Here is a 44,208-nt window from a genome sequence, read left to right on the forward strand (position 1 = left end):
GTCGCGTGGTCCGGGTCATCGGCCCGGTCGTCGACGCCGAGTTCCCGCGCGACGCCATGCCGGACCTGTTCAACGCGCTGCACGTCAACGTGACCCTCTCCGGCGGAGAGAAGACGCTGACCCTGGAGGTCGCCCAGCACCTGGGTGACAACCTGGTCCGCGCGATCTCGATGCAGCCCACCGACGGCCTGGTGCGCGGCGCCGAGGTGCGCGACACCGCGTTCCCGATCCGGGTGCCGGTCGGCGACGCGGTCAAGGGCCACGTCTTCAACGCGATCGGCGAGTGCCTCAACCTCACCGAGGGCGAGACCATCGCCGCCGACGACCACTGGGGCATCCACCGCAAGGCCCCGGCCTTCGCGGACCTGGAGCCCAAGACCGAGATGCTGGAGACCGGCATCAAGGTCATCGACCTGCTCGCCCCGTACGTCAAGGGCGGCAAGATCGGCCTGTTCGGCGGTGCCGGCGTGGGCAAGACGGTGCTCATCCAGGAGATGATCACCCGGGTCGCCCGGAACTTCGGTGGTACCTCCGTCTTCGCCGGTGTGGGTGAGCGGACCCGTGAGGGCAACGACCTCATCCACGAGATGACCGAGTCCGGCGTCATCGACAAGACCGCGCTGGTCTACGGCCAGATGGACGAGCCGCCGGGCACCCGGCTGCGCGTCGCGCTCTCCGCGCTGACCATGGCGGAGTACTTCCGTGACGTGCAGAAGCAGGAGGTGCTGCTCTTCATCGACAACATCTTCCGCTTCACCCAGGCCGGTTCCGAGGTCTCCACCCTGCTGGGCCGGATGCCCAGCGCGGTGGGTTACCAGCCGACCCTGGCCGACGAGATGGGCGAGCTCCAGGAGCGGATCACGTCCGTCAAGGGCCAGGCCATCACCTCGATGCAGGCGATCTACGTGCCGGCGGACGACTACACCGACCCCGCTCCGGCCACCACCTTCGCCCACCTGGACGCCACCACCAACCTGGAGCGGTCCATCTCCGACAAGGGCATCTACCCGGCGGTCGACCCGCTGGCGTCCTCGTCGCGGATCCTCGCCCCGGAGTTCGTCGGCCAGGAGCACTTCCAGGTGGCCAGTGAGGTCAAGCGGATCCTCCAGCGCTACAAGGACCTGCAGGACATCATCGCCATCCTCGGTATCGAGGAACTCTCCGAGGAAGACAAGATCACGGTCCAGCGGGCCCGTCGGATCGAGCGCTTCCTGTCGCAGAACACCTACGCGGCGGAGCAGTTCACCGGTGTGCCGGGCTCGACGGTTCCGATCAAGGAGACCATCGAGGCGTTCCGGAAGATCAGCGAGGGCGAGTACGACCACTTCCCCGAGCAGGCGTTCTTCATGTGCGGTGGGCTCGACGACCTGGAGAAGAAGGCCGCCGAGCTGATGAAGGGCTGACCCTTCGGATCGAACGAAGAAAGGCCGTCCCGGTTCACCCCGGGACGGCCTTTCGTTCATCTGCGGGACGTACCATCCTCGCTGCCCGGTTCGGCGTGCTCGGCGATCACGCCGGGCCCGAGATACCGTCTAGTGCAGCTCAGGCGCGGATGAGCGGCGAACGACTTAAACCTTTCGGCTACGCGTACCCGTACCCTCCCGGGGGCGCGACGAACGGAGATGCTTGTGGGTAAGGCCGGCAGGGGCGGTACGCGCGGCACGCGTGGTGGCAAGAAGAAGTCGATCTGGCAGGGCGTACCGCTGTGGGCGAAGCTCTGCACCATCTTCGGTGTGGTGCTGATGATGGTCAGCGGCACGTCGCTGGTGGGTGCCGAGGCACTGATGGCCCGCTACGAGGGGGCGATCGGCAAGGCCGACCTCTTCGGTGACCAGGCGGCGGGCGAGGCCAAGAGCGACATCGAGGGCCCGCTGAACATCCTGCTGGTCGGCATCGATCCGGTCCGTGACGACCGGCCGCCGCTGAGCGACGCCATCATGATCCTGCACGTGCCGAAGGAGATGGACCGGGCGTACCTCTTCTCCCTGCCCCGGGACCTCTACGTCGAGATCCCCGCGTTCTCCAAGGCGAACTTCAACGGCAGCACCACCAAGCTGAACGCGGCGATGTCCTTCGGCAGCCGGGTGCCGGACGGGAAGCCGGACGCCGCACGCGGCTTCGAGCTGCTCGCCCTCACCGCGCAGAAGGTCACCGGGATCGAGCGCTTCGACGCCGGTGCGATCATCAACTTCTCCGGCTTCCAGAAGATCGTCGACGCGATGGGCGGCGTCACGATGAACATCGAGCGGGAGGTCCGCTCCCGGCACCGCCAGCCGGACGGCAAGCACCGTGAGGGTCGGCCCGGCGGTGGAGGCTACATCGGGCCGCAGGCGATCTACCCGAAGGGCAAGCAGCACCTCCAGGGGTGGCAGGCGCTGGACTACGTCCGCCAGCGCTACCCGGAGAACGGCGTGCCGGACGGCGACTACGGCCGGCAGCGGCACCAGCAGCAGTTCGTCAAGGCGATGGCCGGTCAGGCGCTCAGCGCCGACGTGGTGACCAACCCGGTGAAGTTGGACCGGGTGCTGCGGGCGGCCGGCGAGTCGCTGATCTTCAGTGGCCGTGGGCACAGCGTGATCGACTTCGGTCTCGCGCTCAAGGACATCCGGCCCGGCAACATCCAGATGATCAAGCTGCCGGGTGGCGGGATCATGGAGAACGGCAAGTACCTCGGTGAACGGTTCGAGCCCGAGGTGGACGACTTCTTCGTCGCACTGGAGCGGGAACTGCTCGACCCGTTCCTGCTCGAACACCCCAAGTTCGTCAACAAGGGCTGATCGGGGGCGTGGCTCCCGGCACCCGCATGAAGCACAGGTCAGAGGCGCGACTAGACTTGCCCCAATCCGCCGCCTCAGCAAGGAGACAGCGTGGCACAGCACCTTAAGGTCCAGCTCGTGGCCGTCGAGGAGAAGGTCTGGTCGGGCGAGGCCGAGATGGTCATGGCCCGCACCACCGAGGGGGAGCTGGGTGTTCTGCCGGGGCACGCGCCCCTGCTCGGCCAGCTCGCCGACTCCGGCCAGGTGCGCATCAAGCTGCCCGGCGGCGAGCAGGTCGTCTACGAGGTGGCCGGTGGCTTCCTCTCGGTGAACGAGCGGGGCGTGACCGTACTCGCCGAGACCGCGACCCCGGCCTCCGCCGCCCAGGGCAACTGAGCCGACCCGCCGATGGAGATCGTCGAAGGGATCGGAATCGGCGTCGCCGTGATCCTCGGCGCGATCCTGGTCCTCTTCGTCCGGCGGGCGCTGGTCACCCGCAGCGGAGGGATCATCCGGCTCAGTGTCCGGACCTCCACCATGCTCGACGGCCGTGGTTGGGCGCCCGGCTTCGGCCGCTTCGCGGGTGACGAGCTCCGCTGGTACCGGCTGGTGAGTTTCGCCGTACGCCCCAAGCGGGTGCTGTCCCGCGAGGGCCTGACCGTGGAACGACGACGGCTGCCCGAGGGGCAGGAACGAATGTCCATGCCGTCGGACTGGATCATTCTCCGGTGTAACTGCGGACATGCTCCGGTCGAGATCGCCATGGCGCGATCCACCGTCACCGGATTCCTCTCCTGGCTCGAGGCCGCCCCCCCGGGGGCGGCCTCGCCGCGTCTGGCCTCGTCGCAGGACTGGCCCGCGGCCTGATCCACCCCGTGCATCGTCGGCGCGCACCCCGTGCGTGCCGGGTCCGACCGTGTCCCGGTGTGTCGCCTCCGCCCGTCTGACCGGTTTCCGCGCCGACGTTTCAGTGCCACCACCGTGCCCGTGCGGTGGTGGCACATCTGTGCCAGATCTCGGCCCGGTGCCCGGTACGACCGCTTAGGGATCTTCCCATCATCGATATCCAGTGATATCAATCTCCGAACGTCCCCCTGCTACCCCCGGAGTACGACGTGCGGAGAACCCGTCTGGCGACGCTTGCCACGAGCATGGTCGTCGCCCTCGCCACCACCCTCAGCCTGACCGCCGCCCCCGCCCAGGCGGCACCGAGCGACCACTACGTGGCCCTCGGCGACTCGTACGCCTCCGGAGTGGGCGCCGGCAGCTACACCTCCGAGAGCGGCTCGTGCCAGCGCAGCACCGCCGCCTACCCGGCGCTCTACGCGGCCCGCGTCGCCCCCGCGTCCTACCGCTCGGTCGCCTGCTCGGGCGCCACCACCACCAGCGTGGTCAACACCCAGCTCTCGGCCCTGGCCAGCCGGACCACGCTGGTCAGCGTGACCGTCGGCGGCAACGACGTCGGGTTCGGCACCATCATGACCACCTGCGTGCTCCAGGGCACCACGGAGTGCGTCGCCGCGGTCGACGCGGCACAGGCCAAGGCGCGGGCCGACCTGCCGAGGCTGCTCCGCGCCGTCTACGACGGGATCAAGAGCCGGGCGCCGTCGGCCCGGGTGGTGGTCACCGGCTACCCGGTCTTCTATCAACTCGGCACGATCTGCGCGGGACTCAGCGCGACCTCCCGAACGAAGATCAACGAGGGCATCAACCTGGTGAACGACATCATCCGCACCGCCGCCCTGGCCGCCGGCTTCGCGTTCGCCGACGTCCGCTCCCAGTTCGTCGGCCACCAACTGTGCAGCTACGGGGAGAAGTGGCTGCACGCGCTGAACTTCGCCAACATCGGCATCTCCTACCACCCGACGGCGGCCGGCCAGTCCGGCGGGTACTACCCGGTCTTCCGTAACGTCGCCGGCTGAGCGGCAGCCCGTCCCGGTCGACAGGGCGGGGGTCACGGGGTGGCGGCGACCAGCTCCACCTCGTACCCCTGCCCGTCGGTCAGGTAGGCGGCGTACGTGTCGGGGCCGCCGGCGTACGGGTGGCGGTCGGGAAACAGCAGCGTCCAGCCGTACTCGGGGGCCGTGGCGACCAGGCGGTCGACGGCGGCCGGCGGACCGGCGTGGAAGGCCAGGTGGTTCAGGCCGGGCGCGAGACGGTCGTGCCGCTGCCCGGAGAGGGCGGGGGACTCCTCCAGCACCAGGTACGTCGGGCCGAGCCGCCAGGACCGACCGGCCGGCCACTCCTGGAAAGGGGTCCAGCCCAACTGGCCGAGGAGCCAGCCCCAACCGCGCATCGAGACGCCCAGGTCGGGTACCCAGACCTCCACGTGGTGCAGTGCTCCGAGCGTCACCGACCTCCGCCCGGAACCCATAGCACGTCTCCGTCCGGATTTGCCGTTCTTGCCAGAATAAAGAGTAGATCCGACAACCGGTTGAGATACTTTGCCGGGAGATGGCTGGTCCGGTCGGGGTCGTGTGCGACGAGGGCCCATGCCGACCGCTCGGCGCGCCGGGCGACGGTCCGCGCCGCGTGCAGCAGTGCCGCACCCGCGGTACCGCCGGGGAGGATGAAGGAGTCGAGCTTGCTCAGGCGCGCGTTGTATTCGTCGCACCACCCTTCGAGGCGCTCGACGTACTCCTCGGTCACCCGCAGCGGCGGGTACTTCGGGTCCGGTTCGACCGGGGTGGACAGGTCCGCTCCCACGTCGAACAGGTCGTTCTGGATCGACCCCAGCACCGCTCGCAATCCGTCGTCGAGCCCGCCCAGAGCGAGCGCGACGCCGATCGTGGCGTTGCACTCGTCCACGTCGGCGTACGCGGCGATCCGTGGATCGTTCTTCGGCACCTGCTCGTTGTTGCTCAGCCTGGTCATGCCGGCGTCGCCGGCCTTGGTGTAGATGCGCGTGAGGTGGACGGCCATGACGCACAGCCTACGGATACCGGACCTGACGATCCCGACCCGGCCGACGGCCGGTACGGGCTGGTCCAGCGGGGTCGGCCCGGGTGACGCGGGCGACGCGGCGGTCGCCGACGTCGACGTCATCCGGGTACGCGGCGGCGCCCGGCTCGCCGGCACCGTGCACGTGGTCGGCGCGAAGAACTCCGCGTTGAAGCTGATGGCCGCCGCGCTGCTGGCGCCCGGCCGGACGGTGATCACCAACGTGCCCCGGATCACCGACATCGCCATCATGGGCGAGGTGCTGCGCCGTCTCGGCTGCGGCGTGCGCTTCGACGCCGACGAGCCGGTGGACCCGATGGTCGCCGTCGGCGGGGTGGCCCGGTCCCGTTCGGTCACCATCAACGTGCCGGAGCAGCCGGGCGTCGAGGCCGACTACGACCTGGTCCGTCGGCTGCGGGCCTCGATCTGCGTACTCGGGCCGCTGCTGGCCCGGCGCGGCTACGTCCGGGTGGCCCACCCGGGCGGTGACGCGATCGGCTCGCGCGGCCTGGACATGCACATCTCCGGGCTGACCCGGATGGGCGCCGACATCTCCGGCGAACACGGCTTCGTGATCGCCGCCGCGCCGGACGGCCTGCGGGGCGCGGAGATCACGCTGGACTTCCCGAGCGTCGGCGCGACCGAGAACCTGGTCATGGCGGCGGTGCTGGCCGAGGGCACCACCGTGATCGAGAACGCCGCCCGCGAGCCGGAGATCGTGGACATCTGCACCATGCTCCAACGGATGGGCGCGCTGATCGAGGGGGAGGGGACCTCCACGATCACCATCGTCGGCGTACCCCGGTTGCAGCCGGTCCGGCACGCCACGGTGGGCGACCGGATCGTCGCCGGGACCTGGGCCTTCGGCGCGGCGATGACCCGCGGCGACGTGACCGTGACCGGTCTCGACCCGGCCTTCCTGGAGGTCGCGCTGGACAAGGTGGTCGCGGCCGGCGGCCTGGTGGAGACGCGGCCGGACGCCTTCCGGGTACGCATGGACGACCGGCCCCGGGCGGTGGACGTGGTGACGCTGCCCTACCCGGGCTTCGCCACCGACCTGCTGCCGATGGCGATCGGACTCGCCGCGCTCAGCGAGGGCGCGTCCCTGATCACCGAGAACATCTTCGACGGCCGGTTCATGTTCGCCAACGAGATGATGCGGCTCGGCGCGGACATCAAGACCGACGGGCACCACGCGGTGGTACGCGGGCGCGACCGCCTCTCCGGCGCGCCGGTCCGCGCCACCGACATCCGGGCCGGCGCCGGACTGATCATCGCCGGGCTCTGCGCCGACGGGGTGACCGAGGTGTCGCATGTGCACCACGTCGACCGGGGGTATCCCGACTTCGTGGCCGACCTGCGGGCGCTCGGCATCGAGGTGGAGCGCGCCACCGCACCGGAGGAACCCGAACTGACCATCTGAGCGGCGGCTCTCCCTCCTTAGCCGTCGTTCAGTCTTGCCGACTAGGGTGCAGGCAGACACTCGAAATCGCAGCGAGGGAGGGACAGATGGCGGGTCGACTCGCGGTCGTGGGCGCCGGGCTGATGGGCTCCGGCATCGCACAGGTTGCGGCACAGGCGGGCTGGCAGGTGGTGCTGCGGGACCTGGACGATGCGGCCACCCGGCGTGGTCTGGACGGCATCCGTACGTCGCTGGGGAAGTTCGCGGAGAAGGGCAGGATCTCCGCTGCCGACGCCGAGGCGGCGCTGGGGCGGATCACGGCCACCACCGAACTGGAGGCGGCGGCCGACGCGGACATCGTGGTCGAGGCGGTCTTCGAGCGGCTGGAGATCAAGCACGAGGTGTTCCGCGCGCTGGACAAGATCTGCAAGTCCGACGCGGTGCTGGCCACCAACACCTCCGCCATCCCGGTCACCCAGATCGCGGCGGTCACCGAGCGGCCCGAGGCGGTCGTCGGCACCCACTTCTTCTCGCCGGTGCCGATGATGAAGCTCTGCGAACTGATCCGGGGCTACAAGACCAGCGACGTCACGCTCGACACGGCGAAGTCGTTCGCCGAGGAGATCGGCAAGACCGTGGTGGTGGTCAACCGGGACATCGCCGGCTTCGTCACCACCCGGCTGATCACCGCGCTGGCGATGGAGGCGGTCCGGCTGGTGGAGACCGGCGTGATCTCCGCCGAGGACCTCGACACCGCCTGCAAACTCGGCTTCGGGCACGCCATGGGGCCGCTCGCCACCGTCGACCTGACCGGCGTCGACGTGCTGCTCAACGCGACCCGCAACATCTACACCGACACCGGTGACGAGAAGTTCTTCCCGCCGGAGCTGCTCCAGCGCATGGCCACCGCCGGTGACCTGGGCCGCAAGACCGGCCAGGGCTTCTACTCGTACTGACCGGATGAAAGGAGGGGTCCCCTGCTAACGCCTCGTGCGTAGCAGGGGACCCCTCTTAACGGCGCTGCTCGTCGAGGGCTGCCGGGCTGTTAGCAGGGGACCCCTGCTCTACCGCAGGCGTTAACAAGGTGCCCTTCCTTGCACCTCAGCCGTCGCGGCGGGTGGTCCAGCGGAAGGTGGTCAGGCAGAGGACCAGGCCGATCACGCACCAGGCGCCCAGCACCAGCGCGACCCGGGTCAGCTCGAACGAACCGCCGGGCTCGTTGGCGCCGAAGCTCTCCGGCAGGAAGACCGCCCGCAGTCCCTGGCACATCCACTTGAGCGGGAAGAGGGCCGCCACCTGCTGCATCCACGTCGGCAGGTTGGTGAAGACGAAGAACACCCCGGAGATGAACTGGAGCACCAGCGCGACCGGGGTGACCACGGCCGAGCCGCTGCGCGCGGTACGGGCCAGCGACGAGATCGCGATGCCGCAGAGGGTGCAGGCGGTGATGCCCAGCGCGCTGACCCAGCCGAAGGTGACCCAGGCCGTCGCGGTGCTCGGCAGGTTCAGGTCGAACAGCAGCACCGAGACGGTGAGCAGCAGGGCGGTCATCACCACGCCGGTCACCAGCACCATGATCACCTTGCCGGCGAACCAGACCCACTTCGGCATCGGCGTGCCCCGGTAGCGCTTGAGCACCCCCCGGTCCCGCTCGATCGGGATCCAGATGCCCAGGTTCTGGAAGCTGACCGTCATCAGGCCGGTGGCGATCATGCCGGTGATGAAGTACTGCGTGTAGCTGACGCCCTCGCCGAGGTCGCCGTCGAAGATCGAGGCGAAGATCAGCACCATGATGATCGGGAAGCCCAGCGTGAAGACGACGGACTCCCGGCTGCGTAGGAACTGCCGGATCTCCATGCGGCCCTGGCGCAGGGCGAGCGCGGTGGGGCCGAGACGGCGGGCGGCGGGGGCGGCGACCGGGGCGTCCGGTCTGGTGGTGGTGGTCATCAGTGTCCGATCATCCGCAGGTAGATGTCCTCCAGCGTGGGCCGGGTGACGGTCAGGCCGGGCACCTCGCCACCGAACCGCGCGGCCAACTCGGTCACCAGCGCCGTCGGCGTCGCGCTCTGCGCGCTCTCCGACGTGCCCTCCGGCGTACGCCAGGAGACCGTCGCCAGGGCCTCCTGGCGGTTGCCCAACTCGGCGGGTACGGCGACCTCGACCAGCCGGCCACCGGCGATGACGCCCACCCGGTCGGCGAGCGCCTCGGCCTCGTCCAGGTAGTGCGTGGTGAGCACGATGGTGGTGCCGGCCGCGGAGAGGTCCCGGATCAGCTCCCAGAACTCGCGGCGGGCCTCCGGGTCGAATCCGGTGGTCGGCTCGTCGAGGAAGAGCAGTTCGGGGCGGCCGATGATGCCCAGCGCCACGTCCAGGCGGCGCTTCTGCCCGCCGGAGAGGGTGTGCGTGCGGGCACCGGCCTTGGAGATGAGTCCGACCCGCGCGATCACCTTGTCCGGGTCGTCACCGTGGGGGTAGAAGCCGGCGAAGTGGTGCACCACCTCGGCCACGGTCAGTTCGTCGAACTCGCCGGTGCCCTGGAGCACGATGCCGACCCGGCCCCGCCAGTCGCGGAGCGAGCGACCCGGTGCGCGGGGACCGCCCGCCCGGGAGCCGTTCGCCGAGGAGGGGTCGGTGCCCAGCACCCGGACCTCACCGGCGTCGCGCTGCCGGTAGCCCTCCAGGATCTCCACGGTGGTGGTCTTGCCCGCGCCGTTCGGCCCGAGGAGGGCGAACACCTCGCCCCGGTGGACGTCGAGGTCCAGATCGGCCACGGCGACGTTGTCGCCGTACGCCTTGCGCAGGCCCCTGACGTGGATCGCGACGTCGTCACTCATGCCGTCAAGTGTGCGGTGAGCCCGGGTCCGCCGTCCGCACCGGGGGTGGTGGTTCCTCCCCGTCACGGACCTGTCGGACCCGGGCGTCACCGTCGTCGCGCTGTGCGTTTCTGCACAATCCCGGGTCGGTACGTCCGGCGGACGCCGCCCCGGGCGGTGGATCAGCGGTGGCTGTACGTCATGCAGTCGGCCATGTCGGCGTCCGGGCCGACCTTGATCGACGGGGCCTGGCACTCCAACTGCTCGTTGTGTCGACAGTCGGCCCGCTGGCAGGCGCCCACCTGGGCCACCTGGCCGTCGATGCCGGCGCGGACGGCCGGCATCTCGATGAACGTGTGGCAGTGCGCGTGGTCCATGCTGCCGATCGTGATGGCGAAGGCGTTGCAGTCGCCGGTGTGGTTGTACGCGCAGGCGGACACCACGCACTCCTGGACCCGGGGCATCTCCATCGCTGCGGTCATGACCCAACCTCCTCCGTGGAATTTGCCCTAATTTTAGGCTTTCGGAGGGCTCGTCAGGACCGGTTCACCGGTAGTCAGGGGCAGACGCGCCACTCGCCGTCCTCGCGGACCAGGCTGATCGACTCGTTCGTCTCGCCGTTGGCGGTCTCCAGGCGAACCGATGCGGCGCCGGTGGTCCGGCCGTTGTTGGTGGAGACCCGCATCCCGGTGATGTCGTACTCCACCAGTGTCGGCATCGTCTGCCGTTGCAGGGCGAACTCGTCCGCCGTGACCTGGTCGCGTTGCCGCTGGCAGAGACGCTCGTAGGCGCGCTGGTGGTCACCGTCCCGGAGGGCGTCCAGATACTCGCCGGTGGCGCTGCGGGCCGGGCCGACCGCGTCCTGCACGGTCTGGTAGAGGAACCAGCCGCCGACCGCACCGCCCAGGCAGCAGAGGGCGACGACCACCCCCACCACGACGAGCACGATCCGCAGCGGGCGGTTGTTGCGGGGCGGGACCGGAGTCGGGTGGTACGTCATGCGGGGCAGCGTAGATCCACTACGCAACCGGTCGGCCCTGCGTACCTCAGGATCAGACCCGGAAGCCCGCGTCCCGGGCGGCCTGACGCTCCCGGCGTCGGTCCGCGCGTCGGCGCAGGAACCAGGGTAGGTAGCAGGCGAACGCGACCAGGAACACCAGCACCAGCACCGGCAGCACGATCGCCACCAGGGACATCACCACGCTGGTCGCGTCCTCGGCGGTGCTCGCCACCGGAGCGCCGAAACCGGCCGTGGTCGCGTTGATGACCGGCCGTGCGGCGGACTTGAGCAGGTGTACGCCGAGCGCGATCAACACCCCGACGACGACCGGCAGCCACTGGCCGCCCTCGGCGAAGAAGCTGTCCGGGTTGCTGACCGTCACCGTCTCCGAGCCGGAGCCGGCACCGAAGGCCAGCCCGCCGGCGGTCGGGCGGACCACCGTCTGCACCACGTCGTTGACGTGGTCCACCACCGGGACCTTGTCCGCGACGACCTCGACGACGAGCAGCACGGCGAGGATGCCGAGCACCCAGTCGTTGCCGAGCCACTGCCAGCCGCCGGGCAGGTCGATGACGCTGGTGAAACGGGCCAGCCCGCCCATCAGCAGCAGTGGGATGTAGGCGTTGAGCCCCGCCGAGGCGGCGAGGCCGGTACCGGTCAGAACTTCGAGCACCATCTCAGCATGGCACCGGCGCGCCAGTGCCGCTCGGCGGCGATGCCCGGCGTCTCCGCTACCCTCGTCGGGTGCGGTTGGTGATTGCGAAATGCTCGGTGGACTATGTCGGACGCCTCTCGGCCCACCTGCCGCCGGCCACCCGGCTGCTGATGGTGAAGGCGGACGGGTCGGTGTCGATCCACGCCGACGACCGGGCCTACAAGCCGTTGAACTGGATGAGCCCGCCCTGTCGGCTGGAGGAGGCGCCCGGGGTGTGGCGGGTGGTCAACAAGGCCGGCGAGGAGCTGCGGATCACCCTGGAGGAGATCTTCCAGGACACCTCGTACGAACTCGGTGTCGACCCGGGGCTGCGCAAGGACGGGGTGGAGGCGCACCTGCAGGAGCTGCTGGCCGCCAACCCGGAGACGCTGGGCGAGGGCTACACGCTGGTCCGCCGCGAGTACATGACCGCCATTGGACCGGTCGACCTGCTCTGCCGCGACGCCGAGCAGGGCACGGTCGCGGTCGAGGTGAAGCGCCGGGGCGAGATCGACGGCGTCGAGCAGCTCACCCGCTACCTCGAACTGCTCAACCGTGATCCGCTGCTCGCCCCGGTGGCCGGCGTCTTCGCGGCGCAGGAGATCAAGCCGCAGGCCCGGGTGCTCGCCCGGGATCGCGGCATCCGGTGCGTGGTGGTCGACTACGACCGGCTGCGCGGCATCGAGCGCGACGAGCTGACCCTCTTCTGACGGTCGGCCCGGAACTCCCAGCCGCCGCCGGTCCGGCGGCCCTGAGCGCGGTCAGACGGTGCGTTGGCGGGGGATCGTGGTGCGGACCGCGATCAGCGACTTGGGCAGGCCGCCGACCCGCTCCACCAGGATGCGGGACTGCGGGAAGTAGTGCCGCATCTGGGACCGGTCCAGCAACTCGGTCCAGAGCACCTGGTGGATGGCCGCGTCGTGGGTGTGGGTGGCCTTGTGCCCGAGCGGCCACCGCCGGGCGACCGCGGTGCGCAGGCGTACCGGCAGGAACTGCATGCCCGGGGCGATCCAGTGCGGCTCGATCGGGAAGTAGCGGTACGGCGTCTGCACCCAGTGCCGCTCGGCCAGCGTGTGCACCGCCTCGGCGAACCGCAGCCGGCGCTCGTGCCCACCCACGTGTTCCAGCACCGAGTTGGAGAAGACCAGGTCGTAGCGGCGCGCGGTGAGGTGGGCCGGCAGGTCGCAGGCGTCGGCCTGGTCGACCTCGGCCCACTCGGGCATGTCCACGGCGGGGCGCTCCAGATTGACCACGTGTACGCGGGCCGGTCGGACCGCCGCCCGGGTCCAGGTGCCGAGGCGTCCACCAAGGTCGATCACGTGCATCTCGGACAGTCGGGGGAACGTCCGGAGCAGCCATTCGGCGCGGCGTTGGCGTTGCCGCGCGGCCCATGAGCCGTCCTTGTCCACGAGATGGAAACGCAATCGATGGGGGCGCATTTAACGGAATGTACCGTCGCGGCTACCGACGCTAAACCTCTGTCCCGTATCGAAGCCGACGATGATCGGTCTTCCGACAGCGGCGGGTTCCGGACCCTGCGTTCACCTGCCGTAGAGCATCTTGACCGCTTTGACGAGTCGGGCCACGTCAGCGGGGGTGCGGTCGAACGTGGTCGAGGGCAGCAGCGTCCGGCCCCGGCGGCGGGTCACCGCCTTGGCCCGTCCGAACTCGCGCAGCCCGTCCTCGCCGTGGATGCGGCCGAACCCCGACTCGCCGACCCCGCCGAACGGGAGGGTGGACATCCCGGCGAAGGTGAGCGCCGAGTTGATCGACGCCATGCCGGAGCGCAGCCGACGGGCGATCGCCACCGCCCGACGCCGCCCGAAGACCGAGCCACCCAGGCCGTAGGGCAGGGCGTTGGCCCGCGCGAGCGCCTCGTCCGCGTCCCGTACCCGGTTGACGGTCAGCGTCGGCCCGAACGTCTCCTCGCGTACGGCGGCGGAGTCCTCCGGCACGTCCACCAGCACGGTCGGGTACGCGTACGGCGGCCGTACCGCGTCCCGGCCGCCGAGGGCGGCACGCCCGCCCCGGGTCAGCGCGTCGTCGATGTGCCGCCGGATCACGTCGAGCTGGCTGGGCATGGTGATCGGGCCGACGTCGGCGTCGTCCGGGCCCACGGTCAGGCGACCCGCGCGCTCGACCACCTTGTCGAGGAACGCGTCGAAGACCGGCTCCACCGCGTAGACCCGCTCGATGCCGATGCAGGTCTGGCCGGCGTTGGTCATCGCACCCCAGACGGCGGCCTCGGCGGCGGCGTCCAGGTCGGCGTCGGTGTCGACGATCATCGCGTCCTTGCCGCCGGCCTCCAGCAGCACCGGGGTCAGCGACTCAGCGCAGGCCGCCATCACCTTTTTCGCGGTCGCCGTGGAGCCGGTGAAGGCGAGCTTGTCGACCCCGGACCGGCACAGTGCCGCGCCCACGTCACCGAGGCCGTACACCGCGCCGAACACCGGCTGCTCGGGCACCACCTCGGTGAACGTGTCGACCAGCCACTGGCCGACGACCGGGGTGTACTCGCTCGGCTTGAGGATCACCGCGTTGCCGGCGGCCAGCGCGTACGCGGCGGAGCCGATGGGGGTGAAGACCGGATAGTTCCACGGCCCGATCACCCCGACCACCCCGTAGGGCTGGTACTCCAGGTGGGCCGAGAACTCGGCCAGGATGAGCCGGGAGCGGACCCGGCGGGCGCCGAGCACCCGGCGGGCGTTGTTCGCGGCCCAGTCGACGTGCTCGACGGCGGACACGATCTCCACCAGCGCGTCGGCGACCGGCTTGCCGCCCTCGGCGTGGACCAGCTCCGCCAACGTCTCCATCCGCTGCGCGAGCAGTCGCCGCCAGCGCAGCAGCCGCTCCCGCCGCCCGTCGAAGCCGAGTCCGGCCCACCACAGGCCGGCGGTCCGGGCGGTCGAGACGGCGCGCTCGACGTCGACCGTGGTGGCGACCGGTACGCGGCCCGCCTCGTCACCGGTGGCCGGATTGGTCGAGATCAGGAGGTCGCCCTCGATCACGGGGGTTCCGGGGCGGTGCTGAGCCGTCATGGCGGAAGTCTAGACCCGAATATTACTCACAGGTAGGGGAGTGGTGCGGTGCTGAACCGGCTGGGCGGCGGATGGTTGAATCGGACTGAGCAGCAGTTTCCGCCGGGCGGCCGGCGCCCTGTCCACCGAAAGGGCCGAACGGAAGGTGTCCGGCCGGTTACTCGGTGGTGACTGGCTGGGTGGTGAAGGTGGCCGCCCGGTGGTGGCAGGCTGACGCGGGGGGTGGCCGCGCGGGGTGGAGGTCCGACTGTCCATGGAGGAATATCCGCAACTGATGCCGCTGCTGACAGTGGCCGCCGGGCCCATGCGCGGGCTCGGATTCCGGCTACGTCGCCAGCCGCAGGTGATCGGACGGGACCCGGCGGTCGACATCGTCGTGCACGACCCGCATCTGAGTCGTCGGCACGCCGAGATCTGGCTGGCCGGTGAGGGAGTGTCCCTGGTGGACCTCGGCTCGACCAACGGCACCTGGGTGAACGAACGCCGGATCACCGAGCTGACCCGGCTCAGCGACGGCGACGTGATCCGGATCGGTCGTACCGACCTGCGCTTCTTCGATCCCGGGTTGGCCCGCACCGATCCGGTGGGATTCAGCTTCGGGGTGCCGCGCCAGGAACGGCGGCCGACCCTGCCACTGCCGGCGGCACCCTCCACGGCCGCCATCACCGGCGGTTCCTGACCTCTTCCCGGACGCGGTGACAAACCCCACCGCGTCTGGACAGGCCCACGCCACGTGGCAGACTCGCGCGCATGACCTGAGCGACCGTTAACGTCCGGTCGCCGGTAACGCGGACAAGGGGAGGACGGGCGTGGCGCGCGAGTTCACCAGCGTGGGTGTGGTGGGTCTGGGCACCATGGGTGCCGGCATCGTCGAGGTCTTCGCCCGCAACGGTGTCGACGTGGTGGCCGTCGAGATCACTGGGGACGCCCTGGAGCGGGGTCGGGCCACGCTGACCGGCTCGACGGACCGGGCGGTGGCCAAGGGTCGGCTCGCCGCCGTCGACCGGGACGCGTTGCTCGGGCGGGTCACCTTCGCCGTCGGGCTGGACGCGCTGGACGCGGTCGACCTGGTGATCGAGGCGGTGCCCGAGCGACTCGACCTGAAGCGACGACTCTTCGCCGACCTGGACCGGATCTGCAAGCCCGGAGCCGTCCTCGCCACCAACACCTCCTCGCTGAGCGTCACCGAGATCGCCGTCGCCACCGACCGGCCCGAACAGGTGATCGGTATCCACTTCTTCAATCCGGCACCGGTGATGAAGCTGGTCGAGGTCGTGCGTACGGTCGTCACCGCCGACGACGTGGTGGCCGACGTGGAGGCGCTCTGCGCGCGGCTCGGCAAGGTCGACGTCACCATCGGCGACCGCGCCGGGTTCGTCGCCAACGCGCTGCTCTTCGGCTACCTCAACCACGCCGTCACGATGGTCGAGGCCCGGTACGCCACCCGCGAGGACGTCGACGCCGCGATGAAGCTCGGCGGCGGACTGCCGATGGGCCCGCTGGCCCTGATGGACCTGATCGGGCTGGACACGTCGTACGAGGTCCTGGACACCATGTACCGCCGGGGTGGTCGGGACCGCCGCCACAGCCCGGCGCCACTGCTGCGGCAGATGGTGACCGCCGGTCTGCTCGGACGGAAGTCCGGCCGGGGCTTCTACACCTATGAGCGGCCCGGCTCCGGCACCGTCGTACCCGACGCGCGGACGCCGGCCCCGGCGGCGCAGCCGGTCGACCCGGTACGCACCGTCGGCGTGGTCGGAGCAGGCGCGTCAGCGCACCGGCTCGTCGCGGTGTTCGCCGCCGCCGGATACCAGGTCGTCGCGGTCGACGCCGAATCCGGGGACCCGGCGACGGCCGGCGCGGCGGTGCGGCGCCTACTGGACGAGAAGGCGGCCCAGGACCGGCTCGGTGCAGCCGACCGCGACGCCGCCCTCGGCCGGATCACCTGGTCGACGGCTCGCACCGAGCTGGCCGACGCCGACCTGGTGGTCGAGGCGGTGGCCGACGACCTCGACACCAAGACGGCGCTGCTCGCCGAGTTGGACGCGATCTGCAAGCCGGGCGCCGTGCTGGCCACCACCACCTCCGTGCTGCCGGTGATCGACCTGGCGATGGCGACCGGGCGTCCGGACGAGGTGGTGGGCCTGCACTTCGTCCACCCGGGCGCGGAGACCCCGGTGGTGGAGATCGTCCGGACGATCCGGACCTCGGCGGCGGTCGTCGACACGGCGCGGGCCGTCTGCGCCACCCTGGGACGGACCGGGGTGGTCTGCGACGACCGGGCCGGTTTCGTCGTCAACGCGCTGTTGTTCCCGTACCTCAACGACGCGGTGCGGATGCTGGAGGCCGGCTACGCCGGCACCGACGACGTCGACCACGCGATGAGGCTCGGCTGTGGCTACCCGACCGGCCCGTTCGCCCTGCTCGACGCGATCGGCCTGGACGTGGCGCTGGCCGTGCAGCGGCGGTTGTACGGGGAACTGCGCGACCCTGGCTTCGCCCCGGCCCCACTGCTGGAGCAGTTGGTGACCGCCGGTCACCTCGGCGACCGCACCGGACGCGGCTTCCGCTCGATGTAAGGAAGGGCACCTTACTAACGCCTGCGGTATAGGAAGGGTCCCCTCCTTACACGCAACCCCCGCCGGGCGACGAGAAGCGCCGTGCCCACGGCCTTTACGCTGGGTGACGTGAGCCCTCGTCGCAACCGTCCCCGCCGTGACGACGACACGCGTCTGGACGCCGATCGTGCCCGGCACGGGGTCGCCTCGGTGCAGCAGTGGCGGGACGGCGACTGGCAGGTACGCGCGATAAGCGGCGGCGGGTCCACCAAGACGTACCGCTGCCCCGGCTGCGACCAGGAGATCCGGCCCGGCGTGGCGCACCTGGTCGCCTGGCCGGCCGACGACCGGGGCGACCTGACCGACCGGCGGCACTGGCACACCGGCTGCTGGCGCGCCCGGGACCGGCGGGCACCGGGCGTCCAGCGGGGTCGCGGCGCCCCCCGCTACGGCTGAACGCCGCCCGCCCGAGCGCCAAGACGCCCGAGCGCCAAGACGCCCGAGCGCCGCCCCGCCCGTCGCTGGGACGCCGAAGACGCCCGGGCGCCGAGACGCTGAGGCGTCCGGCATCCGTACCCGCCTTCCGGCGATCTTTGTCACCTGCCCGCGCAAGCACGACGGTGGGACGGGAGGATGGAGGGGTGAGTGCACCCATTCGCGCGTCGTCGATCCTGCCCGGCCGCCGGGAGGACATCGAGCTGCACACCGCCGACGGTCTGCGGCTGGTCGGTGAGCTGGCCCGCCCCGTCGACCGCGAGCCGGTGGCCACCCTGGTCTGCCTGCACCCGCTGCCCACGCACGGCGGGATGATGGACAGCCACGTGTTCCGCAAGGCCGCCTGGCGGCTGCCGGCCCTGGCCGACCTGGCCGTGCTGCGGTTCAACACCCGGGGCACCAGCAGCGTACGCGGCACCAGCGAGGGCAGCTTCGACTCGGCCGTCGGCGAGCGGTACGACGTGGCCGCCGCCATCGAGTACGCCGAGTTCCACGAGCTGCCGAACATCTGGCTGCTGGGCTGGTCGTTCGGCACCGACCTGGTGCTCAAGTACGGCGGCGACCCGGCCGTGTCCGGCGCGATCCTGCTCTCTCCGCCGCTGCGCTTCTCCGAGCCGGCCGACCTGGCGCACTGGGCCGAGTTCGGCCGACCACTGACCGCGTTGGTGCCGGAGTTCGACGACTACCTCCGCCCCGAGCAGGCCCGCGAGCGGTTCGCCGCAGTGCCGCAGGCCGAGGTGGTCGGGGTACCGGGCGCGAAGCACCTCTGGGTCGGCGACGCCGAGACGGTGCTGGACGAGGTGGTCCGGCGGGTCAACCCGGCGGCGTCGGTGCCGCTGCCGACGACCTGGGACGGACCGATGGAGACCGGCGACGCCAGCGCGTACGCCGACCGCACGGTGGCCGCCTTCGCCGACATCCCGGTCACCGGCCCGGAACAGCGTCGCGCAGACTGAGCCCCGCCGGTCAGCGGCGGTCCTGGCGGGGGATCACCACCTCGCGTAGGACGATCTGGATCGCGGCCACCGTCGGGATGGCGATCAGCGCGCCGATCACGCCGAGCAGCGACACCCCGAGGAGCGCGGCGACCAGCGCCGCCACCTCGTTGACGTGCACCGACCGGCGCATGATCTTGGGGTAGAACAGGTAGTTCTCGATCTGCTGATAGATCACGAAGAACACCACGCAGGCGATGCCGACGGACGGATCGGTGGCGAACCCGACGAGGCTGACGACCACCGCGCCGAGCGTCGCGCCGATCTGTGGGATGAGATCCGTGATCGCCACGACCACGGCCAGCGCGAACGGATAGGGCAGGCCCACCGCGAGCGCGAAGACGAAGGCGGCGACACCGGCCAGCACCGCGATGGAGAGCGCACCGACCATGTACGCGCCGACCTTGGTCAACATCTCGTCGCCGATGAGTTGCACCCGCTCCCGGCGCGAGCGCGGCACCAGGGCGTACGCGAGGTCGCGCATCCGGTCGAAGTAGACCAGGAAATAGATGGTCAGCACCAGCACGGTGAGCACCCGGAAGATCGTGCCGAAGAGGAACTGGGCCCCACCGAGCACGCCGCCGAGCGCCCGACCGACCACGTCCGCACTGGCCAGCTCCTGCGCCCGCCGCATCAGGTCGAAGCGCTCCACCAGGTCGTTGACCGTCTCGTTGCGGCGCAACGACTCCAGGTAACTCGGCAACTGGTCGAGGAACTGGGTCAACTGGGTCAGGACCGGGGGTACCAGGGCCAGCACGCCCCCGCTCAGCAGCGCCACCACGACGAGCGCCACGATCGCCACGGCCAGGCCGCGCGGCACCCCCCACGACCGCAGGCGGACCACCGCCGGGTGCAGGCCCACCGCGAGGAACAACGCGATGACCACCAGCACGACCATCCCGGCCGCGTTGCGCAGACCCAGATAGACGGCGTACGCGAGCAGCACGCCGAGCGCACCGGTGAACCCGACCAGGAAGCTGTTGCGCCGTAGCGGTCGCCCCGGCGTACCGAACCGACCCGCCTCGGGGTGCGGATCGTGCGCCGGGCCCACCGCCGACGTCTCCGGCGTGGCCCGCGTGGCCGACCTTCCCGGCGTGGCCCCGGCCGCCACCGGCCGGTCCGTCGTGCCGTGCACCGCCGCCGGGTCGCGCTCGTCGTGGGAACCGGTCGTCCCGGCCCCGTGCCGTCCCGGCGGAGACTGCTCCGCCCGGGGCTGTGCCGTCGCGGACCGCTTCGCGCCGGGATCGTCGGACCTCGGCTGCTCCACTGCGGACTGCTCCGGCTCGTCCTGCGCCACTCGGCCTCCCCGCTCAGACCTCGACCGCTGCTGCCGGAACCGTGACGACCCGTTCAGGCGTCTGCCGGCCGGCCAGCATGACCGGCACGCTACTGCACCGGCGGGTCAGTCCGATCGCGGGTCGAGGCTCCGAGAACGTATCTCCGCCTTCGGTCGGAGCCGGTCCGGTGCCGGGGACGTCCCGGCACCGGTCTGCGGCGGCCGTGCCCGGTCGCGGTTTGCGGCGGTCCTGGCCGACCTCGGTCTGCGGCGGCGGGTGGCCGGGCTCAGCGGCTCAGTGCTGTCTGACCTGCCGGATGAACGAGCGCCAGGTTTGCGGCGCGAACGCGAGCACCGGGCCCTGCCGGTCCTTGCTGTCACGGACCGCGACCACGCCGGGCAGGTTGTCGGCCACCTCCACGCAGTCGGTGTTGCCGCTGCGGCTGGCGGTGCGCCAGGTCGCGCCGTTCAGGTCCATGACTTCGCCACCCTGTCGAGGAGTTCGATCGACTGCTGGCGGGACAGCGCCTCGTTGCGCACCGTCTCCCAGCGCGCCAACAGCGTAGCCAGGTCCGCCTCGCTGTCGGTCGAAGTTACGGTCCGTTGGTTGGCCCCGAAATCGGACGCTGTTCGACCGGTCCGTCGCCTGGGGCGCGGACCCGTCGACCGGCCGCGCACCGCCGCCCCGACTCACTGTGACCGCCGAGCGTCGACCGCCGAGCACCGGGTGTCGAACGCTGAGGGGCGGGCATCGGGTGCCGGGTGGCAGGTGCCGTACCGGGTGCCGGAAGGCGGAGTTCGGGACGCGGCGCGGTGTTCGGCCCTCGGCTGGCCGGGGCAGGGCTACGTCGCCCCGCGTCCGGCTCAGTCCGAGGTGACCTTGCTCGGCTTGGCGCTGCGCTCGTCGGTGGTCGGCTTGGTCGGGCGCTTGCCGTTCTCGCCGGTGCTGGTGATCTTCGTCGGGGTCGCGCCCCGTCCGCCCGCGCCGGGTACGGCCGCCACCGTCGGCTCGCCGTCCACACCGGCGCTCGCCGTGTTGCCGTCGACCGAGGTCGGCTCGGTGGCCGGCTTCGCCGTGGCGTCCTCGACCGTGGTGACCGGTTCCGCGACCGGCTTCGTCGCCGGCCCGTCGTCGTCCGTGGCCGCTGGCTTCGCCGCCGCGTCGTCGTCGTTCGCGGTCGTGGGCCGGGCAGCGCTCTCGGCTGAGCCACCCGGTCCGCTCGCCGCACCGACGACGTTGTTGCTCGGGCGGCTGCCGTTGACGGCGACCGGCGCCGGGTCGGAACCGGCCGTGGTGGCCATCGCCGGGGCTGCTGCCACCGTGCCACTCATCGCCGCCGGGGCGGATGCGGCCACCGAGGCGGGAGCACCCGGACCGTCGGGGCCGGTGGCTGCCGTCAGCCGCAGGTCGAGCAGCTTGCGTTGCAGGTCGTCGGACTCCTGCCGGGACTTCCAGGTCTCCTGACGCAGGTCGGCGAGCTGCTGCTGGGCCTTGGCGATCTCCAGCATGACCTGGGCGAGCTGCTGACGGCTCGCCGCCGCCTCCTGCTGCGTCGCGGCCAGGTGCTGTTGCGTGGTGGCCAGGTGCTGCTGGGTGGTGGCGGCGTACTCCTCGAACTGGCGACGGGACGAGGCGATGTACTCGTCGGCCTCGCGGCGCGTACTGGTGACGTGCTCGTCTGCCTCGCGCCGCGTGGTGGTGGCGTACTCGTCGGCCTCCCGGCGCTGCTCGGCCGCCTCGGTCTCGGCGTCACGCAGCAGCGCGGTGGCCCGCTCCTGGGCCTCGGCGCGTACCGTGGCGGCCTCCTGCTCGGCGGCCTGCCGGATCGCGTCGGCGCCCTGCTCGATCTCGTTCTTCCGAGTGGTGTACGCCGACTCCAGCTCGGCACGGCGGGTCTCGAAACCCGACTCCAGCTCGGTGGTACGGCCCTGGAACTGCTCGTTCAGCTCGGCGTTGCGGGCCGTGAACTGCTTCTCCAGCTCGTCGCGCCGGCTGGTGAACTCGCGTTCGGCGCTCGCCCGTCGCTCGGCCAGCTCCCGGTCCGCCGCCTCCCGCCGGCCGTTGACCTCCTTCTCCACCCCGGCCCGCCAGGCGCCCAGTTCCTGCTGCGCCTGGCTGCGGGCGTGCTGCACGTACGCCTCGGTCTCGGTGCGCATGCGCTGCGCGTACGCCTCGGTCTCCGTGCGGGTGCGGCGGGCCGCCTCGGTCGTCTGCGTGGTCAGCCGCTCGGCCTCCTGGCGGGCCTTGTCGCGCGTGGCGCGACCGGCCGTGGCGGCGTCGTCGATGATCTGCTTGGCCTCCTGCTGGGCCTTGGCGTGCGTGGCGCGACCGGCCTCGGTGGCCTGGTCGACCAGGCGCTTGGCCTCCTGCTGGGCCTTGACGTGCACCTCCTTGGCCGCGTCGCGGAGCTGGGTGGCCTCCTGCTGAGCGGTGGCGTGCACCTCGCGGGCCGCCTCCCGGAGCTTGGCCGCCTCCTGCTGGGCCCGGGTGTGGATCTCCTTGGCGGCGTCGCGGAGCTGGGCGGCCTCCTGCTCGGCCTTGGCCAGCGCCTCCTGGGCGGTCTTGCGCAGCCGGGCGGCCTCCTCGCGGGCGGCCCGGGCGGCGGCCTCTGACTCCGCCTTGCGGGCGGTGGCCTGCCGCTCCTCCTCGGCCCGGCGGGTGGCCAAGGCGATCTCGAAATCCTTGAGCGCCTTGGCGGCCTCCGCACGCGCCTCGTCGATGATGTGCTCGGCGGTGGCCCGGCGCGCCTCGATCTCCTCATGGGCGGCACCCAGGATGTCCTCGGCCTGCTCCTCGGCCAACGCCAGGATCTGCTCCACCCGGGGACCAAGATGCCGGAAGGCGGCCCGGTCGACCACGCCGATCTGCTTGCGGACCTGGGCGAGGTCGCGCTGGAGCACCTCGACCTGACCGGCCAGCTTGTGGATCTGGGTGTAGGCCTGTTCCCGCTCGGCCGCCAACGCCGCGATCTCGTGCTCCGCACGAGCGACGTACCGATCGACCTGCCGTTTCTCGTACCCACGCAGGGCGGACTCGAAGCTGGGCTCCGTGGTCACATCCCCGCCGAGGGAGAACAGTTCCTCGCCGTGCGACATGCTTCCATCCTCACACGCAACGGCCCCTCCGGGGGCGATACGGACGCCCCTGTTGGGAGCTACTTCACGCGCCCCGGCGGGTGGCTGTCGACACGTCTCACACAAGCACGGCGGCGCGGGGTGGCACCGTCACCCGGTGTCACCCCGCGCCGTGGATCATGCCCCGACCGGCCGGATCAGCTGGTGGTCTCCGCGGCGACCTTGTCGTCGGCCTCGTCGGCCTTCTTGGCCGCCGGCTTCTCCGCCGCCGCGGCGCTCGCGTTGTTCGGTACGCCCGGCACGATGCCGGCCAGGCCGGAGAGCATCTGCCCGAGCTGCGAGGTGACCGCATCCTTCTGCCGGGTGAGGTCCTCGACCTCGCGGCGGGCCGCCTGGGTGGTCAGCTCGGCCTCGGTGCGCGCCTCGTTGAGCAGACGCTGCGACTCGGCGCGGGCCTCGCTCAGGGTCCGCTCGGAGAGCGCCTTGGCCTTCTCGATCGTCTCGGTCGCGTTGCGCTCGGACTCGACCCGACGGGCCTCGGCGCGCTGCTCGATCTCCTTGGCCCGCTCCTGGGCGGCCCGGGCCCGCTGCTCGGCCTCGTTGACCAGCTTCTGGGTCTGCGCGACCTGGGCGGCGTGCCGCTCCGACTCCTCGCGCTCGGCCTTCTCCCGCCGCTCGGCGAGCTGAAGCTCCAGCGCCTGGAGGTCCTTGTCGCGCTTGTCGCGGGCGTCGGTGAGCAGCTTCGTCGCCTCGGCGCGCTTCTCCTCGGCCTCCCGGGCGGCCTTGGCCCGCTGCTGGGTGATCTCCCGCTCGGCGGTGGCCCGCAGGGTGGCCACCTCCCGCTCGACGGTCGACTTCAGCTCGGCGACCTCGTGCGCGGTCACCGTACGAAGCTGCTTGGTCTCCCGCTCCGCGTCGGCGCGCAGCGTGTCGGCCTCCCGGCGGGCCTGTACGCGCACCTCGGCCGCCTCGCGCTCGGCGGCGGTGCGGACGTTGCCCGCCTCCCGCTCGGCGCTGGCCTTCATCGCGGCGGCCTCGGCGCGGGCCTTGTCGGTGATCTCCCGCGCTTCGAGGCGGGCGGCGGAGAGGATTCCCTCCGACTCCCGCTTGGCCTCGTTGCGGTGGTCGTTGGCCTGCTCCTCGGCGAGCCGGAGGATCTGCTCGACCCGGGTGCCGAGACCGGACAGCGTCGGGCGGCTGTTCTCCTCGAGCTGCTTGCTGGCGTCGGTGAGCTTCTGCTCCAGGGCGGTGAGCCGCTGCTCGGACTGCCGGAGCCGACGCTGGGCGTCGTTGAGCGCCTGCTCGGCGTCGGCGCGGTCCTTGTTGGCCTGACTCAGTGCGGCGTTGAGCCGGCCGATGAAGTCGTCGACCTGACCGGTGTTGTATCCGCGCAGGCCAACCGTGAAATCGGGCTGCGAGTTCGCGTTATCGAAGAACGCGAGAGGGGAGGACTGCTGCTGGGGCATTGGGACATACTGGCAGACCCCCCGGGGTCCTTCGCAAGAGCGTGCCGCCCTTTGCCGTCCTCATTACATGGTCAACTCGACGAGGTGCCGGACCGCCGGGGGAAGTGGCGATCTTGCCAGCTCCGAGGCGAGCACGATGGCACGCAGCGTGACCCGGAAAAGGGGCCCGGTGTCCTTATGTTTCCGGCCGCCCCGGCTCACTCGAATGGGTGTCGGCGTGCCTCTGGGAAAGCCAAAGGCCGTTCACCGAATGGCCACCGGTGCCTCGTCCGTGAGGCCAGCCGTCGTACCCGCCCGTCACTGCGCGCCGTCCCCGGCCAGCCGCGTCGTCCCGTCGACGAACTGCGCGCCCGTGCACCGCATGCTGACGCCGCGCGCTGCGGGTGGGGCGTGCTGCGTCGGGCGTGGCGTGCTGGGCGTCGGCGGGGTACGGGGTACTGCGCGTGTACGGGGTACTGCGCGTGTGCGGCGTGCTGTGCGTGTGCGGGGTGCTTGGCGTTAGGAAGGGTCCCCTGCTATGCACGAGGCGTTAGCAGGGGACCCTTCCTTTCACCGCACCCGCACCCGCACCCGCACCGCACCCGAGGGCGCCGCGTCGTCAGGCGGGTTGGACGAGTTCGATCAGGACACCGCCGGCGTCCTTGGGGTGGACGAAGTTGATCCGGGAGTCGGCGGTGCCGCGCCGGGGCGTGTCGTACAGCAGGCGTACGCCTCGCTCGCGCAGCGCCGCACAGGCCACGTCGATGTCGGCCACGGTGTACGCGACCTGCTGCACGCCCGGGCCGTTGCGGTCGAGGAACCTGCCGATGGTCGACTCCGGGGTCAGCGGGGCGAGCAGTTGCACGCAGCCGCCCTCGGCGGTCGGCCCGACCGTCAGCATCGCCTCGCGGACTCCCTGCTCGGCGTTGACCTCGGTGTGCACGCAGCGCATGCCGAACGTCCGTTGGTAGAAGTCGATCGCGGCGTCGAGGTCGGCGACGGCGATCCCGACATGGTCGATACGGCGTAGACCGATGTCTGTGACATAGTCGGCAGCGGGCTCGGCGGGGGAGTTCTCAGGCATGACGCTAGTCTGGCCGAACGATAGTTAAGGCGTACAGGTCGGCACCCCCCTCGGAGGCAGTCATGGCTTCGGTGATCGTCAGTGGCGCGCGGACCCCGATGGGGCGTCTGCTGGGCAACCTGAAGGACCTACCGGCGACGAAACTGGGCGGTATCGCCATCTCCGCGGCACTGGAACGTGCCGGCGTGGCCCCGGACCAGGTCCAGTACGTGATCATGGGGCAGGTGCTCCAGGCCGGTACCGGCCAGATCCCGGCCCGCCAGGCGGCCGTGGAGGCGGGTATCCCGATGTCGGTGCCCGCGCTGACCATCAACAAGGTCTGCCTCTCCGGGCTGGACGCGATCGCCCTGGCCGACCAGTTGATCCGGGCCGGTGAGTTCGACGTGGTGGTGGCCGGCGGCATGGAGTCGATGACCAACGCCCCGCACCTGCTCCTCGGTCAACGGGGCGGCTACAAGTACGGCGACGTGGTGGTCAAGGACCACATGGCGCTGGACGGCCTGACCGACGTGTGGGACTGCTGTTCGATGGGCGAGTCCACCGAGCGGCACGGCGCCGACCGGGCGATCAGCCGCGCGGAGCAGGACGCCTTCGCCGCGGCCAGCCACCAGCGGGCCGCCGCCGCGCAGAAGAACGGCCACTTCGCCGACGAGATCACCCCGGTGGTCATCCCGCAGCGCAAGGGTGACCCGTTGGTGGTCAGCGAGGACGAGGGCATCCGCCCGGACACCACCGTCGAGACGCTGGCCAAGCTCCGTCCGGCCTTCGCGAAGGACGGCACCATCACCGCCGGCAGTTCGTCGCCGATCTCCGACGGCGCGGCCGCGGTGGTCGTGATGAGCGAGGCGAAGGCCAAGGAACTCGGGTTGACCTGGCTGGCCGAGGTGGGTGCGCACGGCAACGTGGCCGGTCCGGACAACTCCCTGCACTCGCAGCCGGCCAACGCCATCACGCACGCGCTGCGCAAGGGCGGGCTGGGCATCTCCGACCTCGACCTGATCGAGATCAACGAGGCGTTCGCCCAGGTCGGCATCCAGTCCACCCGTGACCTCGGGATCAGCCCGGACAAGGTGAACGTGAACGGTGGCGCGATCGCGCTGGGGCACCCGATCGGCATGTCCGGCGCCCGTCTGGTGCTGACCCTGGCGATGGAGCTGAAGCGGCGGGGCGGCGGCACCGGCGCGGCGGCGCTCTGCGGCGGCGGCGGCCAGGGCGACGCGTTGATCATCCACGTCCCCGACCCCACCGAGACCGACCTGTGAGCACGACGAGCGAGTCGACCCGGCGAGCCGGGCAGCCGCGAACGACACCCGGGGTGCCGAGCCGCCGAGCGTCGCGGGTGAGGGCGGCTGCATGAGCGAGGCGAGGGGGAACGCACCGGCCGCGGCCGGTTCGGTGCGGCGCAGTCGGGACGTACCGCTGCTGGTCGAGCGGGCCCGTGAGGGTGACCCGCGCGCGGTGGCCCGACTGATCACCCTGGTCGAGTCGGGTGACGAGACGCTGCCGCGTATCGCGGCGGCGCTCGCCCCGCACACCGGGCGGGCCCAGGTGGTCGGGCTGACCGGTTCGCCGGGGGTGGGTAAGTCGACCACCACCAACGAGCTGGTCAGCGCGCTTCGGGCGCGGGGCCACCGGGTCGGCGTGCTGGCGATCGACCCGTCCAGTCCGTTCACCGGCGGGGCGATCCTCGGTGACCGGGTACGGATGCAGGACCACGCCACCGACCCGGGTGTGTACATCCGGTCGATGTCCAGCCGGGGGCACCTGGGCGGGCTGTCGGCGGCCACTCCGCAGGCGGTGCGGGTGCTGGAGGGTGCCGGCTGCGACGTGGTACTGGTGGAGACCGTCGGGGTCGGGCAGGCCGAGGTCGAGGTGGCCTCGCTCGCCGACACGACGCTGGTGCTGCTCGCGCCGGGCATGGGCGACGCGATCCAGGCGGTGAAGGCCGGCATCCTGGAGATCGCCGACGTCTTCGTGGTGAACAAGGCCGACCGCGACGGTGCCGACGCCACCGTCCGCGACATCCAGGGCATGATCGCGCTCGGCGAGCGTGGACCGGGGCAGTGGCGGCCACAGGTGGTGCGGGCGGTCGCCGTGCGGGGCGAGGGGATCGACGACGTCGCCGCCGCGATCGACAAGCACCGTGGCTGGTTGGTCGAGCACGACGAGCTGCGCCGCCGCCGTCAGGCGCGGGCCGCCGCCGAGATCGAGGCGATCGCGCTGGGGGCGCTGCGGGCCCGGATCGGCTCGCTGCGCGACGGTACGCAGTTGCCGGCGCTCGCCGCCGAGGTCGCCGCCGGAGCGATCGATCCGTACGCCGCTGCGGACACCCTGCTGGCACAGCTCTCCGACTGAACGAGGTCCACTGCGGACCGTCTCGGACGGTTACGCTCGCACCGCCTTCGCAGAGCGCGTGGGGTGGTGTGACGGCTGCTGGAGAGAGATGGACCACGAGATGACGCAGGAGTTGCCCATGACGCCGGACGCGGTGGCGGGTGGTCGTACCGACATCTCCGACGAGGTGGTGGAGAAGATCGCGGTGGCCGCCGCGAAGGCCGTGCCCGGTGTGGTCGAGTTGGGCGGGGACGTCGCGCGGTTCTTCAACGCGGTGCTCGACCGGGTCGGGCTGGACCAGGTGGGGGACGCCCGGCGCGGATGCTCGGCGCACGTCACCAACGGCGCGGCGGTGGTCAACCTGGTGATCGTGATCGACGCCGGGCACGCGGTGCCCGAGGTGACGTCGGCGGTACGGGTCGGGGTGACCCAGGCGATCGAGGCGTACGGGCTGCGGGTCGACGAGATCAACATCCGGGTGGACGACGTCGCCATCGGTGGACCCGCCGTCTGAGGGGCTCGTCGACATTACCGACCGGTAGGCGTTTCCTTAGCGATCGTTCAGGTAAGGGCTCTACACTCGACGTGCTGTCGAGGACTCGAGGAGGAGCCCGGGGATGAACGCCGACGAGATCGCCGCCGGACGGGCCCGCTGGCAGGCCCGGTACGACGCCGCCCGTAAGCGGGACGCGGACTTCACCACGCTCTCCGGGCTGCCCGTCGAGCCGGTCTACGGGCCCCCGGAGGGTGTCGCGTACCCGGGCTTCGACCGGATCGGCTGGCCGGGCGAGTTCCCGTACACCCGGGGCCTGCACCCGACCGGCTATCGCGGGCGGACCTGGACCATCCGGCAGTTCGCCGGGTTCGGCAACGCCGCCCAGACCAACGAGCGCTACAAGATGATCCTCGGCGCGGGCGGTGGCGGTCTGTCGGTCGCCTTCGACATGCCCACCCTGATGGGCCGCGACTCCGACGACCCGCAGTCGCTCGGCGAGGTGGGCCACTGCGGCGTGGCGGTGGACAGCGCCGTCGACATGGAGGCGCTGTTCGACGGCATCGACCTGGCGTCGGTCACCACCAGCATGACCATCTCCGGTCCGGCGGTGCCGGTGTTCTGCATGTACCTGGTCGCCGCCGAGCGGCAGGGCGCCGACCTGTCGACGCTCGACGGCACCCTGCAGACGGACATCTTCAAGGAGTACATCGCGCAGAAGGAGTGGCTGTTCGACCCCGAGCCGCACCTGCGCCTGATCGGCGACCTGATGGAGTACTGCGCCCGGGAGATCCCGCGCTACAAGCCGCTCTCCGTCTCCGGCTACCACATCCGCGAGGCCGGCTCGACCGCCGCGCAGGAGCTGGCGTACACCCTGGCCGACGGGTTCGGCTACGTCGAGCTGGGCCTCTCGCGCGGGCTGGACGTCAACGTCTTCGCCCCCGGGCTGAGCTTCTTCTTCGACTCGCACGTCGACTTCTTCGAGGAGATCGCCAAGTTCCGCGCCGCCCGCCGGATCTGGGCCCGCTGGCTGCGCGACGTGTACGGCGCCACCAGCGAGAAGGCGCTCTGGCTGCGTTTCCACACGCAGACCGCCGGGGTGTCGCTGACCGCCCAGCAGCCGGTCAACAACGTGGTGCGGACGGCCGTCGAGGCGCTCGCCGCGGTGCTCGGCGGCACCAACTCGCTGCACACCAACGCGCTGGACGAGACCCTGGCGCTGCCCACCGACTCCTCCGCCGAGATCGCCCTGCGGACCCAGCAGGTGCTGATGGAGGAGACCGGGGTGACCAACGTGGCGGACCCGCTCGGCGGCTCGTGGTACGTGGAGGCGCTGACCGACCGGATCGAGGCGGAGGCGGAGGAGATCTTCGCCCGGATCCGCGCGCTGGGCGGCGAGGGTCCGCACACCATCGGCCCGATGACCTCCGGCATCCTGCGCGGCATCGAGGACGGCTGGTTCACCGGCCAGATCGCCGAGTCGGCGTTCGTCTACCAGCAGGCGCTGGAGAAGGGCGACAAGAAGATCGTCGGCGTCAACTGCCACACCGGCACGGTCGCCAAGGAACTGGAGATCCTGCGCATCTCGCACGAGGTGGAGCTGGAGCAGCGCCGGTTGCTGGCCGAGCGCAAGACCGGCCGGGACGCCGCCCGGGCCCGTACGGCGGTCGAGCAGATGGTGGCGGTGAGCCGTACCGGGGAGAACATGATCCCGGCGATGCTCGACGCCGTTCGGGCCGAGGCCACGCTCGGCGAGATCTGCGACGCGCTGCGCGCGGAATGGGGCGTTTACCGCGAGCCCGCCCGGTTCTGACACCCGCTCCGGCGGGGGTGTCTGGGCAGCGGTGACAGTGGCAACTGCACGGGCGGCGCTTGATCTGAGTTCGGCAAATCGCGTGCGAGACTAGGTAACCATGAGCGACCCACGGATCACCTCGTCGATCTTCACCCGCGGCGCGGTCGACCTCAGCGCGTTGCGCCCCGCCGCGCCCAGTCCCACCCCGGCACCGGCCCAGTCCGGCCCGCCCGCCGCCGTGCCCGGCGGCCCCGTCGGCGGCGGCGTCACCGTCATCGACGTGACCGAGGCGACCTTCCAGTCCGAGGTGCTGGAGCGCTCGCTGACCACACCCGTGGTGGTGGACTTCTGGGCCGAGTGGTGCGAGCCGTGCAAGCAGCTCTCCCCGGTGCTGGAGCGGCTGGCGACGGAGGGCGGCGGCGCCTGGGTGCTCGCCAAGGTCGACGTGGACGCCAACCCTCGACTGGCACAGATGTTCCGGGTGCAGGGCATCCCGATGGTGTACGCGGTGGTCGGCGGGCAGCCGGTCGACGCCTTCTCCGGCGTGGTCCCCGAGGCGCAGCTCCGCCAGTGGATCCAGGCGGTGCTCAAGGCCGGTGGCGTGGCCGTGGCCGAGCCGGAGGACCCGCGCCTGGACGAGGCGGACGACGCCCTGATGACCGGTGACCTGGACGCGGCCGAGCGGGCGTACCGCAAGATCCTGGCGGAGACCCCGGCGGACGCGGCGGCGGAGGCCGGGCTGGCCCAGGTCGGGCTGGCCCGCCGGGTGGCCGGCGCGGACCCGCAGGCGGCGCTCGCCGCCGCGGCGGCCGACCCGGACGACGTCGGCGCGCAACTGCTGGCCGCCGACATCGAGGTGCTCAGTGGTCTGGCCGAGCAGGCGTACCAGCGGCTGGTGTCGGTGGTCCGGCGGACCGCCGGGGAGGACCGGGAGAAGGTCCGTCAGCACCTGGTCGGTCTCTTCACCATCGCCGGTCCGGAGGATCCGGCCGTCGCGTCGGCGCGTCGGGCCCTGGCCAGCGCTCTGTTCTGAGTCACTTACCACGCCAGCGCGGGCCGGCGTGTTCGCCGGCCCGCCCGACATCGAAGGACGGGAGCCCACCATGCGCCGAATCGCCGTCCTCGACGCGCCGAGCAACCTCGGTCTGCGCCCACCCACGCCGACCTCGGTGCCGGGCTGCGGCAAGGCGCCCGGCGCACTGCGTGACCAGGGCCTGCTGCCGCGGCTGCGGGCGCGCGACGCCGGTCATCTGACCCCGCCCCGGTACGACGCGGGGGACTGGCGGCCGGGTGACGGGGTGTGCCACGCCCGGGAGATCGCCGGCTACTCGGTGGGGCTGGCGGACCGGATCGGCGCGATCATCGACCGGGGCGAGTTCCCGGTGATCCTCGGCGGCGACTGCTCGATCCTGCTCGGCTCGGCCCTGGCCATGCACCGGCTCGGCGAGGCGGTGGGCGGCCGGATCGGTCTGGTCTTCGTGGACGGGCACTCCGACTTCCGGCATCCGGGCAACGCCTCGTACGTGGGTGCCGCAGCCGGTGAGGACCTCGCCCTGGTCACCGGTCGGGGGCAGGCCGACCTGGCCGCCATCGAGGGGCGACGCCCGTACTTCCGGGACATCGACGTGGTGGTGCTCGGCATCCGCGCCCAGGACGAGTACCGCCTGGACCTCCAGGCCGCCGGGATCCTGACCCGGCCGGTGCCGGCGCTGCGGGCCGAGGGCGCCGCCCGGACCGCCCAGTGGGCGCACGAGCAGCTCGCGGACTGCGCCGGCTACTGGGTGCACGTCGACGTGGACGTCCTCGACCCGGCCGTGATGCCGGCGGTCGACGCCCCCGACCCGGGCGGGATCGCCTTCGCCGAGTTGGAGATCCTGCTCGCCGGGCTGGTCGACACCCCGCACTGCCTCGGCGTCGAGCTGACCGTCTTCGACCCGGACTACGACCCGGACGGCGCGTACGCGGCCGAGATCGTCAACACGCTGGTGGCCGGGCTGCGCCCGGTGACCGCGCCCGGCTCGGTGCCGCCCCGACTGCGTCCGGAGGCGGTCGAGCGGTCGGCTCCGGCACCACGCCGGGGCGTCGACCTCACCGACGTGCCACCGGCCGGACCGCGCCTGCTGGCGGCGGCACCGGTCGCCGCCGGTCCGGGTGCAGGCGGACCGGAGGAGAGGCTCCGGGCCGACCGTGAGCCGGAGTCGGACGGCACCGACTGGGAGCCGGACGGCGTCGAGCACCGGGCGCCGGAGCCGGACGTGGCGTACCAGGAGCCGGCGGTCGCCGATCCCGACGAGGACGGGTTCGCCGACGCCGACCCGGCCGACGACGCCGCCCGGCCCGCGTCCGCGCCGGGTGGCCTGACCGCCTGAGCGGTCAGGCCGACAGCGCGCGCAGGAAACGCTCGGCGATCGGTACGGCGGTGCCGCTGCCCGAGCCGCCCTTCTCCACGAAGACGGCGAAGGCGACGTCCCCCTGCCAGCCGACGAACCAGGCGTGGGTGTTCTCCGGGTCGTCGTCGTACTCGGCGGTGCCGGTCTTGCCGTGCACCGGCCCGCCCGGGGCGTCCTTCAACGCGGTGCCGGTGCCGCTGGTCACGACCTCGCGCATCATCGTGCGGACCGCCGTCACCGCCTCGGCGTTCAGCTCCGGGCCCGGCTCGGCCGCCCCCTCGGGCGCGGGGTCGAGCACCAGCTTCGGCGGAATGAAGCCACCCTTGGCCACCGCTGCGGTCGCCGCCGCCATGGCCAGCGGGCTGACCAGGGTGGTGCCCTGCCCGATCGCGGCGGCGGCCTGTTCGGTGGCGCCGCCGTTCGCGGAGACCTTGCCGGTGAAGGCGTCGAGCCCGACCGTCCACTGACCCTCCAGGCCGAGCGTCCGGCCGGTGGTGGCCAACCCGTCGCCGCCGAGCTGGGGTGCCAGCGCGGCGAACGTGGTGTTGCAGGACCGGGCGAAGACGGTGCGGAAGGGCACCTCGCCGAGGGCGAAGTCGTTCGAGTTCTTGAACGACCGGCCGTCGACGACCTGGGTCTTGGGGCAGTCGACCCGGGTGTCCGGGGTCACCGCGCCGCGTTCCACCAGCCCGAGCGCGCTGACCATCTTGAACGTGGAGCCCGGCGGCACCTGCGCGGTGAAGGCCAGGTTCTCCCCGGCGGCGCCGGGACCGTTGGCGGCGGCGAGCACCGCGCCGTCGCCGATCCGGACGGCGACCAGGGCGGAGCGTCGCCGCTCGCCGCGCAGTGCCTGGTCGGCCGCGTTCTGGGTGGCCACGTCGAGGCTTGTTCGCACCGGCTCGCCGGGCCGTGGGTCGTGCCGGAACAGTTCGGTGCCGGTGGGCTCCACCGTGCCGGCTCCGGACGCCCGCTTGACCACCACGGTGAGGCCCGGCACCCCACGGAGCCGTTCGTCCCAGCGCCCCTGCAACCCGCCGTGCCCGACCATGTCCCCGCGGACGTAGCGGTCGGGGAACTTGGCCAGGTCGTCGGCCTGGGCCGGACCGACCGTGCCGAGGACCGCGCGGGCGAACTCGCGGGTGGGGGCGAGGTCCAGTTCGTCGGTGGAGAAGACGGCTCCCGGCAGGTCCGTGATCCGCGACCTGATCTGCCGGTACGCCTCCTCGCGCAGCGTGACCACCTCGACGAACGCGTCCGGTTTCGCCTCGTCCAACCGCTTGGCCAGATCGGACAGGTCGACCGGCGGGCTGATCGCCGGACGGATGGCCCGGAACGCCGCGTCCAGGTCGCGGGTGACGGCTTTGACATCGGTCACCGCCCGGGGTTCCAACCCGACCCGGACCACCTTGCGCGGGGCGACCAGCGGCGCGCCCGCACCGTCGAGCACCCCGGCGCGGGGGGCCGGGTCACGCCGCAGGCCGAGCCGGTCGCCCCGGGTGAGCTGGTCGGCGAGGACCTGCGGCTCCCAGATCACCTGCCAGACGTCGTCGCGTCCCTTGACCAGCCGGACCGGCCGGTCGTACGTCCAGGTGACGTCGCCGGGCAGGGTCCACTCCACCCGGACGGTGCTGGTCGCGGTGTCCCGCTCGACCGTGGGCTTGCCCTGCCGGCTCAGCTTGGGCGGCGTCTCGGCCAGTTCGCCGGAGAGCTCCTTGATCTCGCGGGCGACGTCGGCGGCGGCCAGTCGGCTGCCGGTCGGGTCGACGAAACCGACCGCCTGGAGGTCACCCGTGGGCCAGCCGGCCAGGAAGGCGTCCACGCTGCGTTCCGGGCCGTCCTCACCGGAGCAGGCGACCAGAGTGGCCGAGATCACCAGGCCGGTGACGAGAGCAGCCAGTTGTGACGAGAGGTGGCGATTGCGGTACGCACGGTGCATCGGATCCGGGTCCTCCTGCTCGGGCTGCCCTGCACGCTAGTACGCCCTGGCACCAGGGGCTGCCCCGCTTGGCCGTGGATGGGCGAAAGACGGGACCGTGCCGGTGTGATGAACAACATCTGGCGGGGTACTCCTGACCCGGCCGAACCTCGTACCGCAACGGGCGAAAGGACGATGTCACGCACCGGAAGTCCGGCTGGTGGTACGCCGACGGGGCGACCGGTCGGTCTGGCCTAGGCTGGGCGGCGAGCATGACCCACAACGCGGTGGGTCGAGGGGAGTGGCACCGAATGGACCGGCGTCCGGCGATCAAACCGGGACCCGACCTCCGGCAGGCTGACACCGGCCGGGATGACAGCTTCGACACGGCGACCGACGGAGACGGCTACGGCCGACTCGACACAGGAACGACCGGGATGACCGGTTCGAGCATCGACACCCTCTACGACCTGGGTCTGCCACCAGAGGCGTTGGCGGACGACGTGGAGGACGCCGAGCTCGACGAGCCGGTGCCCAACGCCGAGCGGTTGGTGGCCCAGGCGGTCGCCCTGGCCGGCGACGACCACGACGCGGCGACCCTGGTGGGTCGGTTCTGGCGGTTCGCGCCGGACGAGGAGCTGATCGGCTTCACCGCCGAGGAGATGCTCGACGCCGCACGCGCCCACCGCCAGCTCGCCGAGCAGCGGGTACCGGGCGAGTTGAAGCTGCGGATCCACTCACCCGACGCCGAGCAGCACCACAGCGTCGTCGAGATCGTCACCGACGACATGCCGTTCCTGGTCGACTCGGTGACCGCGCTGCTCAACAGCCACCACCTGGACGTGCACCTGCTGGTGCACCCGCTGGTCGTGGTGCGCCGTGAGCCGCTGGGCCGGCTGGTCGAGGTGGCCGCCGACGTGGAGCCGGACGACGCGATCGACGGCGACCTGGTCGAGAGCTGGATGCGGATCGAGATCGACCCGGTCCGGGATCCGGAGGAGCGCGACAAGCTGCGCCGCGAGTTGCAGCGGGTGCTCACCGACGTGCGCGAGGCCGTCGAGGACTGGCCCAAGATGCGCCAGCGGGCCCTCGCCCTCGCTGACGAGCTGGCCGCCGCGCGGACCAGCGACAACCGGCCGCCGGTGCCGGAGAAGGACATCACCGACTCGGTCGAGCTGCTGCGCTGGCTGGCCCACGACCACTTCACCTTCCTCGGGTACCGCGAGTACCGGCTGGTGCCGAACTCGACCGAGGGCGGGCCGGCACTGGAGGCGGTGCTCGGCACCGGGCTGGGCATCCTGCGGCAGGACTCGCCGGAGGCGCGGGCGCTGTCGTCGATGACGCCCGAGGCGCACGAGAAGGTCACCGAGAAGCGCCTGCTGATCATCACCAAGGCGAACTCGCGGGCCACCGTGCACCGGTCTGCCTACCTCGACTACATCGGCTTCAAGATCTTTGACGCCGAGGGTCGGGTGGTCGGCGAGCGGCGGTTCCTCGGCCTGTTCTCCACCGCCGCGTACCGGACCAGCGTGCAGGAGCTGCCGGTGGTCCGACGCAAGGTCGCCGAGGTGTTGGACCGCTCCGGGCTCAGCCAGCGCAGCCACTCCGGCAAGGACCTGTTGCAGATCCTGGAGACGTACCCGCGTGACGAGCTGTTCCAGATCAAGACCGACGACCTGTACCACGCGGTCATCGGGGTGCTGCGGATGGCGGGTCGCCGGCAACTGCGGGTGTTCCTGCGTCGGGACGCGTACGGGCGGTTCATCTCCTGCCTGATCTACCTGCCCCGGGATCGGTTCACCACGCAGAACCGACTACGCATGCAGGACATCCTGCTGCGCGAGCTGAACGGTGTCGGGGTGGACTACACCACCCGGGTCACCGAGTCGATGCTGGCCCGGGTGCACTTCATCGTGCGGACCGACCCGGGCAGCCCGCCCGGGGACATCGACGCCGACCTGCTCGCCGAGGAGTTGGCCGACGCCACCCGGCTGTGGGACGACGACTACCGGCTGGTGCTGGAACGCAAGCTCGGCGACGAGCAGGCCAAGCACCTGTTCGCCCGGTACGCCGACGCGTTCCCGGAGGGCTACAAGGACGGGCACACGCCGTACGAGGCGATGAAGGACCTGGCCAAGCTGGAGCTGCTGGAGGAGTCCGGCCAGCTTGAGATGCACCTGTTCCGCAAGCAGCCGCTGCCGCGTGCGGTCGTCCGGGCCGACGTCGACGAGTCGATGGACGTCCGGTTCAAGGTCTACCGCTACGGCGAGCCGATGATGCTCTCCGCGGTGCTGCCGGTGCTGCACTCGCTCGGCGTGAAGGTGGTCGACGAGCACCCGTACGAGGTGGAACGCGTCGACGGCCGGATCTGGCTGTACGACTTCGGGCTGCGGCTGCCCGAGGGCCACCAGGAGCTGGCCGAGGTCCGCCCGCACGTGGAGAACGCCTTCGCGGCGGCGTGGCGGGGCGAGGCCGAGGTGGACGGCTTCAACGAGCTGGTGCTGCGCGCCGGGCTCACCTGGCGGCAGGTGGTGGTGCTGCGGGCGTACGCGAAGTACCTCCGCCAGACCGGCACCGTCTTCTCCCAGGACTACATGGAGTCGACGTTCATCGCGTACCCGGGGATGGCCACGCTGCTGGTGCGCCTCTTCGAGGCACGGTTCGAACCGGGCTCGCTCACCGCCGAGCAGCGGGAGCAGCGGGCCGCGGAGCTGGTCTCCGAGATCGACGCGGCGCTCGACGACGTGGCCAGCCTGGACCAGGACCGCATCCTGCGGGCGTACCTGAACCTGATCCAGGCCACCCTGCGGACCAGCTTCTACCAGAAGCCGATCGGCGGGCGGCCCAAGCCGTACGTGGCGTTCAAGCTCGACCCGCAGGCCATCCCGGACCTGCCGGCGCCCCGGCCGAAGTTCGAGATCTTCGTCTACTCGCCCCGGTTCGAGGGTGTGCACCTGCGGTTCGGGCCGGTGGCCCGGGGCGGGCTGCGCTGGTCCGACCGGCGGGAGGACTTCCGGACCGAGGTGCTCGGCCTGGTCAAGGCGCAGATGGTCAAGAACGCGGTGATCGTGCCGGTGGGCGCCAAGGGCGGCTTCGTGCTCAAGCAGCGCCCGGGCGACCGGGACGAGGCCGTGGTCTGCTACAAGGAGTTCATCTCGGCGCTGCTGGACGTCACCGACAACATCGCGGCCGGTGACATCGTGCCGCCCGAGGACGTGGTCCGGCACGACGGCGACGACCCGTACATGGTGGTGGCGGCCGACAAGGGCACCGCGACCTTCTCCGACATCGCCAACGAGATCTCCGTCGCGCACAACTTCTGGATGGGCGACGCGTTCGCCTCCGGCGGTTCGGCGGGCTACGACCACAAGAAGATGGGCATCACCGCCCGGGGTGCCTGGGAGTCGGTCAAGCGGCACTTCCGCGAGCTGGGCCACGACACCCAGAACCAGGACTTCACCGTGGTCGGCGTCGGCGACATGTCCGGCGACGTCTTCGGCAACGGGATGCTGCTCTCCGAGCACATCCGGTTGGTGGCCGCCTTCGACCACCGGCACATCTTCCTGGACCCGAACCCGGACGCGGCCACCTCGTTCGTCGAGCGCAAGCGGCTGTTCGAGCTGTCCCGGTCGACCTGGGAGGACTACAACGCCGAGCTGATCTCGGCCGGCGGTGGCGTCTACCCGCGTACCGCGAAGTCGGTGCCGGTGTCGCCGCAGGTCCGCGCGGTGCTCGGGCTGCCCGACGACGTGACGCAGATCAGCCCGCAGGAGCTGATGAAGGCGATCGTCACCGCGCCGGTCGACCTGTTCTGGAACGGCGGCATCGGCACCTACGTCAAGGCCTCCACCCAGACCAACGCCGAGGTGGGCGACAAGTCCAACGACGCGATCCGGGTGGACGGGCGCAACCTGCGCTGCCGGGTGGTCGGCGAGGGCGGCAACCTGGGCTTCACCCAGCAGGGTCGGATCGAGTACGCCCAGTCGGGCGGCCGGATGTACACCGACTTCATCGACAACGCGGCCGGGGTGGACTGCTCCGACCACGAGGTGAATATCAAGATCCTGCTGAACACGGCGGTGGCCGACGGCGAGCTGTCCGTCCCCGAGCGGGACGACCTGCTCGCCCGGATGACCGACGAGGTCGCCGAGCTGGTGCTGCGGGACAACTACGACCAGGCCCGGGCGATCAACAATGCCCAGGCGCAGGCCGCGTCGCTGCTGCCGGTGCACCGTCGGATGATCACGGATCTGGAGCGCTCCGGCGAGTTGAACCGGGCGCTGGAGGCGCTGCCGCCGGACGAGGAACTGGCGGTACGCGCCGAGTCCGGGCTGACCGCGCCGGAGTTCGCGGTGCTGCTGGCGTACGTGAAGATCGCCCTGGAGAAGGAGATCATCGCCGAGGGGCTGGCCGACGAGGAGTGGACCGACGAGGTGTTGGTCAACTACTTCCCGACCCCGATGCGGGAGCGGTTCGCCGACCGGATGGACCGGCACCGGCTGCGTCGCGACATCGTCACCACGGTGCTGGTCAACGAGGCGATCAACCGGGGCGGCATCTCGTTCGTCTACCGGGTGGTCGAGGAGACCGCCGCCACCGCCGCCGACGTGATCCGGGCGTACGTGGTGGTCCGCGAGGTGTTCGGGTTGCGCGAGGTCTGGGACGCCATCGAGGCCCTGGACAACCGCATCGACCCGGAGTTGCAGACCAGCGCCTACCTGGACACCCGGCGGCTGCTCGACCGGGCGGTCCGCTGGCTGGTCACCAACCGGCGCTCGCCACTGGACGTGCCGGCGGAGATCGCCCGGTTGCGGGAGGGAGTGGCCGAGCTGCTGCCGAAGCTGGAGACGCTGTTCTACGGCACCGAGCGGGAGGGCATCGCGGCGCACATCGACTCGATGACCGAGCGGGGCGTGCCGCGTGAGCTGGCCGAGCGCAACACCCGCCTGATGTACAGCTTCGGTCTGCTGGACGTGGTGGAGACTGCGGCCGGCAGCGGACGGGACGTGAGCGAGGTGGCCTCGGTCTACTTCGTGCTCTCGAACCGGTTCCGGGTCGACTCGCTGCTGTCGAAGATCTCCCTGCTGCCGCGGGAGGACCGCTGGCAGACGCTGGCCCGGATGGCGCTGCGCTACGACCTGTACGCCGCGCTGGCCGCGCTCACCGGGGAGGTGCTCGACTCCACGCCGGGCGACCTTTCACCGGCGGAGCGGGTGCAGCAGTGGGAGCAGTCGAACGCCACCTCGATCCACCGCGCCGAGCGGGCGATGGGGGAGTTCGACGAGTCCCGCGCCGACCTGGCCGCGCTCAGCGTGCTGCTGCGCCAGATCCGCACCCTGGTGCGGACCTCGTCAGCGAGCTGACGTGAAAGGAAGGGCACCTTTCTAACGCCTCGTGCATAGGAAGGTGCCCTTCCTCACGTCTCGGTCAGCCCACCAGCGACCTCTCGTTCAGCTCACCAGCGAGGCGAAGACGATCACGTTGTCCGGGTAGTCGCCCTTGGCCTCGTCGAACTGGCCGCCGCAGGTGATCACGCGCAGCCCGGGTCGGTCGGACGGGCCGTACACCTGTTCGGTGGGGAAGGCGTTCTTGGGGTGGGCGGCCACCGAGTCCACCCGGAAGTCGACCGATCCACCGTCGGCCCGGCTGACCGTGATGACGTCGCCGGGTTGCAGCGCGCCGAGGGAGAAGAAGACGGCCGCACCGATCGCCGCAGAGTCCACGTGCCCGACGATCACCGAGTTGCCCACCTCGCCGGGGCTGGGACCCGGCGAGTACCAACCGGCGAGCATGGCCTGGTCCAGCGGGGGAACCTCCACGGTGCCGTCAGGGTTGGTGCCGAGCATCATGATCTTCGCGTCGACGCCGATACGGGGGATGGTGATCGTGGTCGGGGCGGAGCGGGGCAGCCCGGTCGCGGGGCGGTCCGCGTCGGAGGCACCGTCGTCGAGGTCCGCGTCGTCGAAGGGTACGGACGCGCGCGGCTCGGGGGTGCTCGGACCGGCCTGTGCCAGGGGCTGCGGTGGGCGTACCGGCTCGACGGGCCGCAGTGATGCGCCGATCAGGCCGGAACCGACCATGGCCAGCAGCACGACGACGGCGGCGCCGACGGCGCGCCACGGAGATCCGTGACGGCCGCCGGCCCGCCTCGCCGTCGCGTCAGGCCGCGAACTCATCGGCCCGGCGCCGACGCATCAGCACGAGGCCACCGAGGGCCGCCGCACCGACCATGCCCGCTCCGGCGGTGGCCAGGCCACCGTTGGCGCCGGTGGCGATGCCACCGTCTCCGCCGTCGACCCCGCCGTGCGGCAGGACCACGATCTCACCCACGCCGCACGAGCCCTTGAGCTCGTACGTGCCGGGCTTGGCGTCCTTGGCTACGCGGGCCTCGCCGTAGTAGACGAAGTCCTTCTCGTGCTCCCAGCGGTCGCCCGAGTCGTCCTTGCCGCGCTCGCCCGACCAGTCCTTCTCGCCCGACCAGTCCTTCTCGCCGGACCAGTCCTTCTCGCCGGACCACTCGCGCTCGTCCTCGCCCTTCCAGTCGTGCTCGGACTTGGCGCCGTGCTCCTCCTCGGCGGACGGGGCCTTGTGGTCCTCGCCCTCCGCGTCCTGGCCGTGCTCCTCGGCCTTCCAGTCGCGGTCCTTGCCGTCGGCGTCGGCCGCACCGCCACCGGTGCCCTTGGACTCCGGTGCCGACTCGGCCTCGCCCGACCAGTCCTTGCTCTCGGTGCGGTCTTCGCCGCCGGACTGCCAGTCCTTGCTCTCGGTGCGGTCTTCGCCGCCCGACTGCCAGTCCTTGCCCTCGGTGCGGTCTTCGCCGCCCGACTGCCAGTCCTTGCCGTCCTGCCAGTCCTTCTTGTCCTCCCAGTCCTTGCGGTCCTGTTTCCAGTCCCGGTCGCCACCCTTGTCGCCTCGGTCGCCACCCTTGTCACCCCGGTCGCCACCCTTGTGGGCCGCTTCGAGCTTGACCTTGCCGGTGACCTTGGACCAGACGAAGGCGTGCTCCTGCGCCTCTTCGCAGATCTGCACGAGCTTGACCTCGTCGCCGGGCTTCACCGCGTGCGGCTTGGCGAAGACCTTGCCCTCGTCCTCGGGAGCGTGGCCGTCGGCGAGCGCGACCCCGGGCGCGAACACCAGCAGGGAAGCACCGCCGAGGGCGGCACCCGCAACGACCTTCCCCAGCATCTTCTTAGCCATGACCTGTGTCACTCCATCCCTGTTGTCCTGCGGCTCGCACAACCGAGCCAGAACTGACGTTAGACCGTTTCACGACCTATGCAGGGAAAGATTCGTGTTCTGGCATTCGTACGATTTACCCGATCGATCAGGCATCGCTGAGGGGGGTGTCCCGGCCCGTCCCCGGTGGGGTGTTTCCACCTCTTCGTAGCCGCTGGAAGCGGGTTCGGTGGCGGTGTGTCACCTGGCGCGCCCATCGGGTCCGGGTAGGGTTTCGAAAATATCGAACCATTGCCATGGAAGCGCTCCCATGCAAGAATCGCTGCACGCGGTGATCGGAGCCACACCGCACAGGCAGTTGTCGAGGGCATCCGGGTTCACCGGACGACCACTTGCCGTCGACCGGGTCAGCCGGTCGTGCACCACCACCAACGCCCGCCCGGGTCGGGCGCTCCCGAAGAATCCCGTTGGCATCGGCGGTCGTCCGTGCAGGACGTCCCTCGGACGCCACGTGCCGGGCCGTACGCGGATCCGGTCTCGCCCAAGGAGATCAGTGGCATGAATGTGTGGAGAAGGCTGTCCAGTCGACGGCGGGCCGTCGCGCTGGCTGGCGCGAGCGCGCTGGTCGCGGGCGGTTTGGTGACGATTCCGGTCACCGCGGCGCACGCCGCGACGCAGTGCGACGTCGCGTACACGACCAACGACTGGCAGGGCGGCTTCACCGCCAACATCACCATCCGGAACATCGGTGACCGGCTCACCAGTTGGACGCTCGGCTTCACGTTCCCCGACGCCAACCAGCGCGTCCAGCAGGGCTGGTCGGCCCGCTGGACCCAGTCGGGCCGGAACGTGACCGCGCAGAACGAGTCCTACAACGGCAACCTGGCCACCGGCGCCAGCACCAGCATCGGCTTCAACGGTGCCTGGAGCGGCAGCAACCCGAAGCCCACCTCGTTCACGGTCAACGGGGTCGCCTGCAACGGCGGCACCACGCCGACGACGCCGCCGCCCACCACCCCGCCGCCGACCACCCCGCCGCCGACGACGCCGCCGCCGACCACCCCGCCGCCCACGACGCCTCCGCCCACCACGCCGCCGCCCGGTACCAAGGTCGACAACCCGTACCTGAACGCCCGGGGCTACGTGAACCCGGAGTGGAAGGCCCGGGCCGAGTCGGTCACCGGTGGCAACCGGGTGTCGAGCATCTCGACCGCCGTCTGGATCGACCGGATCGCGGCGATCGAGGGTACGGACAACAGCCAGTCCAACGGCCCGATGGGCATCCGGGACCACCTGGACGAGGCGCTGCGGCAGAACGCCGAGTACATCCAGTTCGTCATCTACAACCTGCCCGGCCGGGACTGCGCGGCGCTCGCCTCCAACGGTGAGCTGAAGGCCGACGAGCTGCCCAAGTACAAGGCGCAGTACATCGACCCGATCGCGGCGATCATGGGTGACACGAAGTACCGCAACCTGCGGATCATCACCGTCATCGAGGTCGACTCGCTGCCGAACCTGGTGACCAACACCTCCAACAACCCGGGTGGCACCGTGATGTGCGACACGGTGAAGGCCAACGGCGCCTACGTGCAGGGTGTCGGCTACGCGCTGGCCAAGCTGGGCGCGATCCCGAACGTCTACAACTACGTCGACGCCGGGCACCACGGCTGGCTCGGCTGGGACAGCAACTTCGTCCCGAGCGCCCAGGTCCTGAAGGAGGCCGCCACCGCCTCCGGCAGCACGGTCAACAACGTGCACGGCTTCATCACCAACACCGCCAACTACTCCGCCCTGATCGAGCCGTACGCGAAGATCAGCGACACGGTCAACGGGCAGACGGTGCGTCAGGCCAAGTGGATCGACTGGAACTTCTACAACGACGAGCAGAGCTTCGCTCAGGCGTTCCGGCAGGAACTGGTCCGGCAGGGCTTCCCCAGCGGCATCGGCATGCTGATCGACACCTCCCGTAACGGCTGGGGCGGCAGCGCCCGGCCCACCGGCGCGGGCCCGACGACCAGCGTGGACGCCTACGTCGACGGCGGCCGGGTCGACCGCCGCATCCACAAGGGCAACTGGTGCAACCAGGCCGGTGCGGGCATGGGCGAGCGGCCGAAGGCCGCGCCGGCGTCGGGCATCGACGCGTACGTCTGGATCAAGCCCCCGGGTGAGTCGGACGGCTCCAGCCGCGAGATCCCGAACAACGACGGCAAGGGCTTCGACCGGATGTGCGACCCGACCTACACCGGAAACGACCGCAACGGCAACAGCCGCAGCGGTGCCCTGGCCGACGCCCCGATCTCGGGCGCCTGGTTCCCGGCGCAGTTCGCCGAGCTGATGCGCAACGCCTACCCGCCGTTGTCCTGACGGCTAGGCATACCGGCCGTCAGCAGTAGGTGAGGCGCTGCGACGGCGGGTTTCCCGGGGCGGGGGGGGGGGGCCCCCCCCGGGGCGGGGGGGGGGCCCCCCGGCCCCCCCCCCCCGGCCCCCCCCCCCCGCGGGGCCCCCCCCCCCCGCCCGGGCGCGGGGAGGGGCTA

37 protein-coding genes and 2 pseudogenes (1 of these 39 cut by a window edge) are annotated in these 44,208 nt (G+C 71.2%); 22 read left to right on the plus strand and 17 right to left on the minus strand.

From position 1 onward, the window contains the following. From atpD to ACIBMZ_RS03925, 5 genes are all read left to right on the plus strand, one after another. Positions 1–1,403 carry the 3' portion of a F0F1 ATP synthase subunit beta gene (gene atpD, locus ACIBMZ_RS03905; protein ID WP_396690741.1) on the plus strand. The gene continues 34 nt to the left of window position 1, outside the view, so 1,403 of the gene's 1,437 nt are visible here — the last part of the coding sequence; its start codon lies off the left edge, out of view; it ends in the stop codon at positions 1,401–1,403. A gap of 219 nt (positions 1,404–1,622) precedes the next feature. Next, a complete protein-coding gene (locus ACIBMZ_RS03910; protein ID WP_396690743.1) occupies positions 1,623–2,777 on the plus strand; it encodes an LCP family protein in 1,155 nt (384 codons plus the stop codon). 90 nt (positions 2,778–2,867) lie between these two features. Then, positions 2,868–3,152: a F0F1 ATP synthase subunit epsilon gene (locus tag ACIBMZ_RS03915; RefSeq protein WP_396690745.1), complete on the plus strand. Its 285-nt coding sequence runs from the start codon at positions 2,868–2,870 to the stop codon at positions 3,150–3,152. A gap of 12 nt (positions 3,153–3,164) precedes the next feature. Then, positions 3,165–3,623, plus strand: coding sequence for a DUF2550 domain-containing protein (locus ACIBMZ_RS03920; RefSeq protein ID WP_350692419.1), 459 nt, complete (start codon positions 3,165–3,167; stop codon positions 3,621–3,623). Positions 3,624–3,871: 248 nt separating this feature from the next. Beyond that, positions 3,872–4,678 carry an SGNH/GDSL hydrolase family protein gene (locus ACIBMZ_RS03925; RefSeq protein ID WP_396690747.1) on the plus strand — a complete coding sequence of 269 codons (807 nt, stop codon included), beginning with the start codon at positions 3,872–3,874 and terminating at the stop codon, positions 4,676–4,678. Positions 4,679–4,710: 32 nt separating this feature from the next. On the opposite strand, the gene ACIBMZ_RS03930 is transcribed toward ACIBMZ_RS03925, so the two are convergent. Then, on the minus strand, positions 4,711–5,130 hold the full coding sequence (locus ACIBMZ_RS03930; protein ID WP_396690749.1) for a VOC family protein: 420 nt from the start codon (positions 5,128–5,130) through the stop codon (positions 4,711–4,713). Continuing rightward, complete coding sequence (locus ACIBMZ_RS03935; RefSeq protein WP_396690751.1) at positions 5,106–5,678, minus strand: cob(I)yrinic acid a,c-diamide adenosyltransferase; 573 nt, start codon at positions 5,676–5,678, stop codon at positions 5,106–5,108. The genes ACIBMZ_RS03930 and ACIBMZ_RS03935 overlap by 25 nt, the downstream gene beginning before the upstream one ends. On the opposite strand from ACIBMZ_RS03935, the gene murA reads away from it, so the two are divergent. Then, entirely contained in the window at positions 5,677–7,119 is a 1,443-nt protein-coding gene (gene murA / locus ACIBMZ_RS03940) for a UDP-N-acetylglucosamine 1-carboxyvinyltransferase (RefSeq protein WP_396690753.1), read from the plus strand. The genes ACIBMZ_RS03935 and murA overlap by 2 nt on opposite strands. A gap of 86 nt (positions 7,120–7,205) precedes the next feature. Then, positions 7,206–8,054, plus strand: a complete 849-nt coding sequence (locus ACIBMZ_RS03945; RefSeq protein WP_396690755.1) for a 3-hydroxyacyl-CoA dehydrogenase family protein — start codon at positions 7,206–7,208, stop codon at positions 8,052–8,054. Between the two features lie 145 nt (positions 8,055–8,199). On the opposite strand, the gene ACIBMZ_RS03950 is transcribed toward ACIBMZ_RS03945, so the two are convergent. The 5 genes from ACIBMZ_RS03950 to ACIBMZ_RS03970 form a co-directional block, all read right to left on the minus strand. Further along, positions 8,200–9,045 (minus strand): ABC transporter permease, encoded by an 846-nt coding sequence (locus tag ACIBMZ_RS03950; protein WP_396690757.1) that lies wholly within the window; start codon positions 9,043–9,045, stop codon positions 8,200–8,202. After that, a complete protein-coding gene (locus ACIBMZ_RS03955; RefSeq protein ID WP_396690759.1) occupies positions 9,045–9,932 on the minus strand; it encodes an ABC transporter ATP-binding protein in 888 nt (295 codons plus the stop codon). The genes ACIBMZ_RS03950 and ACIBMZ_RS03955 overlap by 1 nt, the downstream gene beginning before the upstream one ends. 161 nt (positions 9,933–10,093) lie before the next feature. Then, positions 10,094–10,393: a DUF1540 domain-containing protein gene (locus ACIBMZ_RS03960; RefSeq protein ID WP_396690760.1), complete on the minus strand. Its 300-nt coding sequence runs from the start codon at positions 10,391–10,393 to the stop codon at positions 10,094–10,096. Positions 10,394–10,467: 74 nt separating this feature from the next. After that, positions 10,468–10,911: a DUF4878 domain-containing protein gene (locus ACIBMZ_RS03965; protein ID WP_396690762.1), complete on the minus strand. Its 444-nt coding sequence runs from the start codon at positions 10,909–10,911 to the stop codon at positions 10,468–10,470. A 52-nt stretch (positions 10,912–10,963) separates the two neighbouring features. Continuing rightward, the gene (locus ACIBMZ_RS03970; RefSeq protein ID WP_396691014.1) at positions 10,964–11,584 is read right to left on the minus strand and encodes a DUF4126 domain-containing protein; all 621 of its coding nucleotides are present in this window, start codon (positions 11,582–11,584) and stop codon (positions 10,964–10,966) included. Between the two features lie 71 nt (positions 11,585–11,655). Between ACIBMZ_RS03970 and nucS the strand changes: the two genes are divergently transcribed. Further along, positions 11,656–12,315 (plus strand): endonuclease NucS, encoded by a 660-nt coding sequence (nucS, locus tag ACIBMZ_RS03975; RefSeq protein WP_350692403.1) that lies wholly within the window; start codon positions 11,656–11,658, stop codon positions 12,313–12,315. 51 nt (positions 12,316–12,366) lie between these two features. On the opposite strand, the gene ACIBMZ_RS03980 is transcribed toward nucS, so the two are convergent. Both ACIBMZ_RS03980 and ACIBMZ_RS03985 read right to left on the minus strand, forming a co-directional pair. Beyond that, on the minus strand, positions 12,367–13,044 hold the full coding sequence (locus ACIBMZ_RS03980; RefSeq protein ID WP_396690764.1) for a methyltransferase domain-containing protein: 678 nt from the start codon (positions 13,042–13,044) through the stop codon (positions 12,367–12,369). Between the two features lie 102 nt (positions 13,045–13,146). Further along, positions 13,147–14,643 (minus strand): aldehyde dehydrogenase family protein, encoded by a 1,497-nt coding sequence (locus ACIBMZ_RS03985; protein ID WP_396690766.1) that lies wholly within the window; start codon positions 14,641–14,643, stop codon positions 13,147–13,149. Positions 14,644–14,917: 274 nt separating this feature from the next. Between ACIBMZ_RS03985 and ACIBMZ_RS03990 the strand changes: the two genes are divergently transcribed. The 6 genes and pseudogenes from ACIBMZ_RS03990 (at position 14,918) to ACIBMZ_RS04015 (ending at position 18,652) form a co-directional block, all read left to right on the plus strand. Beyond that, the gene (locus tag ACIBMZ_RS03990; RefSeq protein ID WP_396690768.1) at positions 14,918–15,322 is read left to right on the plus strand and encodes an FHA domain-containing protein; all 405 of its coding nucleotides are present in this window, start codon (positions 14,918–14,920) and stop codon (positions 15,320–15,322) included. A 130-nt stretch (positions 15,323–15,452) separates the two neighbouring features. Next, positions 15,453–16,470: pseudogene (locus tag ACIBMZ_RS03995) on the plus strand (3-hydroxybutyryl-CoA dehydrogenase); the annotation flags it as partial. Further along, a pseudogene (locus tag ACIBMZ_RS04000) lies at positions 16,446–16,862 on the plus strand (3-hydroxyacyl-CoA dehydrogenase family protein); the annotation flags it as partial. The pseudogenes ACIBMZ_RS03995 and ACIBMZ_RS04000, both read left to right, overlap by 25 nt. A gap of 45 nt (positions 16,863–16,907) precedes the next feature. Then, positions 16,908–17,222: a 3-hydroxyacyl-CoA dehydrogenase family protein gene (locus ACIBMZ_RS04005; protein ID WP_396691016.1), complete on the plus strand. Its 315-nt coding sequence runs from the start codon at positions 16,908–16,910 to the stop codon at positions 17,220–17,222. 108 nt (positions 17,223–17,330) lie between these two features. Further along, the gene (locus ACIBMZ_RS04010; protein ID WP_396690770.1) at positions 17,331–17,657 is read left to right on the plus strand and encodes a hypothetical protein; all 327 of its coding nucleotides are present in this window, start codon (positions 17,331–17,333) and stop codon (positions 17,655–17,657) included. 185 nt (positions 17,658–17,842) lie between these two features. Beyond that, entirely contained in the window at positions 17,843–18,652 is an 810-nt protein-coding gene (locus tag ACIBMZ_RS04015; protein ID WP_396690772.1) for an alpha/beta hydrolase, read from the plus strand. A 10-nt stretch (positions 18,653–18,662) separates the two neighbouring features. Here the strand turns inward: ACIBMZ_RS04015 and ACIBMZ_RS04020 are convergent, their stop codons facing one another. From ACIBMZ_RS04020 to mce, 5 genes are all read right to left on the minus strand, one after another. Continuing rightward, on the minus strand, positions 18,663–19,742 hold the full coding sequence (locus ACIBMZ_RS04020) for an AI-2E family transporter (protein WP_396691018.1): 1,080 nt from the start codon (positions 19,740–19,742) through the stop codon (positions 18,663–18,665). 520 nt (positions 19,743–20,262) lie between these two features. Beyond that, complete coding sequence (locus tag ACIBMZ_RS04025; protein ID WP_396690774.1) at positions 20,263–20,445, minus strand: DUF397 domain-containing protein; 183 nt, start codon at positions 20,443–20,445, stop codon at positions 20,263–20,265. A 386-nt stretch (positions 20,446–20,831) separates the two neighbouring features. Continuing rightward, positions 20,832–23,063 carry a hypothetical protein gene (locus tag ACIBMZ_RS04030; protein ID WP_396690776.1) on the minus strand — a complete coding sequence of 744 codons (2,232 nt, stop codon included), beginning with the start codon at positions 23,061–23,063 and terminating at the stop codon, positions 20,832–20,834. A gap of 176 nt (positions 23,064–23,239) precedes the next feature. Further along, entirely contained in the window at positions 23,240–24,508 is a 1,269-nt protein-coding gene (locus tag ACIBMZ_RS04035; protein WP_396690777.1) for a DivIVA domain-containing protein, read from the minus strand. 598 nt (positions 24,509–25,106) lie between these two features. After that, positions 25,107–25,571, minus strand: a complete 465-nt coding sequence (gene mce, locus ACIBMZ_RS04040; protein WP_396690779.1) for a methylmalonyl-CoA epimerase — start codon at positions 25,569–25,571, stop codon at positions 25,107–25,109. A 62-nt stretch (positions 25,572–25,633) separates the two neighbouring features. On the opposite strand from mce, the gene ACIBMZ_RS04045 reads away from it, so the two are divergent. From ACIBMZ_RS04045 to ACIBMZ_RS04070, 6 genes are all read left to right on the plus strand, one after another. Next, a complete protein-coding gene (locus tag ACIBMZ_RS04045; protein WP_396690781.1) occupies positions 25,634–26,833 on the plus strand; it encodes an acetyl-CoA C-acetyltransferase in 1,200 nt (399 codons plus the stop codon). Positions 26,834–26,924: 91 nt separating this feature from the next. Next, complete coding sequence (meaB, locus tag ACIBMZ_RS04050; protein ID WP_396690783.1) at positions 26,925–27,926, plus strand: methylmalonyl Co-A mutase-associated GTPase MeaB; 1,002 nt, start codon at positions 26,925–26,927, stop codon at positions 27,924–27,926. Positions 27,927–28,014: 88 nt separating this feature from the next. Then, a complete protein-coding gene (locus ACIBMZ_RS04055) occupies positions 28,015–28,419 on the plus strand; it encodes an Asp23/Gls24 family envelope stress response protein (RefSeq protein WP_396690784.1) in 405 nt (134 codons plus the stop codon). 103 nt (positions 28,420–28,522) lie between these two features. Beyond that, a complete protein-coding gene (locus ACIBMZ_RS04060) occupies positions 28,523–30,211 on the plus strand; it encodes a methylmalonyl-CoA mutase (protein ID WP_396690786.1) in 1,689 nt (562 codons plus the stop codon). 100 nt (positions 30,212–30,311) lie between these two features. Beyond that, positions 30,312–31,226, plus strand: coding sequence for a tetratricopeptide repeat protein (locus tag ACIBMZ_RS04065; protein WP_396690788.1), 915 nt, complete (start codon positions 30,312–30,314; stop codon positions 31,224–31,226). A 70-nt stretch (positions 31,227–31,296) separates the two neighbouring features. Then, complete coding sequence (locus tag ACIBMZ_RS04070; RefSeq protein WP_396690790.1) at positions 31,297–32,562, plus strand: arginase family protein; 1,266 nt, start codon at positions 31,297–31,299, stop codon at positions 32,560–32,562. A gap of 4 nt (positions 32,563–32,566) precedes the next feature. Here ACIBMZ_RS04070 and ACIBMZ_RS04075 read toward each other — a convergent pair whose 3' ends face one another. Further along, the gene (locus tag ACIBMZ_RS04075; RefSeq protein WP_396690792.1) at positions 32,567–34,519 is read right to left on the minus strand and encodes a penicillin-binding transpeptidase domain-containing protein; all 1,953 of its coding nucleotides are present in this window, start codon (positions 34,517–34,519) and stop codon (positions 32,567–32,569) included. Between the two features lie 290 nt (positions 34,520–34,809). Here ACIBMZ_RS04075 and ACIBMZ_RS04080 point away from each other — a divergent pair, with 290 nt between their 5' ends. Beyond that, positions 34,810–39,861: an NAD-glutamate dehydrogenase gene (locus ACIBMZ_RS04080; RefSeq protein WP_396690794.1), complete on the plus strand. Its 5,052-nt coding sequence runs from the start codon at positions 34,810–34,812 to the stop codon at positions 39,859–39,861. An 87-nt stretch (positions 39,862–39,948) separates the two neighbouring features. Here the strand turns inward: ACIBMZ_RS04080 and ACIBMZ_RS04085 are convergent, their stop codons facing one another. After that, the gene (locus ACIBMZ_RS04085; protein WP_396690796.1) at positions 39,949–40,674 is read right to left on the minus strand and encodes a class F sortase; all 726 of its coding nucleotides are present in this window, start codon (positions 40,672–40,674) and stop codon (positions 39,949–39,951) included. Beyond that, a complete protein-coding gene (locus tag ACIBMZ_RS04090) occupies positions 40,658–41,695 on the minus strand; it encodes a hypothetical protein (protein ID WP_396690798.1) in 1,038 nt (345 codons plus the stop codon). Before ACIBMZ_RS04090 ends, ACIBMZ_RS04085 begins: the two co-directional genes overlap by 17 nt. A 537-nt stretch (positions 41,696–42,232) precedes the next feature. Here ACIBMZ_RS04090 and ACIBMZ_RS04095 point away from each other — a divergent pair. After that, positions 42,233–44,038 (plus strand): glycoside hydrolase family 6 protein, encoded by a 1,806-nt coding sequence (locus ACIBMZ_RS04095; protein WP_396690800.1) that lies wholly within the window; start codon positions 42,233–42,235, stop codon positions 44,036–44,038. Positions 44,039–44,208: the final 170 nt, after the last annotated feature.

The organism is Micromonospora sp. NPDC049900 (genome assembly GCF_044461025.1).
GTDB lineage: Bacteria > Actinomycetota > Actinomycetes > Mycobacteriales > Micromonosporaceae > Micromonospora.

What these genes read in the sequence shown, in the direction of transcription:
- murA (WP_396690753.1), top strand. Translation starts at nt 5,677, where the DNA reads ATGACGCACAGCCTACGGATACCGGACCTGACGATCCCGACCCGGCCG.
- ACIBMZ_RS03965 (WP_396690762.1), bottom strand. Translation starts at nt 10,911, where the DNA reads ATGACGTACCACCCGACTCCGGTCCCGCCCCGCAACAACCGCCCGCTG.
- ACIBMZ_RS04070 (WP_396690790.1), top strand. Translation starts at nt 31,297, where the DNA reads ATGCGCCGAATCGCCGTCCTCGACGCGCCGAGCAACCTCGGTCTGCGC.
- mce (WP_396690779.1), bottom strand. Translation starts at nt 25,571, where the DNA reads ATGCCTGAGAACTCCCCCGCCGAGCCCGCTGCCGACTATGTCACAGAC.
- ACIBMZ_RS04030 (WP_396690776.1), bottom strand. Translation starts at nt 23,063, where the DNA reads ATGTCGCACGGCGAGGAACTGTTCTCCCTCGGCGGGGATGTGACCACG.
- ACIBMZ_RS03985 (WP_396690766.1), bottom strand. Translation starts at nt 14,643, where the DNA reads ATGACGGCTCAGCACCGCCCCGGAACCCCCGTGATCGAGGGCGACCTC.
- ACIBMZ_RS04095 (WP_396690800.1), top strand. Translation starts at nt 42,233, where the DNA reads ATGAATGTGTGGAGAAGGCTGTCCAGTCGACGGCGGGCCGTCGCGCTG.
- meaB (WP_396690783.1), top strand. Translation starts at nt 26,925, where the DNA reads ATGAGCGAGGCGAGGGGGAACGCACCGGCCGCGGCCGGTTCGGTGCGG.
- ACIBMZ_RS03955 (WP_396690759.1), bottom strand. Translation starts at nt 9,932, where the DNA reads ATGAGTGACGACGTCGCGATCCACGTCAGGGGCCTGCGCAAGGCGTAC.
- ACIBMZ_RS03960 (WP_396690760.1), bottom strand. Translation starts at nt 10,393, where the DNA reads ATGACCGCAGCGATGGAGATGCCCCGGGTCCAGGAGTGCGTGGTGTCC.
- ACIBMZ_RS03910 (WP_396690743.1), top strand. Translation starts at nt 1,623, where the DNA reads ATGCTTGTGGGTAAGGCCGGCAGGGGCGGTACGCGCGGCACGCGTGGT.
- ACIBMZ_RS04065 (WP_396690788.1), top strand. Translation starts at nt 30,312, where the DNA reads ATGAGCGACCCACGGATCACCTCGTCGATCTTCACCCGCGGCGCGGTC.
- ACIBMZ_RS03990 (WP_396690768.1), top strand. Translation starts at nt 14,918, where the DNA reads ATGCCGCTGCTGACAGTGGCCGCCGGGCCCATGCGCGGGCTCGGATTC.
- ACIBMZ_RS03980 (WP_396690764.1), bottom strand. Translation starts at nt 13,044, where the DNA reads ATGCGCCCCCATCGATTGCGTTTCCATCTCGTGGACAAGGACGGCTCA.
- ACIBMZ_RS03950 (WP_396690757.1), bottom strand. Translation starts at nt 9,045, where the DNA reads ATGACCACCACCACCAGACCGGACGCCCCGGTCGCCGCCCCCGCCGCC.
- ACIBMZ_RS04085 (WP_396690796.1), bottom strand. Translation starts at nt 40,674, where the DNA reads ATGAGTTCGCGGCCTGACGCGACGGCGAGGCGGGCCGGCGGCCGTCAC.
- ACIBMZ_RS04045 (WP_396690781.1), top strand. Translation starts at nt 25,634, where the DNA reads ATGGCTTCGGTGATCGTCAGTGGCGCGCGGACCCCGATGGGGCGTCTG.
- ACIBMZ_RS04090 (WP_396690798.1), bottom strand. Translation starts at nt 41,695, where the DNA reads ATGGCTAAGAAGATGCTGGGGAAGGTCGTTGCGGGTGCCGCCCTCGGC.
- ACIBMZ_RS04080 (WP_396690794.1), top strand. Translation starts at nt 34,810, where the DNA reads ATGGACCGGCGTCCGGCGATCAAACCGGGACCCGACCTCCGGCAGGCT.
- ACIBMZ_RS03930 (WP_396690749.1), bottom strand. Translation starts at nt 5,130, where the DNA reads ATGGGTTCCGGGCGGAGGTCGGTGACGCTCGGAGCACTGCACCACGTG.
- ACIBMZ_RS03945 (WP_396690755.1), top strand. Translation starts at nt 7,206, where the DNA reads ATGGCGGGTCGACTCGCGGTCGTGGGCGCCGGGCTGATGGGCTCCGGC.
- ACIBMZ_RS04060 (WP_396690786.1), top strand. Translation starts at nt 28,523, where the DNA reads ATGAACGCCGACGAGATCGCCGCCGGACGGGCCCGCTGGCAGGCCCGG.
- ACIBMZ_RS04075 (WP_396690792.1), bottom strand. Translation starts at nt 34,519, where the DNA reads ATGCACCGTGCGTACCGCAATCGCCACCTCTCGTCACAACTGGCTGCT.
- ACIBMZ_RS04055 (WP_396690784.1), top strand. Translation starts at nt 28,015, where the DNA reads ATGGACCACGAGATGACGCAGGAGTTGCCCATGACGCCGGACGCGGTG.
- ACIBMZ_RS04035 (WP_396690777.1), bottom strand. Translation starts at nt 24,508, where the DNA reads ATGCCCCAGCAGCAGTCCTCCCCTCTCGCGTTCTTCGATAACGCGAAC.
- ACIBMZ_RS03935 (WP_396690751.1), bottom strand. Translation starts at nt 5,678, where the DNA reads ATGGCCGTCCACCTCACGCGCATCTACACCAAGGCCGGCGACGCCGGC.
- ACIBMZ_RS04025 (WP_396690774.1), bottom strand. Translation starts at nt 20,445, where the DNA reads ATGGACCTGAACGGCGCGACCTGGCGCACCGCCAGCCGCAGCGGCAAC.
- ACIBMZ_RS03920 (WP_350692419.1), top strand. Translation starts at nt 3,165, where the DNA reads ATGGAGATCGTCGAAGGGATCGGAATCGGCGTCGCCGTGATCCTCGGC.